Source organism: uncultured Treponema sp. (genome assembly GCF_946187725.1).
In the GTDB taxonomy this organism is placed as follows: domain Bacteria; phylum Spirochaetota; class Spirochaetia; order Treponematales; family Treponemataceae; genus Treponema_D.
The window spans coordinates 57,672-115,342 of sequence record NZ_CAMHSK010000007.1; the positions used below are offsets into that span (position 1 = coordinate 57,672).

Genomic DNA, 57,671 nt, shown 5'->3' on the forward strand with positions numbered 1-57,671 from the left:
CCGGTTCGACATAGAGGGCTGTGTCGATTCGGTAACCGTCGATTCCACATTTATCAATCCAATATCGGAAATAACCACGCAGCAAATTTCTTACGACTTCATTCTCCGTTACCATGTCGTCCAGATTCGAAGAAGAATGTGTGTACATATTGTACTGATTTGTATAATCACTGATTTCGGTGTTGAAATGATAGAATGAGTTATTCTGCCATTCGTCAAGAGTGATATCACGCACATCATTCAAAGCCCACGGAAGCTGCTCCGGATGGCTGAACGGAATTGATTTTGGCTCAAAGTAAAATTCTGAAGAAGGAATATCCCATTTTTCTTCAGTAACATTCCATTTCTCTGCGGTGACATCTTTTTTTATCTGTTGATAATCGCCAAGATGATTAACGACAATATCCTGAATTACATAAAGGCCAAGGTCGTGAGCCTCTTTTACAAATCTTTGATACTGTGCAAGCGTTCCCATATGGCTGTCTACTTTTGTAAAATCACTTGCCCAATAACCGTGATAACCATGATAATTTGATTCCGCAATCTGACATTTTACAGGCGGCGTCATCCAGATTGCAGTGAATCCCAAATCCTTTATATAGGAAAGTTTCTGTCTGATTCCTTCGATATCTCCACCGTTGTAACCAGAAGCGGGTTGTCCTTCCAGCACATCCCGTTCGTTATATGGGTTTCCGTTCGGATCAGTAAGGCCTTCAACATGGTCATTTGTTGTATCGCCATTGAAAAAACGGTCTGTAAGAATGAAATAAATTGTCTGATCCTGCCAGTTATCACTTTCTGGATTTACAGGAGTCCATGAACCATCAAAATCGGTTGAGCGGTCAAGGTCAAAATCAAAGCTTGTCATGGCATAGCGTTTCGTTCCGTCAGGGAATTTTGCCATTGCACGAACAATACACTGTTCTCCAACTTCAAATGCGCCGTTGTATTTTGTAGATTCTTCAGTTGGCTTCGACTTTGCAACAGAATTTTTCCATGCAGTTTCGTTCCAATTTCCATTTGAATCCAACGCAGCAGTTAAAACTGTATAAAAGATTTCACTGGCACCTTCACAGGAAATAGCGACATTCTGTTTCGTCTTATAAAATCCACCGACAGGACTGAAAACCGGAACCGTAGGCTCAGCAGTTTTAGGTGGATTTGATGGCTCTGGCTCAGGTTCGGGTTTAGGTGTTTCCTGTGCATTGTCGTTTCCGCCAGAGTCACTGTCAGAACAAGAAATCAATCCCATGCCAGAAAATGACATAAGCAATGCCATGGCAGCAACAAAGGCTATCGCCTTACTTTTTGTTTTTTTCATATACTTTCTCCTTTACTATTTTTTTTACAATGTCAGAAAAACGCTAGATGCCCATATAAACAATTACACTCATTTTTGAATATAATTGTTTATGTGAACATTTACAGAAAAAGGGCTAGGCTTTCGCCCAGCCCTTTTCGTTGTTTTACAAATTAATGTAAAACTTATTCAACAAATGCAGTTGTTGCAGAATTAGCTGTGAGATCTACTGTACAAAGATAAACACCAGCTTTATCTACTGTGAAACTAATTGGGAAGTTAGCTCCGCTAACTTTAATTTCTCCGTTTGTAGAAGCAATATCTCCTGCAGCATCAGGTTCACCCCAGTATCCACAAGCTTCGTATGAAACTGTATCACCAGTGTTCATTGCCTTTGCAGTGAAGATAGTGATTTCTGCTGTACCTTTGTCAGTGATTTCAGCATGGTACAAATCTTCGTATGATTTGCTTCCACCCCATGCTGTAGTCCAACCAGATGTCCATCCATCAAAACTACCACCGAGAACAGCAATCTGTCCTTCAGCGTCAGCAATGCCCTTTACAAGAACTTTAAGGGTTACAGCAGTAACTTCTTCAACCTTGAATGAAACTTCGCCCTCTGGAGTTGTAAGAACAGAAATCTTGTATGGGAAGCCAACTTTCATTCCTGTAATTTTATTGTTAGGACCACCGTCTTTTACTGTTTTTACATAATCTGTAGTAGTTCCAACAGCAAATGTTCCTTCAACATATTTTGTAGCCCAGCCTTTAGTACCGATACCAAATTCAATTTCTGCTGCACCAGCATTAAATGAATAAGTATAAGTAAGCTCAGCAGTTCTGTTGTTTCTTGTAGGATTTACAAGAAGTGTGTCTACACTTGCAGCCCAAGTTGCATTACCACCAATGTTTTCATTTCCAAGAATGAAGTATCCGTCAAGGTAGAATGGCTCAGGTCCAGATGAACCAGCACCAGATTCAACTTCAACTTTTACAGTAAGATATGTAGCATCAGGTGTGATTGTGAGAGTAACTTTATCGCCTTCCTGAGTTCCAGAAATAAAACAACAGTCAGCAGACTGTCCCTGATAAACTTTCTGCTCCATTCCATCACTTTCACTGAATGTATTTGCAGTATCACCCAGGCTTTTTGGCTGTGCCAAGCGATATGCTGTATTCCATGAACCATCACCACATTCAATAACAGCAAAGGCATCACCTTTAACGCCACCTCTTTCTTGAGTTCCTGTTGCCGTAAAGCTTACTGTATAAGTACCGTCTCCGTTTGCAGTAAGAGGAATATCAGAAGCATCATCCCAGCCAGATTCCTTTGCTGAACCACGAATTCCGTAACCAGTAAGGTCAATCAATTCTGTATCATGCAAGTCGCCAGAACAGCCGATAAGACCGAGAGCAAGCGTACCTGCTGCAAGTAATGAAATTATTTTCTTCATTATTTAACTCCTTAAAACTCGTTTTAGAATTCCCAGCGGATTCCGCCACGAATTGCTGCATAACCATCGTAATAGTCAACAGCATCAATACCACCAAGCTGTTTGTCCCATCGGTCGCTTACATTAGCTCCGTTAAGGGCAAGCTGATCCTGTCCGTCACCAAATTTCTTATACGGATCCATGTTGTATACGAACTGTGCGTAAAGGATTGGAGACTTGATTCGTTTAATCTGTTTAGATACACCAAGTGCGAAACCAAGCATATTGTTCAAATCTTTATTGTATCCGTCTGCTGCATCAGTGCTCTTTACAGTCTTGAGACCAAACGCTGCGCTTACTTTGAAGTCCATTGGAAGTGTTGCAGAAGCAACCAAAGTATTGAACATACGAGTATCATTTGAATTGTCCAAACCATAGTAAAGGTTCAAGTTCTTGATTACATCAGAAACATCGCTGTATTCAAGTGTGATACCTGCATTTTTGAAGAGGAATGCACTGTCAGATGCAGCATACTTGTTCATTTCTCCATCATCATCGCCATCATACTTGTATGCATCGTATTTGAATCCTGCATCCAAAGTAATGCTGATATCATCAGTGAGATAGTAAGCAGCAGTTGGGTTAATCTTAAACTCTGCACCGCTCTTGATACCGAACAAAGGCATCATCTCGCTACCACATCGGCTTGCATACCAACCTTTTCCATTGTTCCAAACAGCCTCTTTAGACCAGCCTGTAACTACATCTGAATCACCTTCAAGATGTTTCAAAGGAAGAGCTGCATTTGCATCAAGTGCGAGATAAAGGGCATCTTCCATAAGGTTTGCATAAGCAGAAAGTCCGATGTTCTGGCTGTTAAGAACGCCAAGTGTCTCAGAAAGGTCGAATGTACCATCGTCATGATTTTCGCGGAGGAAGAGCATTGAAGCCTCAGCACCACGCAAACGATAATCAACAGTTACACCCCAAGCCTGTTCAGCAGCATCGTAAATCAATTTAGCTTCAGCAGCCATATTGTTGATGCTGTTATCGCCAGAGCGATAGAATACATCTGTAGAATAACCCATGTAATCAGCAATAGCATTGCCCAAGTCATCACTTGTCTTCTGGTGTGTAGCCATAAGGCCCTGAGCAGCAAATGTGATTGAACCAGCATCTGCAAGATTAAGTTTTTCTTTCAAACCGAAAACGAAATCTCGTTCAACAGAATCTTCAAACATTACATCGCCGTCGAACATACCGTTAGACTGGAAATCTACAGTAAGACCCAAGTCCTCGAATTCAGAACCGAGCCAACCGATATATCCATATTTTGTACCTTTGCGGTCTGCACTCTTGTTTGGAACAAAACCTGCATCAAGTTTGATACCTTTGTCAGCCAAAAGCTCCTGAGCTTTAATACCAGTGCTGAATGAAGCGAATCCACCAACATGCTGATAGCCAGCATCCCAGTTACCATCGATTGTTGTCCAAAGGATTTTTGCTCGTTTGTCCTGTTTTGCATAGTTGAAACCTGTGCTGTAGTTAACCCAAGGTGTCTCAAAACCGAACTTCAAGTGGCCGAGATACGGATTTGTTCCCGGTCCCTGTGCAGTTGAATTGCTATTGTCAGTAGATTTTCCGAACCATGAGAGAGGGTTTGAAAGAAGACCGCTTGCACTCTGGCGGAATGATTTTGTTACTGTGCCGTCAGCTGCTTTTTTATAGAGAGAAATTGGGCTGTCTTTGCTATCTGGATGAAGAGCATCATCAAGCTCAGTTTCTGCAACAGCAAGCTCTACATATACAGGCATTTCCGGTGTGATATTACCAGCGAATTTAGCATAGCTCTTTGCACCAACAGTAACTTCATCCAAGTCCATGCCTTTCTTAGTTGCGTCAGAAGCACCCTGTGTAAGGAACTTAGCCTGTGAACCAAGCATAGTCCATGTCAAGAATTTAATATTTGCTCTTTTAGCGTTGGAATCGTTTCCGCCGCCAACCAAAGTATCTAGCTCACCCATTGAGTTCTTTCCACCAAAACCGTCATCGACGAAATCCGGTGCTTTCAAGTCGGTTGTCCATGAACCGTCTACGATAAACTTGTATTTTACAGTTGTACCTTTTGGGAACACTTTGGTGAGTGTGAATCCTTTCTCACCCTTTTCCATTGGTATTGCTCCCTCTTGCCAGTTTGTGAAGTCACCGGCGATGACAACCTCTGTTGCACGAGGGTTACCATAGAAGAATGTTGCTTCTACTGAACCGTCGTCCAGTTTTTTGGCAGTGATGTCAGCGAACAGTGCTGAGCAGACAGCCAAGACCGAGATGAAAGACAGTAATTTTTTCATCTTTTCCTCCATTTTTTTATTCGCGCTTACCTTTAAGCCATGCCTCTTTGCTAGACAGAACCGCCATTATAGTAAGTTGAATTATCCTTAAATTTTGCTTGGAGAATGATGAAATTCTGATTTTTCTTGAGTTTTTAAAGCTTATCTCTTGACACGGAGGGCAATTTTTTTATATAATAGATTTCAACATCAGCACTGTCTGCGGGGTTAGCTCAGTTGGTTAGAGCATCACGTTGACATCGTGGGGGTCAGTAGTTCGAATCTACTATTCCGCAAAGAGTGCTGATGTTTTTTTTATTTTAAAGCGCTAGAATTTCATCGTCTGCCGTTGTTCCACCCTTCGCTCGCGCTCATAGCCTGATTCTTCGCATCAGGCTACTTCGGGGTTTCATAACGGAGCAGAATTTTCCGTTCAAATCAATTTGCGCTCTTCATTCCATTTTGCAAGTTTTTCTTCTATTATTGTGCGTTCATTTTCATATTCACTGATTTCTGCGCTTAACTTTTCTTCTTTTTCGTAATCCGTCGTCACGATTTTTTCTTTCCTTAAATCATCAAGGAGCGCGTCCAGTTCAAGGCTTCGTTTTCGTAATTCCGTGATTTCTTTGGGCGGACGGCCGCCTTTCTTGCCGTTTTCCTTGCTTGCTGCTTTTTTCGCGTTGCTCGTCGATTTTCCGTTAAAAGAATAAAGTGATGAAATCCAAAAACGGAGAGATTTTATCTGCTGCCCCATTTCAAATTCAATATTTTCCAGATGATGGCTTTCTTCAGCGGTGAATTTGTCATCTGCGGCGTTTTTTGCCCTTTCAATCTGATTTATAATCGAAATCTGGTTCTTTAAATCTTCAAGTGCCTCGATTGCCTTGTAAATCTGCTCAGTTTTCTTAGACATATTCATATTTTAACCTAAGATTTTAGGTTTTTGCAATACCGACACAAACTTTCTTTCCAGGATAAGTCCAATATTTTTTTTGCTTTTTACAGATTTGGCACTTATAATAAAAGGATAAGCAGGTTTCAAAACCGTTTGACTTTTGAAACAGCATCAAATCATTTTTCAAGGGGTACTTTATGGCTCAATTCTTCAGATGCAAAAAATGTGGAAAAATCTTGGAAATCGTAAACAAGGGCTGTCCAGTCGTTGTTTGCTGTGGCGAGGAAATGGTCGAACTAAAGGCAAACACAACTGACGCTGCGACAGAAAAACATGTTCCTGTAATCGAAGTAAACGGTGACAAAGTATGCGTCAAAGTCGGTTCTGCTGTTCATCCAATGGAAGAAGACCACTACATCCAGTGGATTTGCATTGAAACAGACAAAGGCATTCAAAGAAAATACCTGAAACCAGGCGAACCACCAGAAGCAACTTTCGTTCTATCTGGCGAAAAACTTGTTGCCGCATACGAATACTGCAACAAGCACGGCCTCTGGAAAAGTCAGGCATAATAACGAGTTTCGCTGCCCTGGCATTCGTGCCAGGGATTCAGCATGAGACCCGCAATGCAAAATCAGGACTTCGCCGTCAAGTCCACTTCTTTTGCATACCGAAGATAATAAAGCACGCATCGAATTTCACTTTCATCACAGCCGAACATCTGGCTCACGGCTCTTCTATAACACAAAAGCTGATTCCGGTAAATTTCCGGCTCGATTTTCTGGTTCGTCTTGTAATCGACAATCGTATATTTGTACGGTGAATTCGCTTCATTTTTATAAAGCAAGTCGATTTGCCCGGAAACAATAAGCTCTTCAGCATATTCAACGCCCTCTTCCTTTGGAACGAGAGAATTTTCAATCACGCTCCTGAACGAATATTCCGTTTTTTTCCAGTCAGAGGCAATCGCTTCTTTATAAAGTGATGAATTTTCAAATTTTTTCGCCATGTCAGCGCAGAGTTCTTTGATTTTGGCGATTTTCTTGTCGCGGTTAGTGTCCCTGGCATTTTCTGTCCATTTTTCCATGCCGACATTCGAAATGAAACTCTCGTTCACGCCAATCAGTTCGCGGCCATTAATTTTGGGCTCTTCCCCAAGCACTTTTGCTTCCATGCAGGCATGCGCAATCGTACCAAAATCAGCAAAACTGAAAGCCGGGGACATTTCGGGGGCAGGAGACAGAGGATTTTCACCTTCCTCACCAAAATCTTCCATCGCAGGAATCTTTTCACCTGCGCCAACCGGAATCGTACTGGCAACAATCGCGTTAATCAGCTCATATTCAGGATTTGCAGGCTGCTCATCAAAATCAAAAGGCAGCTCCCCTTCCCTAAACATTTTAGCCGGCGCGTTTTCGCTTTCAGATGTCAGTTTGCTCGGCGAAACATACAGTTTTGGAGAAAGTTTTTCGGTTACGACATCAGCATTTTCAAATTCGCAAAGATTCTTTATATAGTCCGATTTTAACGGCTGCTGCGCGTCCTCATTCAGAACGGTCTTAAACGAATCAATGTCATTCACAAAATTAAAGGCAGGATTTTTTACATCGATTCCGCCATCCTTGCCTTCGCACACATCCGCAAAAATCATCGGCAAAAGAAGCTGATAAATCGTCTTTGGATTCACGAAATCCTCGGTCTTCTCTTTTGGCTCCTTGAAAGGCTTTATCTCACCATTCTTTCTTTCACAGGTTTGCAGATAAGTGAAAGTCTTGTTATCAGCAGTATGCAGCTCAAATTTCCGGCATTTTTTTTCTGCCTCTGCCTCATCCTTAAATTCGCCGTTTTCACTTCCAACGATGTAAAGTTTTTCTTCAGCACGGGTGAACGCGACATAGGCAAGACGACGAAGTTCAGCCGCCTCCTGATTTTTGTTTTCCTGATCAACAAGCGAGAGAAAGTAAGTTCCGCCGATTCCTTTCTGAGAATTGCTCCAAGCAGGAGTTTTTAAGAGGAAACCGAATTTTTCATCATAATCAATACCGCTGCCAAATTCCTTGGGAACACCTGAAGCGGCACACACGAAAACAACTTTATACTCAAGGCCTTTGCTTTTGTGAATCGTAAGAATCTGAACCGCGTCCTCGGCATCCATTACAACATCAAGTCCGTCAAGCTTACGGTCATCTTCATAAGATTTTACCATATCGATGAACGAAGCAAGACTTTGTGTTTTTTCTTCAGCAAGCCGGGCCATCTCAAACAGAATATCATAAAACGAAGAATACATTGCGACGGCTTTATTCCAAAGAGTCTCGTAACGGTAGCCCAGCTCATACCAGATGTAAGAAATTGTTTTGGTCAATTTTTCAGTCTTCAGGCGCTCATTAATGTCATCATAAATTGCCTTCAGATTCAGGATTTTCTCACTCAAATCAGAATCTAGAGAAATGGCCGCGAGAAGCTGTTCGTCAAAGGGCTTTTTGTATGGATTTTCACAATTTACGAGAACCTTTTCAACTTCGGCAAATGTAAGCGAGCAGAACGGTGAGCGCAAAACTTTTGCCCAGGCATTTTTATCTTCAGGATAGACACAAAGCTTTAAGAGAGAAATAATGTCGTTAATCGGACCGTCAGAGAAAAATCCCTTGTAAACTTCGGTTGAATACGGGATTCCGGCTTCAAGCAGAACCCTCTCGTATGCTGCCGTGGGAGTTGATGTCCTGAAAAGAAGCGCAATGTCACTGTAGTGATATTTTTGAACAAGATTTCCGTCTTTATCCGTTGTTTTTTCCTGAAGGAGCTTGTTGATTTCGCGTGCGACAAAACTTGCCTCACAGTCGTAAGCCTTTCGCTCAAGCTCAATTCCATCAGAATTCTCAGGATTCTCAAGATTTTCAGAAGACTCGGATGATGATGTCGAAAGTGCTTCCTCAGTTTCTTTTTTCGGATATAAGGCAAGGGTGACCTTTTTTTCTGAGAAATCGCATTTTTTCAGCTTAAAAGCAGGAACTTCAACCCTGCGGTAATCAGCCTCAAAATTCGGAATCTGCTCTTCCCCGCTCGGGTTTTTCGGAAATTTTTCCTTCGTCATAAAAACCGCGTTCAGAGAATCATTTACCTTGAGGGCATCCGGATAATCATAACCGCCGAAAATCGTATTGAAAGAGCGGATAAGCTCAGGATTTGAGCGATAATTCGTCTTGAGTTCGATTGAGTTCTTGATTGAAGAAGACAAATTTCTGAAAACCGAAACATCTGCCCCACGGAAGCGGTAAATGCTCTGCTTGTCATCACCGACAAAGAAAAGCTTATGCGTGTCGAGCCGTTCAAGAAGATCAGAATCAAAAAGATTCGGAACAAGATAATTTCCGTCTGAATCGAATTTTTCGTTCTGGTCGCAGAGAATCAGAAGAACATCGCACTGAAGCTGATTGTCATCCTGAAATTCATCAATCATGATTGCATCAAATTTCTGCTGTTCAATCGAGCGGATTTCCTGATGCTCACGCAAAGTCGCCAAAGCAAGCAGGCTCACATCAGAAAAAGTCAAAAGGCCCGAAACGCGCTTAGTCCGAATCATTTCAGACTGAAAGGCCGCCAGATGAGCGAAAACTTTTTTCTGAAGAGCAAAGCCAGAAATCGAATTTGCGATGAGGTAAAGTTTTTCCAACATTGGCTGAAGATTTGCCTTCATTGCCGAGTAATTCGAATCCCGCCAGCAGGCAGAAAAATCACCGCCGCAATAATCAGAAACGGCCTTAAAATATGAAAGGAATCGCTTGTCAAGGAACGATTTTGCGCTCTCAACCGACTCAAAAACGCCCTCCAAAAGCGCTGGAGAGTCGGGGTTCCCTGTTTCATCTATGTAATCATAAAGTTTTCCAAGAGACTGGCTCGGCTTTGGATTTCTTGGAAGCACAATATAAGAAGAAATTTCATCATAAATCCGGGAAGTGATTGCTTTGTAATCTTCAATAAGGCATTTTTTCTGTTTTTCAAGCGACGAAGCAAAATCAATCGGTGTAAGAATCGTAGAAAACTTGAGCACAGCAGAAGCAAAAAGCTCCTCGGCAACATTTTGAATCTGGAAAACCTGCGCGATTTCTTTTATTTCTGAATCATTAAGGTGCTCCAGTACATATTTTGTTGCTTTCTGGCGGATTGTTGAGGAAATCTTTTCATCATCGAGCGTAAAATTCGGGTTAATTCCGTAAAAATGTGCGCCTTTCTTTGCGATTTCAGAAAAATAACTGTCCAGAGTCTGGATGTGCGCTCTGTCAAACTTTTCAATCGCATCCCTGGCGCGAGATTTTATCAAATCAATGTGCGGAAAATCAGCAGGAAGAGGCTCCGTGTCCGCTTTTCGCCGAATCGGATAACCGGCAATATGATTTTTGAGGCCATAAAAGATTCTCTCTTTCATTTCATTAGCGGCTTTTTTGGTAAAAGTGAGCGTAAGAATCTTTTCACAGGGAACATTTTTCGCTTCGACAAGATAAGCGTAACGGGAAGCAAGAACAGTCGTTTTTCCGCTGCCCGCGCCTGCACTAACCACAACATTGCGAGTTTCCTTTACCGCCAAAAGCTGCTCGTCATTCAGGCCGGCCGAAAGGAGTTTCAGAGATTCATTGTCTATTTCAAAAGAACTTGCTTTATTTTCAATCATATTAAATTTTCTCCCCGCTTACGACAAAATAGCGCCTGCAAACCGCCTGATAATCAATGCAGTTGTCGAATCCGTCTTTTTTTGTACAGACAATCCGGGACTGATTCTGCTCCTTCACGGCAAAATTTTCATCAGTCACTTCATCGTAGAATCTTTTCGCAAATGTCAGAAATTCGCTTTCGACGAGCTTTGCGTTTTCCGGCGTCGTTCTTATGCTGGGTCTTTCTGAAATCGGCGAATTTCCAAGATAAAACTTTTCCTCACAGGCTTTGATTGAATAGAACATCGCGCGGTCAATTTTAAGCCTTTCGCTTTCTTCAAGTGCATTTTCAAGAAGATAGACATAGATCGGCATCTGAAAATCAATGACCGGCTCCGGTTTGCCTTCTTTTTTCTCTTTTATGAACAGATTTGAAGGATTTGAGCTCGTTTTGAAATCAACGACCGTAAATTCCCGCTCGTTTGGTGAAGCCAGAATGCAGTCAATTTTGCCCGAAAAATAATATCCTTCCTGAACGGCACCATTTTCATCATGTGGAAGTGCCTGAACTTCCTTTTCAACCGCATAAACGGTATGACCGCGGAAAGTCTCACAGAATTTTGCGAGGCTCTTTTCGAGCATACGGAAATTCGCGTTTTCTTCAGCTTGGCTGTCCTCGCTGATTTTGTACTGAGAAGAAATCACTTTAATCGTTGTCTGGCTTGCGGTTCGACTCTCATAGGAATCAGCGAAAATCTCTTTAAAAGCGGAATTTCGGCTTTTTTCGGAAACAGCATCGTTTATCGACTTGATTAAGATTTTTTTGAAGTCCTCTCCCAGTTTTTCGGAATTTTCGCTTGCCGGACAAAGTTTCGCTTTTTTCTTCATGATTTCAGTGAAAAACAGCTCGAAAACCTTGTGATTTACGGTTCCGAGAATGAATTCATCGATAAGTTCGGCTTCGTTGTCGGGCGGATTAAGTTTGAGCACATTCTTAAAAAGCCATCTTCGCGGGCATTTGAAGTAATTTTTGAGCGTAGTCTGCGTCACCTCGATTTTTCCGAGCAGCAGAGGATTTTTCGCCCTGTGTCCTTCACGGTTTTCTTTTAAATAGCGCAGTCGTTCGCGAATCAGCTGCGTGAATTTCTCGTCTTTTTCAAACAAGCTGCAATCAGACTTTTCGCTCAGGTGAGAATTTTTCCATTTCGCAAATCCTCCGGCCTGTTTTGCGTAAATTTTTGGCAGCGATGGCGCTTTTTTTGAAGACGAATCAAAAGAATCACCAAGGCTCAGCAAAAATTTTCGTTCTTTTGAATAGACATCTTCCCGTGCGAGCGGATTTTCGGTCATTTTTCCCATTTTTCCGTAGGCAAAACCGTATTCGCCGTTGTAAGCGTGCTTTGACGCGGTAAAATAGGCCTTTTCAATGGCAGAATGCTGGTACATCTTAACAAAATCAAAACTTGGGTCAGAATCTGCAAATCCGAGAGACAAATCAATCTCACCGAGTTTCATGAAAATCCTGCGTTTATTCTCATTTACAAAATCAAGAGGCTTAAAAGAATCAGCAAGCGAAAGCGAATCCTGCGTTGAATCCAGCACGACATGAATCTTGTAAGGAGCGGCCGCCGCAGTCCGATACGGGTAAACCTGGACAGCCCGCGACTCGCCCTGTGAAAGATACTGGACGCGGGTCAAATGTGAGACAAAAAAAGCAAACGGGGAAGCAACTTTGTAGTTTGGATAATCAGCTTCCAAATCCACAAGCTCATTAAGCGAAGAAATGCATCGGCTCAAGACATTGTTGCTCAAAATCATGTTCTGGAATTCGGCCATATCAAAGAAATTCTCACGGAAATCTTCATAGGCGGCGCGGATTTCAGCAAAAGTCCTTGCATTCACCATCGGCGGAAGTAAATCAATCAAATTCCTATACAGGTTCCGAATCAGCTCATCAGCGTTCAGGCCTGTCCCGCCGTCATTTTTGGGATTCTTAAATGCTTCATCCCAAACAGTCAGAATTTTGCCTTTTTCGTACGAAACTTCCCCGGCCGTGCAAATGCAGTTGTTCATCCGTCCGAAGAGCAGAAGGTTTTCGATTGTCGCCTTGTTATTCCAGGGCAAATCCTCATTTAAAAGAAGATTTTTAAGGCTTTCATACGAAAACTGATTTTCAACGCAGTCCTGAATTTGAGAAAAAACTGCCCCTGCCCCATACGAGGAAAGCGGTCGGCTGTAGCGAATCGAATGAGGAATTTCATAAAGGGCAAGTTCACGGTCAATATAAGAGCCAAAATTGTCAAGATTCGGCACATTCACTGCCATATCGCTCCATTCAATTTTGTCCTCATCATGCATCTGTCTCAAAAACAGCGCGACATCCTTCAATTCGACAGAAGAATTATCAAAAAGATACGAATCATATTCGCCTTCATTCTCAGGAACGCTCACGAAATGAATTTTTTCGATTTCAGAAAGCTTGTGCCTGTACTGCTCCCAGTCTTCAAGAGTTTCCGGATAAATTAGAAAGTATTCCCGGCCATCACCTGAAAAATCAGGCTCAACCCAGGCCGGATCAAACAGATGATTTTCCTCAAGGAACTTGCTGTATTTTTCATAAAGGATTTCATAATCCCTGTCTTCTGCGTCAGTGAAAGCGTTTTTTCGGTAATCCTCATAGAATTTCTGGAGGGAAATGTCGCCGTCAAAGGAAAGAAAGCCTTCATTGCGGGCAGAATCAAGGCAGTCTTTCTGGCGGTCACGAAGATTTTTCCACATTTTGAGCGAGGGCAAAATCGAAGAAAGCCAGTCCGAAAACGAAGCTGCTTCTCCGGCAAATTTTTCGATAATCAGGCTCTTGAAGAACGGCTTTGCGGCATTGCTTTCAATCAGACAGCTTGCAAAAATCTTCCTCATAATAGAAGGAACTGTCTTTAAATCAGAAAGTTCAGCGCGGATGCACTCTCCCTTGAAGTTATCCCATGCGATAAAGCGTTCCATTGCGACGGCCTTTACGCCCGTGTTTTTAATTGCCCAGTCAGCCCACTTCTGGCAGGCAATATCGGTCGGAAAAACAAAAACCGCATCCTGATTTCTGATTTGCTCTTTGAGAATTTTCTGAACTGTCTCCATAAAAAATCCTGTTTAATTAAATTATTCCGTTTTCCAGATGAACTGAAGCATCGTAATGTCGTCAAACTGTTCGGCTTCACCGACAAACGCATCAATTTTTTCGCGCAGCTTTTTGAGGGTTTCAGGAGCGTCAAATTTTTCGGTTCCCTGCATTGCAGAAATCAGCCTTTCCTCACCAAAAAGCTGCTCGTTTGAATCAGTCGCCTCGTTCACGCCGTCACTGTAAACGAAGAGCCTGTCTCCCTTTTCGAGCGTCATTGAATGTTCCGTAAAATGAATGCCTTCCATTCCGCCCAGGACAAAATTCGGTTTAGTCTTAATGTATGAAAATTCACCATTGTGGAACAGAACAGGACTCGGATGACCGGCATTCACAAACCGGAGTTCGCCCGTGCTGAAAGTAAGGATTCCAAGCCAGCAGGTGACAAAAAGACCTGAATCATTGCCCTTGCAAAGCTGCTCATTCGCCACTTCAAAGATTTCAGCAGGAGAGAGTGTGTGCGATGCCTGGAAATCCAGAAGACTCTTGCACTTTCCCATAAACAGAGCCGCAGGAACGCCCTTTCCAGAAACATCACCGACCACGAGCATGAGGTGGTCTTCATCAAGAAGAATATAATCGTACAAGTCACCACCGACTTCTTTTGCAGGATCCATTGTCGCGAACAAATCAAAGTCCTTTCGCTCAGGGAAAGGCGGGTATTCTTTTGGCAGCATGTCGCTCTGAATCTTTGTGGCGACCGAAAGTTCCGTGCTGATTCGTTCTTTTTCGGCGGTCATTTTAGTAAGCTCATCAATATTGCGGCAGACATCGTATTCCATCTGATGCAGTGAATGCGCAAGGATTCCGATTTCATCCCTGTTTTTGACCGAAAGAAGCCTGTCCGAAGGCTTTCCGCCCCACGAAGCAAAATGGTCTGTCTCGCGTGTGATTAAAACTAGCGGCTTAATAAATTTGAGGTTGAAGTATGAACAGAACAAAAGCACGAAGATGAATCCGAAAACAACCTCAACAAGAATAACAAGATTGATGAACGAATATCTTGCATCAACGAATTCCTGAATGCTTTTCTGGGCACCAATTACAGCGACAATCTTTCCATCGGAATCGTAAACCGGAAGCATGGCTGTAATGTGCGAACCGTTTCGTGTTTTCATCGTGTGACGCACAATCGTCTCGCCTTTCTCAAAAACCCGTTTCGCAGTGCTGTTGTAGTTCGGCTCGATATAATCTTCTTCATGGCCAAGAGGAAATTCCTTCCATTTGCTATTATTTGCCACGACATTATAGATATAAGTGATGTGCTTGTAATCAGGTGCATCGACAAAAGACACATAAAGCAGGTTAAGCTCAAATTTATCGACAAAATCCTGAAGAATGTCATGAGTCGCATTGTACCTGTCATCAGTTTTTTTGCTTTCAAGATAGCCGGAAAAATCATCAGGATTCAGGGTAGCACGGGCTGCGGCGGCAATGGCCTTTATGCTGAAATCATACTGCCGCCTGAACTGACGCGAAAATGCAGCGTATGATGCGGAAAACAAAATCGAACAGAGCAATAATCCAGCGACAACAATCGCAACGACAATTTTTTTCGTTATAACCGGAAGTCTTCTTCTTCTCATATATTTGCCCCCTTTCTTTCGTTTTATCGATTATTTTTACGACTTGCACCAGAGGGCACAATAAGCCTGTGTCCTTGCGGCAAAGCGTGCGACTTTCAGAAGTGCCTCTATCTCTTTCTTGCTGTACCAGAACGCCTCAATTTCTTCAAATTCAGAATCGCTGGGCCGGATTTCACCAGTGGCTGTTCCTGTGACGACAATGTTCTTTTCATTAGAAAAACCGACCGCAGAATAGCTTTCAAACCAAATTTCTTCTATATGATTGAGCTGAAGCCCGGTTTCCTCACGAAGCTCACGAACAGCTGCAGAAGCCGCATCTTCACCCGCATCAATAAGCCCGGCAGGAAAATTGTAGACCCACTCCCCTGTCGCCATGCGGAATTCACGGCTCAGAAGAATCTGCTCACCGGACTCATCATGCAGAATCATGACGACGGCATCTACCCGCCCGCCTTTCAGGTCTTCGAGAGATGAAATGTTTTTATTACGGCTGATCATCTCATAAATCTTTTTATTGCCGTTTTCGGTCTCATATTCAAGATTATAACGAGTGATGAATTTTCCCTCATGAATCTTTTCGATATTCCTGAATTTCAAATTTTACACCCCCGTTATGACTTCATAGTACAGGCATGAATGGTCGCATTTTCCCTCAAACGCGCCATGACAAATCGGCATCTTGCAGAGCATCTGAGCCTCGTCATCATTGCGGCTGATTCTTTTGCGCACATATCCGATATTCTCAAAATTCGCTTCCTTGCCTTTTTCAAGCGCGGAACAGGTATTAATCCAGACAACATTGCAGTCATCGTGAGCACAAAGATCAAATGACTGCCTGAAATCATAAGAACCGGTCGAAAACGACGGAACGATAATCATCGTGAGCTTGAAGCAACGCATGAGCTGCTCCATATACTTCGTCGTGAGAAAGTCCTTGCAAATCAGGATGGCGATACGACCGATTCCCTCAAAATGAAAAATGTTCACGACAAGACTTGAAAGGATTCCTTCAAGATAGCCGGATCCGCCGTGCTCAACCCTGAAAGGATTCTGCTTGCTCTGCTTGCAAACCACATTGCCGAAGCGGTCAAGAATCGTTACGGTGTTGCGGTTTTTTTCCCAAAACGAAGGAAGTATTATAAGAGAAGGAATTGAATCAGCCTCTTCACTATTAAGCTGCTTCAGGCGAGAGGAAATGAATTCCACCATGCTGGGATTTCCAAGCATTTCCGGAAAAACAATGATGTCGCTTCCGTTCTTGCCGGACAAACGGATTTTGCTCCAAATCAGCTCATTGTCAGCCGAAAAATCCGATTCGCTGTAAGAAATTTTAAAATACTGAACTTTGTCTTCATTATATGGAAGGACATCAAATTTTCGCTCCCGGCGAAGCGGAGTTGCGGCAATCTTCAGGAATTTCTTTTCCTTAAAATGCGGGAAAAGGCTCTTTTTAAGGAAAAAATGCTTGTCAATCAGCTCACCAAGAATGGAATTTTCCATAAGGAGAAGATTGAAAAGAAAATTGTCCATGCGGTTATAGCAGTGTGAAAGGCGGCGCTTTCTCTCCCAGATACAGGAGCAGCGGGGAAGCAGACCGATTCCTGTAGTCTCGCGGTTGGTGTTCAGCACGACAGAAAAATCATCCTGCTGAAATTCCTCAACCTGCTTTCTGAGTATGGTTTCCAGGCTCTCATCAAGAATCTGGACAAGGCCTACAATCGAAAAATAATCCTGCTCTTCTTTGAGCCGCGCAATCAGGGAATCGAGCGATGCCATAAAAGCATCATCAAAGGTTTCAGGAGAGACCTGAGAAACAGCATAACCATCCGGAACCATAGGAATGTTCTCAAAAAGCGGACCAAGCTCTGTACGAACGATTTCATTAATCCGTTTTTTTTCTTCTACTGAAATACAGCTGTACCTGACAAAAAACTCTTCAGGACAGGAATTTATGATTAGAGAACAAAGCTCCGCGATAACATTATAGATTTTCATGCTCACTACATTATAGCAAAGAGTCACAAATTTTCAACGAAGAAGATTAAGACAGACATGAAAGACGATTTGAACAAGGGATTCCGCAGAAAAGCGTCTATAAATTCATACAGTTTAGTAACAAATAATCAACGAAATGGAAGAAAAATGAAGTTTTTGAAGTCACAAATTCTCAACGGTAAACAGAATACGGAACGATACCGAGTGTTAGTAACAAATTCTCAACGATTTGACTTATTTTAGTAACAAAGTTTCAACGCCAATCTGAAAAATCTGCACATAAAAGAAAAATAAAGAAAACCTTGCGCTGAGAAAACACTTTTTTCACCCATGTTTACACGAAGAATAAACAGTTTTTCTTATGCTTTAAAGTCACTTTTTTTCAACAGTTAACCACAATTTTTTGTGCAAAACCGAAATAAAAGTAACATTCTTTCAACGAGCGGAAAAAACAGCCTATTTCCTTATTACAAAACGAGTTAGGGGAAGGCATAAAAAATCATCGGTCACAGAAGCTCAACGGTATCGTAACAAATTCACAACTTCTTCTATATAAACAAATAGAATTCAAATAGTATTATAAATTTATTACAAATAGTAACACATGTTAAATTCTTAAAAACCGTTGCTTCTTTGTTACCTTTGGTTTTTGCCTGACCTATTTACAGATTGGCCGTCACAAGAACATAATGCTTGTCATTCGGTAAGATTACAGGCTTACTTTTTGCAAGCGTTATCCCGGAATTGTCCTGCGCGATCGTTACATTCAGGTCAGGATAATACTTTTTCTTAATCAGCGTTATCTGCTCCTTCAATGTATTCCAGTTAACCCGCTCTTCTGATTCATAGCTTTTTTCCTTGACGGGAAGAAACTGATTAATCAGCGACTCACGGGAAATGAAAATCGGCTCATCTATGCTGTTGTTCCTGTAGACGAACCATGCGTACAAATCTTTTCCGACAACGCTGGAGATTTCCTTGTAAACGCCGTAATCGATAGGAACCGAATGTTCTTTTGAAAGCCGGGTGAATTTTTCGGAGAGGACAATCGTAAGCCCGATGCTCTTTTTTTCCTTGCCGTTCTCGTCGATGTCCACATAGCTCAGGGATTCAAAGAAAGGAACCACGCCGGAAGTATGCCATGTCGCATTGATTTCACCGGAAAGTTTCTCTTCTTCCTTAAAGAATTCCTTGAAAAGATATTTCTGAACTTTCTGGGTCTTTTTTTCGCGGAAAACGAAAGATGCGCCTGAAAAACATTCAAGCTGTTCCTTGATTTCCTTGCCGCGCTGCTTTGGAAGCTGAAGCTCGTCCAGAAGCTGCTGGAGCGAAGTGTACTGAATCACGACCGGGCTGTCGGGATTGGCGTCCTTGTCCAGAACCGCATGAGTCGTCATGATTGTGAGCAGAAGCCTTCCGTTTTTGCCGTATGGAACCTTGATGTCGCTCGTGAGCTTAAAGTTGATGTTGTTGTATTTTCGCTCAAAAACATTTTTTTTGACATCCTTGAGAGGCAATGCGGCCGCGATGAAAGGGCTTGCGATGTAACTGCGGTACTTTTTGATGATTTCGGTTTTTGTTGCCTCAATCGGGAAAAGTTCCTGCAAATATTTGTTTTCGTCGTCGGTCATTTATGATTCCTTCCGTTTGTATGAATGAGAGCTGAGGGAAACTTTTCCGTTTTCAAGGTCTTCCTTGAAGTAGTCCATGGCACACATGACAAAGTGATTCATCGAAACATTCTGCATCGCGCAGAAAGCCTTGAAAATACTCCTCTCACCTTTTGACATCGAGACGAGGAATTTTTCCTTTACTTCCCTTCGTGCGGGAGTTTTGGTTTCTGCAGCAGGAGCGTTGAAAATTTGTGACTGTGCGTTGCCTGTAATGGAAGAATTCTGGGCTGGTTGTGAAATATTACTGTTATATGCCGGTTCGCCCGCCAAAACTGATTCTCGTGCGTCTGGAAGGGGGTTTTGTGCCGTCTTTACAGAGGAATTCTGTGAAAAATTGCTGTCTATCGCTTCTTTGAGAGGATCCGGCTTTTTTGTTGCTCCGGCACTGAAATTTTCGTTGACTTTCATTATTTTGTCATCTCCTTGATGATTTCATTGATTGAATCGCAGGTTTCTTTTCTGGCGGTAATGGATTTATCCTGGATTGAATTTTTTAGAATCTGGGCTTTGACGAAAGATGTGTCAGTCGGAACCGTGAAGAACTGCGTGTCGTCGAAATTCTTCATGAAATTTTCTGCGAACAGCGACTGGAACTTCATTCGTTTGTCCTGCTGGTTGAGGATTACGAAAGAGATTTTTTCGAGCAGATCCTTGCAGCGGATTTCCTTGGTCGTTGTGATGAGGTTTTCGATGAGAGTCTGGAATCCGTCGGCTGAGAACTGATCGAGTTTGAGGACCGGAACGATTACATCGGCACAGTTTGCGATTCCTTTTTCGAAATCTCCGAAAGCCGGAGAGGTGTCGAAAATGAGGTAGTCAAAATTTTTGAGACTCGGAAAAACGGAATCCTCAAAAGCGTAGTAATTTCGTGTGCTTGAGGCAAAGCTCTGTAGCCCGCCGTTGATTGCGAAGGTGGGCAGCAAAAACAGATTTTCAAAATGTGTCTGGACAAGGCAGTTTTCTACGGTGGTCTTGCCGGTCAGCACATCAGAAAGCTCGTAACGGAAATCTTTTGCGAGCCATGACGAAGAGTTGCCCTGAGGGTCACAGTCAACAAGAACGGTCTTAAAACCCTGCCGTGCCAGCCCGATTGCACAAGTGACCGAAATGCTGGTTTTGCCGGTGCCGCCCTTGCGATTTAAAAAAACGAATGATTTCATGAATATCCTCCCGCTCCATGAAAAGGCCATCCCTTGCGGAATATGATTTTTTGTGATTTGTATATAAATATATTTATATAGTATTTTATATATTAAATCAACTATGAAAATATTAAAATAAATAGTTATATAACAAAATATATATATATATAAATATATCACAAAAATTGATTCTGGCGGGCCTTTTTTTGTGAGTTCGAGATGTTTTTCGATTGTGCTTCAGAACGCTGAATTCTTGAGTTTTTGCATGAATGCGGGCGCGGGTATGGAGCGGTGGCGAAGCCAGCCACTGGACTGAGCGAAGCGAGGGAAGAGGCCGAGCGTATAGCGAGCCGCGGAACACCCGGAGACGGAAAATTCGCCCCATTAATAATTTTAAGAAATCTTCCGATAATGAATTACTATGGAAAATAAAACTGAAAGAACATTTTATAAAATCCGCTATGTAGGCGAGGCCTGTGATTATTTTGAGAAGGACAAGATTTACCTTTGTGTCGGCGAGATTACTGACGGTCCTCAGAAGGGCTCGCTTTTTGTCATAAATGATTACGGCGTTGATTATGTTTACGCCGCAGAAAGATTTGAGCGCGTTTAGGAATTCCAGATTCTGCTGATTTTCTAATTTTAAATTTTTCCTTTATAAAATTCCATTTTGGATTTATAATATCCTTATGGATTTTTTTTCTAACCTGATTCTTTCTCATCTTCCCTGGTTTTGGCTTGTGGTAATGGTGATTTCGATTGTTGTTGAGGCCGTTACTTTTTCGCTGACCACAATCTGGGCTGCCGTAAGCGCGCTTTTCATGGTCTTTTTTTGCAAGGCGGGATTGCCTTTGCGCTGGCAGCTGCTTATTTTCTTCCTTATTACGATTCTTCTCATGATTTTTACGCGGCCTTTTGCCGTCAAAAAACTCAAGCTTGGCAAAGTCACTACGAATGTAAACACGCTTGACGGGCAGGAGGTTCTTGTCGTCAAAAAAATCGCCCGGTTTGAAAAAGGCGAGGTCAAGGCATCGAACGGCGTCGTATGGACTGCAATGACCGACGGCGAAAATGAAATCGCGAAAGGCACGGTTTGCGTAGTCGTAAAAGTTGAGGGAAACACGCTTATCGTCAGGGAAAAGTAGGACTGTCTCAGAAATTCGAATTCTGGATGGTTATAATAAAAAGGAGAGGTAAAAATATGATGATTCCTGTTGTTGTTGTAATTTTGTTCGTGGTGTTTGTAATCATTGTTGCGAATGTGCGAATCGTACCGCAGTCAAGGGCACTGGTTATTGAGAGGCTTGGCGCCTATTGCTCCACCTGGCAGGTAGGCTTTCATGTAAAGCTTCCTTTTATCGACAGGATTGCGAATTCAATGTCGCTCAAAGAGAAGGTCATGGATTTTCCGCCGCAGCCTGTAATCACAAAAGATAATGTCACGATGCAGATAGACACGGTTGTTTACTGTCAGGTCACTGACCCCAAGCTGTACACTTACGGAGTTGAGAACCCGAATTTCGCTCTGGAAAACCTTACTTCAACTACTTTGCGAAACATCATCGGTGAACTTGAGCTTGACGAGACCTTAACGAGCCGCGATGTAATCAATACGAAGATGAGGAGCATCCTTGATGAAGCGACTGACCCGTGGGGAATCAAAGTTACGCGCGTCGAGGTAAAGAACATTGATCCGCCGAAGGCAATTCAGGAAGCGATGGAAAAACAGATGCGCGCAGAGCGTGAAAGGCGTGAGCAGATTCTGATTGCAGAAGGCCACAAGCAGAGCGCGATTCTTGAGGCTGAAGGTAAGAAGCAGGCAATGATTCTTGAGGCAGAGGCTCAGAAAGAAGCTGCCGTTCAGAAGGCAAAAGGTGAGGCAGAGGCTATTCTTGAAGTTCAGCAGGCAACGGCACGGGGAATCCAGATGATTCGTGAGGCTGGTGCTGATGATGCGGTAATCAAGTTGAAGAGCCTTGAAACTTTTGAAGCCGTAAGCAAGGGCGAATCAACAAAAATCATTATTCCGTCAGACATCCAGAACATGGCGGGATTTTTGACAAGTGCAAAGGAATTGTTGAAATAAGTCAGCACTGATAAAAAAAGTGCAGGTCTGTGTTTGAGGATTTTAATATGAAAAAACTGTTGGCAAGCGTTGAAATTTTGTTACTATCGTTTTCTCTTTTTGCCGTTGAGGTAAATAAGGGGGAGCTTGAGGGAAGCCAGAGCGATTCTGTTCAGTTTGAAAATTATGGCGGCCCGCATGCGGTGATTGAAACTGCGTCGGCAATTGTTGGAATCGGAACGGCTCTCGGAAAGGAAGTTGCCAAAGATGTCGAGAATCCGATGTTCGTTCAGCCTGAAGCAAAATATTCCGTTAATCATGTGGTTGGCTCGGAAGGGCAGGGGCTTGATGCGGACATTTTTATCTTGAATTCAAATGCCGGGGTTGATCACATCAATAACCTTCGAAGGATTATCACCGGCTATCTTATGGCGGCTTATGATTACAGTGCGGAAGATGCGAATACTCTCGCTGTTTTCATCACGGTTTATAATGCTGTTTATAGAGGAAATCTTTCAAATTTCAGTGGAAAGTATAAGGAGCCGGTTGTTTCCGCTCTTAGTGCGGATTCTGTTGGCTTGAGCCGTAATTGGGAAGAATGGGCTGCTAAAACGCAGATTGTGATTCCGCTCGGCGAGCTTGCTGAGGGAACTGCTTCTGTTGAGACATCTGTAATAAGTGATGAGAAGGTAATAGAAGCGCTTCGCTCTGATGGTGACAAGGGCGTTGAGGTTCGTGAAAATCTTGCAGAAATGAAGGAAAAGGAAGCTGTCACTGCAAGCGAAAAGGCTAAATCAGCTCAAAAAGAAGCGGCTCAGGCAAAGAAAGACGGTGACAAAGTTGCTGCAAAAGAAAATGCCAAGACTGCTACCGAACAGCAGAAACTTGCTGATAAGAAGAGCGATGAGGCAAAAACAGAGCGTGAACAGATTGCAAAAGACAGGGAGGAAGTCAAAAAGACTGAGGCAGAAAAGGCCGCTTCCGCCGAAAATCAGAAATATCTTACAAGTTTGTTCGTAGTTGATGAGAAAAATCACCTGTATTCGCTTATGACGGTGAATCCTCAGAGCGGAAAGATTGTCAAAAAATCTCCGTTAAAGCAGATTCGTGAAAAAACGATATATCCGGTTTCAAATGTCAGTTTCAGAAAGGAAGATGGAACGAATGCTGTATTCTCGGAGCTTTTCCTTGCAGTGTGCGGAGTGAACGACAGCCGTTCTGCTGTAAAGCTCTGCCTCGTTGATTCAGAGAATCTTGAAATCCAGAAGCAGAGCGAAGAAACTCTCTCAGAAAATTCTCCTCTTCTGCAGAGCGGTGACATGTTCCTTGTTATTTTGAATGAGGGCGGCAAATATTATCTTGCGGCATTTGATAAGAGCCTTGGTCTCAAAAAGAAGAGCAATGTTTCAATTAACGGTTCAAGCCCGCTGAACATCTACAGCGAAGGAATTCTTGTGACGGACGAGCATGGTAATCCTGTGCTTTTGAGGCAGTCGGACTTTTCTTCGGTCTGGCAGGCCGCATCTTCAAGTAACTTTGACGCAAAATAAAAGAAAATGCCGTGAGTCCTGTAAGTGGCTTCACGGCATTTTTTATGCTTGCTTACATTGAAAGGATTTTATCCCTCTGTTCCTTGATTTCTGCACAGAGAGGGGAATAATCCGTGTCTGTGCGGGAGCGGAGCAGTTCCGTCATTTTTTCGATAGGCGCATACAGCGGTGTGAGTGCCAGATTCCCGATTACGCCTTTGAGGGCATGAACCGCTTCGAATGCGGCATCGTAGTCTTTTGAGGCAAGAATTCCTGAGAGTTTTTCAAATCTTTCGTCTGCAAGCCCCATATTTACCATTTTGAGATAAAAATCTTCTTTGTTGAGGCAGCGTGCAAGTCCTTCTTCGACATTCGCGCCGTAATTTTTTAACGAATCAATTGTAATCATATTTTCTCCCTGTTCTTCAATTATAAATCCTAAATCCAAAAAACGCACGAAATATTTGAGAAAATTAAAAAGCTGTGTTAAAATTTACAGAGCTTTGAAAAATCTGCTTTCATTTCCGAACATTTTCCAGAATTGGTGGTTTGCATGAAAAAAATAATGATTGTTGACGATGAGAAAATTTCTTTGATGATGACTAATCATATTCTTTCTTCTGCTTATGATACGGTCTGCGCGTCTTCGGGTGAAGAGGCCATTGAGCTTTTTAAAAAAGAAATGCCCGACATGGTTTTGTCAGATTTGCGTATGCCAGGAATCTCTGGTTATGAGCTGCAGCAGTCGCTTCAAAAAGAATACAATGAGCAGATTCCGTTCATGTTCATGACCGCCGACACGGATGAAGAAACCGAAAGCAAGGGCTTTGAGAATGGAGCGATGGATTTTATTCATAAGCCGTTCCGTGCTGACATCCTGCTGAAGAGGGTAGGGAACATCCTTCAAACCGTCGAAAAAATTCAGGGATTAAAAAAAGCGGCCGTCATGGATCCGATGACAGGCCTTTTAAATAAAGCTTCTGTTGAGAGCGAGATTGCCGACATGTGCAGGAACACTCAGGGCGTCCTCATGATGATTGATTTGGACAGCTTCAAGCTCGTGAATGACATTTACGGCCATGGCATGGGCGATAAAATCCTGATTCGGTTTGCCGAAATATTAAAGGCTGTCGTCCGTCCGATTGATGTTGTGGGGCGGCTTGGCGGTGATGAATTCATTGCGTTCTGTCAGAATATTCATGATGATGTCGTAATCGAAAAAAAATCCCGCTTTATCAATAAGTATATTCTTGATGCCGCCAAAGAATTCATGGGCGAGGATATGAGCATTCCGCTTGGGGCTTCGATTGGCTGCGTTTATGTTCCGGATGAAGGCACTGATTTTTCAGTTCTGCACGAAAAGGCGGACAAGGCGCTTTATACGGTAAAACAGAACGGCAAGCATGGATTTGTTTTTTACACAGATTTGTCAGAGGATAATTCAAAGGAGGAGACCCAGAACACAAATCTTGCGAACGCGGTAAAAATCCTGAACGAAAGGAACCGTCCAAAAGGTGCGTTCGTGCTTCCGTTTGAGCAGTTCCGTATTGCCTATCAGATGCTCGTACGGCTCAACAGCAATTATCAGAAAGAGATTTGTCTGCTGCTTTTTTCAATCAAAGAAAAGGAACATGCGGCAATTCCTATAGAAGATGCGGTTGATGAATTCCTTGGGGTTTTGGGCTCTTCTTTGAGGCAGAGCGATATCGTCACGAAAAATGCCAAAAATCAATGCATGGTCATTCTTCCTGAAACAGGAGTTTCAAATCTTAGCCTAATTATAGAAAGAATTATGCAGAACTGGGGCGAAACGGATTCATCGGCCATGTTCAAGGTCACTTTTGAGAGCGGAAAACTGGAATAATCTTACCTTTTGAGGCCGTTTCTTCTTAATTCGCTGATTTCCTCCGGCGGGAGTGCCTTTGAGAAATAAAATCCCTGCACGATGTCACAGCCCGCTTTTTTTAATAGCTCCAGCTGTTCTTTTGTCTCAACTCCTTCTGCCACGCACGGAATCTTGAACTGTTTTGCCACGGTCAGAACGACCTGCACGAGATAAAGTGCTTTTCTGTCGCGGGCGATATTATGGATAAAACCGATGTCGAGTTTGAGTGCGTCAATCGGGAGTGAGGCGAGCAGATTGAGGCTTGAATACCCTGAGCCAAAGTCATCCATCTCGATTTTGAATCCTGCCTTGCGGAGCTTATCTACGCTTTCTGAGATGATGCAGTTTTCTTCGATGTAAGCGCTTTCGGTTATTTCGAGAAGGAAATGCTCTGGCGGAATTCCGTTTTCTTTTGTGATTAGTAACAAATAATCAACGATTTTCGGGTCATGAAGGTCAACACGGCTCATATTGACGGAAACTGGTACCGTGGAGCCGGATTCTTCCTGCCATTTGCGCATCTGTTCTGCGGCTTCACGCCATACATATTTGTCAAGCTTTTGAATGAGACCGTTTTTCTCGAATTGCGGGATGAAACTGTCCGGCTTCATCATGCCGAATTCGGGGTGATTCCAGCTGACCAGGGCTTCGAGGCTCGAAAGGACGGGAAATTTGCCCTGAATGTTGTATTTTGGCTGATAAAGAACCTTGAACTGCTTTTTTTCGACCGCTTCTGCAAAATCGCCAAGAATTCGGGCTTTTCTAAGTTCCTGCTTGTGCATTTTGTCATCGTATATTGCAAAGGCGGAACCGAAAGTTTCTCTTAGAGAGTTACAGGCGTAAAGGGCGCGGTCAAAGCTTTCTTCTATTGAAGAAGAGCGGTATGTTCCCTGGCAAACGCCCATTCGTACATGAATTTCCGTGGATTTTAGAAGCTCGGAAAGATGATACTTGATGCGTTCCAGTGGCTTGTCGTAGTTCCAGTGGTTCGCCATGTAGAGATAAAATCCGTCGGCATTGTAGCGGCACCCGATTCCGTGGCCTTCTCTTGCAAGCTGAGAGATGTCGCTAGAAATTGTCTGCAGAATGGTGTTCCCGAAGGAGCGGCCGTAAAGTTCATTTATAAGATGAAAACTCGAAAGATTGATGACGATTGAATCCATCACGGTGTCGGGATTTCGCTGTGTGAGCTGCCTTGCGTATTCGAAGAAAAATTCTTTTGTGTAAAGGCCGGTAAGAACATCCCTTTCGGTCAGCTGAATGATTTTGGAATCTTCGGCAAGTTCAATCGAGCGCTGGACCCGTGCAAGAATCACTTCTGGAAGGTCATATGGCTTCGTGAGGAAATCTGCCGCGCCCATCTGAAGGCTTTTGACTTCAGCGGATTCTTCGGAAGTGAGTACGATAATCGGGATTTTTGAAAGCTCGGAATCTTTGCGGACGGTTTCGAGCACGGTGTATCCGTCAACTTCAGGCATGAGAAGGTCCAGCAAAATGAGCGAAATGCGTTCCCTTAAAGAGTTGATTTTTGCAAGTGCCTCTTTGCCGCCTTCGGCGAAAACAATATTGTAGTGCTGGGAGAGAATTTCCCCAAGCATTTCACGGTTTACGGCTTCATCATCAACGACAAGAATTGTCCTGCGAAATTTCTTTGAAGTTTCCATTGAATCATAATTCTATCACTAAAAAACGGAATAAGTCAAAAAGATTTGAGAAGTGCAATTTTCCGATAAAAAATCGGCATTTAGTATAAAAAACTGATATTTTTCAGCATATAGTTGATAAATAATTGAGACATCTTAAAAAGGAAAAGAAAGGAGGACATAAAGAATTGAAAACTAAGTTCAAATTTACTTTATGTGTTTTCTTTGTTCTTCTTGCCGCGATTTTTCAGGTTTCGGGTCTCACGATGTCCGCTCGTGCGATTCTGACGGGAAATCTCGTGAAAGAGAGTCAGGGCAAAGATGAAGATGCAAAGTATGAATTCTTTAAGCTTGATCCGAAAAATCAGAAGGATGATGATGGACTTGTCATTGAATTCAGCGAAGGTTCTTTTGGTGGCAGACTTGGGCTCTGGTATCAGGTGAACAATAAAATTCAGGCTGATGGCGCAACGGTTTCTTTCCGCCGCTCAAATGTCTGGTTTAAGCCGTTTGAGACACTGAAACTTACACTTGGTTATGTTGGAAATGACCAGCTTTATAAAGAGCGAATTGATGACTGGAAGGTCGGAAACCCGTTCAGCCTTAATGAGCGCGAATGGGGCGCACATCCTGGCTATGTAAACAACTCTGATGTTGATGATATGGGCATCGGATTTGAAAGCCGTGCAATTGAAGGCCTTATTCTTACAGGCGGAATTGCCCGAAGATGGGGTGGTTCTTATGGTCCTGGCGAATTCGGAAAAGCTTTCTGGTCAAAAGATGAAGACGGCGACCCTGTTTATGGTGCATGGGGATTGACTGCCCGCTATTATCCGGGGAATGACATCTGTTTCCAGGCCGCATACCGCGACAACGGAACAAGAGACTGGAAGGTTGCCCGCTGTGCAGTTGGTTATGAAGCAAACGGAATTTATGCTTTCGTTCAGCCATGTTTCGGAATCGACTGGAACGGCGACGAAAATAAGTACGAGCTTTCTGGAATCTGTTTTGACCTTTACGGCGAGTACAAATTTGACGCATGGACGATTCTTGCTCATGTTCCTGTGACAGTCCGACTCACTGATAAAGACGATGATCCGAGCTATCTTGAAGCTTCGTGCCAGGTAAAGTACAACCTCGGAAAAATCGGAAATATGGATGATTTTTCACCGAACATCAGGTTTGGTTCCCAGGTTCATGACGGAGACAATTTGTATCCTTATATCCAGCTGAGTGATGATTTTTCAGATTCACTGAACTTCGATATTACTCCGGGATTGGAATTCAAAGTCGGTTCATGCGAAGTCAGTTTTGGATTTGAGATGATGTTCCATTCAAAACTTTATACAGACGCAAAATTGACAAATGATTTTGAATGGAAAGTTCCGTTTACCACAGAAATCAAGCTTTAATCAGGAGGAAGGCAATGAAAAGAAATAAAATAATTTCAGCACTGGTTGTTTCGGTTCTGGCTCTTGCAAATTCAGCCGCTTATGAGGCAAAGGCAAAAGTTACAATGGAAGGAAGCATTGTAAGAGAAACACAGGAAAAAGAAAAAGACGCAAAATATGAAGTTTTCGCACTTGATGCAATCGAAGACCGCAGCAAGAACAAAGTCGAGATTGATGTCGATTCAGGAATCGCAGGTGCACACTTCGAGCTTTATTATGAGCTTAAAGGTACTACAAAGGCAGAAGACGGCTGGGCTGTCAACGCACGAAACACACACATCTGGTTCAAACCTGTTGATCAGGCAAAAATCCGAGTCGGATATGTCGGCCAGGATGATTTCTTCGTAGAGCGAATTGATGAAGAAAAAGTCGGAAACCCGTTCTCTCAGCTTTTTAGGGAAAAAAATAGAGTTCCTTACTATATTACAAACGCAGATGTTGATGAAATGGGATTCAGCCTTGCTGTTGACCCAATCGAGAATCTTACTGTTTCAGCTGCAATCGCACCAGGAATTGATAACGCTGGAATCACAAAAGACGGAAGCGAAGATATGGTTTATACATCATGGGGCACTACAGCACGCTACACAATGGATGCATTCAAATTTGAAGCTTCGTTCCGTGACAATGGAAAAGATAGCTGGAAAGTGTTCCGTGCAGGAGCAGGATATGAAACTGATTCAATCTATGCTTTCGTTCAGCCGATTGTTGGATTCGAGTACAACAAGAGCAAGGATCAGTATGAATCTAACGGTGTAGCCATCGATCCTTATGTTGAATATAAGATTGATGCTCTCAAACTCACTGCTCATCTTCCTGTTACATTCCGCTTGACTGGCCGAAACGAAGATCCGAATTATCTTGAGTTCCTTGCAAAAGCAGAATACAACACAGGCTCAAAAGGTCTTTTGGATGATGTTACACCATATTTCCTTATCAAGAGTATGGACGAAACAGTTGTGACACTCAATGATGAGGCTGGTGATAATTTTGCACTCACAACAGAGGTTGGAACAGCTTTCAAAGTTGGTGATGCGAAACTTGATTTGGGTGTTGAACTTGATATTCATAGCAAGAATGGTTATTCCGAGCGAGTGACTTGGGCAATCCCTTTCAGCGCAAAGATTGAGTTCTAAAATCCAAAAAAATAGTGTGGTGGTTGAGCTTGCGGAACTGAATGTCTCAATAACCACATGCAATGAGCTTATTAGGTAATAACATCTCTAAAGATGCAAAAATATTAAAGGAGATAAATATGAAAAAGGTTTTGAAGAAAATTATGATGCTCGCTGTGAGCGCACTCTTGATTGGTTCTTTCGCTGCTTGTTCTGGCGATGGAGATGATGATGATTATTTGTCAAACGGTTCACAGCCAGAAAATGGTGGTAGCGGAGCATTTTCATGGGAAACTGCAGAACTTATTCCAAGCCTTGCAGGAAAAGAGTACAAATGGGCTGGTGCGAAAGTTAAGACAGATATTGCTTCTAGACTTCAAGTTGGTTCTAAAGTTGTTTTTGAACTTGAAGAATTGGATGGTCTTTGCAAATTCCGTATTACAAAGGATTGGGATAAAGTTTGTGAGGGTGGTATAAGCAAGTATTATAGTGCTGATGGAAAAGAAGTTAAAGTAAAATTGGCTGACCATGCAGATACTTATGAAAATGATGAGAGCAAGGCCGGAACATATTACTTTGTTGTTGAAACTGGTACTCTTGAAGCTTTGAAAAAAGGATTTGATATCGTTGGTTGCTTTAAGTTGGTAAAGATTGGTGTTACTAACCTTGTAGCTGCTTCTGAACCAGAACCTGAGGCAGATATTAATGAGACAGTTTTGCTTGATACAGAGTACAACACAATGGGTTGGGGAGCAGCGACAAATATTGCTGCGGACAAATTTGCGGGTGCAAAAGCCGGAGATAAAATCGTAGTCACCTATAAGATGAATGATGACGGACAGGCAGGCTATCACATGTTCCAGTTGTGGAATACTCTTGTTGATGGAGATCATACTTGCTTTGATGAGATAAAAGATTTGTCAGCAGATGACTCATATACACATACCCTCACAGCTGATGAAGTTGCTCTTGTCAAAGTGAACGGACTGTCAATTCAGGGAAATAGCGTAACTGTAACAAAAGTGGCATTGAAATCTGTGGGTGCAGCAGTGGCTAATGAGACAGTTTTGCTTGATACAGAGTACAACACAATGGGTTGGGGAACAGCGGCAAATATTGCTGCGGATAAATTTGCAAATGCGAAAGCTGGAGACAAAATCGTAGTCACCTATAAGATGAACGATGACGGACAGGCTGGCTATCACATGTTCCAGTTGTGGAATACTCCTGTTGATGGAGAGCATACCTTCTTTGATGAAATAAAAGATTTGTCGGCAGATGACTCATATACACATACCCTTACAGCTGATGAAGTTGCTCTTGTTAAAGTGAACGGACTGTCAATTCAGGGAAACAGCGTAACTGTAACAAAAGTTGTGTTGAAATAAACTGATTAGTGTTTAATTGAAATTAAGCCTCCTATATCGCCGGTAGATTGACTCTTTCTGCCGGCGGTTTTTTTATGCAAAAATCTCGAATATAACAAAAAGTTATCCCCGCAGATTGCCTAAATGTAACTTTTTTTTTCAAATAAATAGATGTGAGAAATGAGACCGCACTCCCGCGACCAGAGTTCTATGTCTTCTACAATGGTGATGAAAACTGCCCTAAAGAATCTGAGATGAATCTTTCCGATGCGTTCAAAACATTCGAAAACGGAGAAAAAGCGGTCAATCTTGAGCAAAAAGAGACGCAACAGCTTCACTGAGCTGCATCCATTTTCTTCTATATTACCACGGTAATCCGCAAAAAAACACAGCATTAAAATTATCCGACTGTAAAAAAATACGCCATGTGTGAATGACTTTTATTCTCGCTGAAATCTCTTTTATTGCAATAAATTCCGAATTTACAGACACTAAATTTAAAATTTATAGGCACTAAATTCTGAATTTATAAGTACTAAATTCTGGTTTTGATATACATTAAATTCGAAATTTAATATTACTAAATTCTAAATTTGCAGTCATAAAATTCTCTATTGTCTGATATGCACTTACGGAGCAGTTTTTTTCAAGTGTATAAATTTTTGGACTAACTAAACTACTAGATTTTAAAGCCTTCTTTTATGTTATTTTGATTATGTCAACAGGATTTGTAGACAAACTTCTACATCCGGCAGGAGTTTTTCATGCTAAATTCACTGACACAGGGGCGTTGACCCGCTGAAAGGATATCCGGAAAGCTGCAGATTTTCGTGATGCCTAAAACACAAATTCATCAAGCCTGTGCGTCAGGCAAAATGGAGGAGCCTATGGCTGCTATCGAAAATATCTCAACGCTTGAAAACAGTTCTTCTGTATTGAGCATCAGTCTGCATGAAAACAGATTCACAAAGGACGGAACCTATTACGCCACCGTCAGCCGTAACAAAGCCTCATTCAAGAACATTCTTTCTGAAATCGCCGAGGACAACAAGGGCATGGATCCGTTCATGCTTCAGTTTGCGGCAATTCTGATTCAAAAGAAAATACTGAAAATGCTTGAGCAGGGAAAAGCCGTGAACCTTCTTGACATCGGAACGCTTTACATCGCCATGAAGTGCAATGTCAAGGGAAAGAGCGATGTGTCGGAGAGCGGAAATTTCTACATCAAGTTCACCCCAACAAGCCTTGTGAATGAAGCCATCTCAAAACTGAGCGTGGACAAAATAGTCTATGCTGGTTCTTCTCCCGAAATTCTTCAAATTTCAGATTTGAAGGGCAGTGCACAGGACGGAACACTTATTAAGGGAAATCCCGCAAAAATCAAGGGAAGCCAGCTTAAACTCGGTGGCGGAAACAGCGGTCTGTATTTTGCCCCTGTTGATTCTGACGAAAAAGTGGTTTCAAATGAAAGTTTGTGGATAAGAGTGGACGACAAATCTGTATTCCGAAACATGCCTTCTGAACTAAACTTTTTCGTACCGGCAGAGCTTGAAAACGGCAGATACCGAATCGTCCTTCGAAGCTCATACCTTTCGAAAAATGTCAATCGTAAGAACACTGTCGAAGCAGTGAGTAACCTGATAAGCATAACTGAGCAATAATATACCTGTTCGGAAACCGCTGTTTGCGAAGCAACCACAGTTTCCGAACACCTTTATTAAACTCGACATTCGACCTAATATATAAGAAAAATTGAACGGAAACAAATCTTCTAAGGATTATCCCCCTGTGCTATTCTTCGACCGACTGCAAAAGACAAAACTTGTGTCGGAATTGTACTAAAGTGCTAAAGTTTTTAAAAATTATGACAAAAGGAACTTTCTTCCTAAAAAAAATAAAAAAAAATTTGATATTGTGGTATTTATTATATACTTATAAAAGCAAACCAAAAGTCTAATGGTCTTGCTGTCAGAACATGATTTTTATGGCAGGTTGGCAACAACTTACTATAATGGCGGTTCTGTCTAGCAAAGAGGCATGGCTTAATGGTAAGCGCGAATAAAAAAATGGAGGAAAAGATGAAAAAATTACTTACTTTCATCTCAGTCTTGGCTGTCTGCTCAGCACTGTTCGCTGACATCACTGCCAAAAAACTGGACGACGGTTCAGTAGAAGCAACATTTTTCTACGGCAACCCTCGTGCAACAGAAGTTCTGCTTGCTGGTGATTTCACGAACTGGCAGGATGGAGCTTTGACAATGGAAAAGGGTGAGAAAGGGTTCACACTCACCAAAAAGTTCTCAGCAGGTACAACTGTTAGGTATAAGTTTATCGTAGACGGTTCATGGACAACCGACTTGAAAGCACCGGATTTCATCGATGACGGTTTTGGTGGAAAGAACTCATTGGGAGATTTGGATGCAGTTGCAGGTGGTAATGCGAGCGCCGCTGCAGGTCCAAAAGTAAAATTCCAGACATGGACCATGATTGGTGGCCAGGTTAAGGGTAATCTTAATGACGACAATAAAGACATTGAGTCTTCTGGTCTCGGTGCTTACTCATATCTCAAATTCTCTGGCGATGTGCTTCCACATGTGCCTGTTTATTTCGAAATCGCGGCTGTTGAGGCAAAAGATGGAAACAACAGCGGATTCGAGAACTTCTATAAAAAAGATAAGCTTAAGCTCAAGGACGGTTTGAAGAATTTCGGAACTGACCTCGTATTCGATCCGATTTACTGGCTCTCTGGTCAGCACAATGATGAAAAGGCTGTCGCTGCAAGCAACCATGCTTATCTTGGTCATTTCAAAGTAGGTCTTTCATTCGACTACTTGAATTGGACTTATGGTGCAAAATATGCAAAACTCCCTCCGCACAACATCAACGAATGGACAACTGTAGACAAAGAGTGGGAAGCTGGTTATGCCGGTTCAGGCGGATATTCAGCATTCGAGCTTGGACAGGCTTTACAGGAACTCCCGTTCGGAACTCTTACAGCAAGCATCATCCCGAACCGTTCTGCTGACCGTGCTGGTAATCGCTACGGTATGATTGCTTGGGCAAACTTGAACTTGGGTGCTCCGGCTAGCATTGACTTCCAGTACAACGGTGCTTATGGCACAGATTATGACACAGTTTTTGATAACATCATGGAAGCTGACTACATCGCTGGTTACAAAGGTATGTTCAGTGATTTCACTTTCAAGGTCAATTATCTCATCAACTTCTATGGTTCAATCGACAATGGCAAGGGTGCTAAAAAGCGCTATCGACCGGCAGCATCAGATGTCGGCGTTGTTGACGAAGATCCGGATAAGAAAATTGACCAGATGGCAGCAAATGGAAGCATTCTTTATTCAAATGAGGACCTTGGACTTGATGTTTTGCTCGGCGGAAGATTCCGTGGTGCTCAGGCAAGCATGATGTATGTTGAGGAAGGAAGCGACAATCACTGGAACATCAGTGACCAGCTTGGTGATCTCAACAGAATGCGTGTTTACGGCGATGTAAGCTACTATATCAATGATGCAATTAATGTTGGTGTTGCACCTTATTTAGAGAAAACTTTGAACACAGATTCAAAACTTTCTTTCAAAAACAAAGACACCATGAAGATTTATGCTAAACCATATTTCAGCTTGGATTTTGATGAGCTTCTTTTCGTTCCTGCAACTCTCGAAGGTTATGTTGAAGGCTATCATGTAACTGAAGAAGACGATGCTCGCGATTCTGCAATGGGTGAGAAGAAACAGACAGTTATCCAGTCTGCTGGTCTTAAATATACACACAAACTTGATACAAACATTGCGAAGGGATTTGATGCAACATTCGTATTCGACAACACAAATGATAGTTATCTCTTCAACTACTTGTATGGAACTGTTAATTTCGTAAATGATTACAACTTCCAGTTTGGTTGTGGTATCCGCTCTGCTAACAATGACAACAAAGATCCGACAAATCCGTTCGGTTTCTTCGTTGGTATGAACAAGAAACTCTCTGTATTGCAGAAACCTGTATTCTACTGCCAGTTCATGTATGCAATGGACATCTATAATGAGTTCAACGATGGACCGACTGCTTACCGTCTTGATGACTACAAAATCAAGGGAACGGACAACGAGGACAATGCTGTTGAGAGATATTGGGAAAACTATGCAGTTCGCATGGGCTTCCAGTGGGATCTCTAAGGTTTAGAGGAGAAAACAGATTATGAAAAAATTAAACAAAATAACCGCTGCTTTTGCCTCTTTGGCACTTGCCGCTACGGCTTTGATTGGTTGTGTTGATACTCACGATGACTTAGAGTATCTCAACAGTGCCGAAAAAGTTTGGATTATCGGAAGCATAGACGAGTTCGGAGCATGGACTCTTAACAAGGCTATGGCTCTTAAGGAAGGTGAGGATTCTGTTTTCACAGGAACTTTCACGGCAAAAAATGCGGGTGCAGAATTCAAGGTTATTATTGATGATAATTCTAACTGGGATTCTGCTTTCTGGTCAGGTGATACAACTCCTTTCTATGCAGATACAGAAGTTAAATGTGCTACAGTTGGTGGCGTGTCTAACTGTACTGTTTCCCTTGATATTGGTGTTGAGTATCAGATTACAGTCAATGCTCTTGATGGTTCGGCTCCAACCGTAAAATTCACTGCAATCGGTGGTAAGGCTGCGACAAAACTTACTATCAATGCTAACGGTATGGCTACAACAATGACTAACGCAGACGGTGTTTATAGTTCTACAGTAGTTGCAAAGTCTGACAGCTTGTTGTTCTCAATCTCTGATGGTACAAAAGTTTATGGTTTGAAAGAAGCTGATGCAAAAGCATTCAAATCTGGAACAACTTACACACTCGTAGAAGCTACAGAAGCAACTGAGATTGCGGTTACAAAAAATGTCGGCTATGATTTTATTTCAAAAATTGGTGCAGATGGTGTTATCACTTTAACAGTGAAAGATTTGAAACCAATTGAAATTAAATCAGTTCCGGGTGGATTCAACGATTGGTCTATTGGTACGGCAGCTCCAACTCTTGTGAAAGAGGGTACAGCAGAGTCTGTTTATGTTTATGAATGGACACAGGCAGCTGACGGTGATGTTGAATTCAAACTTGTAAATGGAACTACATGGGATGACACTGCTTATGCTGGTGGTACAGAAATTTCTTTGGGTGAAGATGTAGTGCTTGCTTCTGGTGGTGATAATGCAAAATTGCAGGATTTGGAAGCAGATACAAAATATGCTTTGTTCATCACGACAACTGCTGCACAGGTATCTGTAAAACTTCTCAGCTATACAGATATGGTAATCACTTTGCCGGCTTCATGGTCATCAGAGACAACAGTTCCTTCTATTGAAGGTGTTATTCAGTGGGGTGGAATTTCAGCATATTGGAAAGAAACTGGCAAAACTTGGACAACTGATAAACTTGAAAATGTTCCTGTAACAAATGGAAAAATCAAGGTTTCTGTCACAAGTTTGTCTAAACCTGCTGACTGGTACAATGAGCAGAAAGGTGCAAATAACTTCAAACTGGGATTGGTAAAAGCTGACGGTGATTCTTTGAATTACTATTCATGGTTTACTATCGCTGATGAAGTTACTTTACCTGATACTGGTATCTAATAACTGTTAAGTGGTAGTGAAACGGGCAAAACATAATTTGTTTTGCCCGTTTTTTATGTTTTTCATACGAGGAGGAAATATGAAAAAGAAACTGAGATTCTTGTTCTCTGTTGTTTCAATTGTTTCAATGCTGTTCGTATCTTGTGGCAGCGGTTCTGATGACAGCAATTCGGATTCTGGCGGTGATTTAGGAATAGACAAACAGCTTACAGTAGTTTTGGCAGGTGCCGATGTCACAGCCTCATGGAACATCTGGGCATGGCAGGCTGACACTAATAAGAATTATACTACTGGCAGTTGGCCAGGAGATGTTACATTCCCGGCTGCTGATGAAAAAGGCTATTTTAGAAAGTCTATAGGCATAAATTCATCGGAGAAATTAGGTATTATTTTTGTGAAATCTGATGGTACTGGACAGACGAGTGATTTAATTGTTCCAGTAGAAGCTTTGAAAGCTAATGACACGCTTTATTTTATTTATGGTGAAGGAAATTATTATACATCGCTTGCTGATTTGCAGGGATTGAGTAGTGCTTCAATCACAAAAAAGAATGGAAGAACTGTTGTTGCAAAATATCTTGGTGATGAACTTGGAAAGGGGGATGTCACGGTTACTGGAAAAGATGGAACTGTATATACCGTTTCTAATGTCAGCACAACGGGTTCAAGCGTAAAGATAAGTTTGGATAGTGGCGTTGATGTTGCGAACAGGCCGTTCACAGTCACAATCGGCGGAAAATCTGTTTTGGCGACTATTTCATCGGATATTATAGATGATGTTGCTGTTGTTACTGACTACAATTTTGGATGTACGCTTTCTGGTTCAAGTGCGTCGTTCAGGACATTTGCGCCAACTGCAATCAGCGTAAAACTTTTGCTCTTCAAGACTTCTTCTTCTCTTAAAAATCCTGATGCTGATTTTGAAATGACGGCTTCAGATGATGGCAGCTGGTCTTTGGAAAATGTTAATGTCGCTGAATATAAATATTATAAGTACAGAATAGAGACTACAACAGGAACGAATGATGTTTGCGATATTTGGGCAAAAGCAGCAAGCGCTGACAGCGTGGCAAGCCAAATCACGGACATTAATTCTGACTCATCTGCTCTTCCTTCTGGATTGACTCTTGATACTGCATGGGGAACTAAAGAGGCTTATTATAATCCGTTCGGTAATAATGGTGCAGAGTCAAAAAAATATACGGATGCTTCTATATATGAAATGCACATCCGAGACTGGAGCCGAGTTGAAGTAACTGACAGCACAGGAAAATTCCTTGACATAGCGAATGGTGACAAGGTTATCGCCCATCTTAAAGATTTGGGAATTACTCATGTTCAGATTTTGCCGATGTTCGATTATGCCCAGACAAATGCCGACAACAATTATAACTGGGGTTACAATCCGTATCATTACAATGTTCCTGAAGGCCGATATGTTACTGCTGGCTACGAGGACGGCACTCAGGCTGTCAAAGAGTTGAGAACTTTGATTGGAAAACTTCATGAGGCTGGAATCGCTGTGAATATGGATGTCGTTTATAATCATACAAGCGGCACTGGTTCTGCATCATTGTATGATCTCACTGTTCCTGAATATTTCTATCGCCTTGATTCAAGCGGAAATTACTATAATGGTTCAGGCTGTGGAAACGAAGTCGCAACAAATCATGCTATTGTCAAAAAGTATGTGATTGAAAGTCTTAAACATTGGATGCTTGACTATCATATCAATGGATTCCGCTTTGACTTAATGGGACTTCATGAGGCATCAACAATGAGCGCAATCTATACAGAACTGGCGAAGATTGACCCGAATGTCATGGTTTATGGTGAGCCATGGACAGGCGGAGATTCGGGCGTGAAAAATGGTTGTATAAAAGAAAAACTGAGTAAATTTGATTCATGTAGCCCATCAAATGATGTGAATGGAGTTGGTTACTTCAATGACACGATTCGTGATGCAATAAAAGGCTCTGTTTTTGACCAGGGTGGAAAAGGTCAAGTGCAAGGCGTTTTTGCTGATGATACGATTTGTGAGGGACTTCTTGGTTCGGTCAAATTTGCAACCGTACTTGGACGAAGCCTGAATTATGTGGAATGTCATGATAATCAGACTTTGTTTGATCGTCTTGCATACTCAAACTACAAAAAAGTCAGTGGTTTGAGCGACAGCCAGATGAATAAAATAAAAGCTGAAGAAAAACTTACCGCTGCATATATCTTCCTTGCTCAGGGCACTCCGTTCATCAACGGTGGTCAGGAATTCATGCGAACGAAAAACAATGACCATAACTCATACATTTCTTCGGACAGCGTAAATCAGATTTCGCTTTCATTTAAAGAAACCTACGCCGATGTCTACAACACATACAAAGGCTTGATTGCTTTGCGTAAGGCAAATAGTGATGCATTCGGAGCAAACACAAGTGCTGCTGCTGAAACATACAACAGCACAAAAGGCGTAACAAAATACACCGCAGGCGACTTCCTTGTATATTTCAACGCTACTGACGATGAGGTTTCAATCGAGACAAGCGGCTACACCAAATTTGTTGATGTTGCAAACGGAACACCGACCGAAAGCACAACGCTTCCAGGCAAAGTTGCGGCCAAATCATTTGTAATTTTGAAAAAATAAAACTTCTTGTCGGAGAGAGTTTTTCCGCAGTGCGGGTCGGCAGTTTGCTGGCTGGCACTGCGGTTTTTTTGTCCTGCGTTCAGTTCGTCCAGTGCTCATTTTATGTGCTGAGCGATTTTATCATTTTGATTCTCCCTCTTTCCCCAGATCCTTGATTACTTCTGCGGCGATGATTAGGCCTGCTACGGAGGGCACGAATGCGCAGCTTCCGGGGGCGAGGCCGTTTCCTTTTTGTTCGGCGGTGGTCTTTTCTTCGGGCGAGAGTTGGGGGGAGACGGGTTTTTCTTTTGAGTAGACGACTTTTACATTTTCGAGGCCGCGCTTTTTGCATTCCTGGCGCATCACGCGGGCAAGGGGGCATACGCTTGTCTCGGCGATGTCCGCGACTTCAAAGCGGGTCGGATCGAGTTTGTTTCCGGCTCCCATTGAGCTGATGACTGGTACTCCGGCTTCTTTTGCCTGTGTTATAAGCTGAATCTTTGCTTTTACGGTGTCCACTGCATCGATTACATAGTCATATTTTCTAAAATCAAACAGGTCCTTGTTTTCGGGAAGATAAAAGCACTGGAACACATTCACCTGACAGTCCGGATTTATGTCCAGGATTCTTTCTTTCATCACATCTGTTTTTGCCCGGCCGATTGTGCTGTGAAGGGCGATAATCTGTCTGTTCAGGTTAGTGAGCGAAACCGTGTCATTGTCTATCAGGTCGATTTTGCCGATTCCGCTCCGTGCGAGGGCTTCTGCTGTAAAACCGCCGACACCTCCGATTCCGAAGATTGCGACATGGGAATTTTTGAGGCGGTTTACGGTTTTTTCGCCCAGAAGAAGTTGTGTTCGTGAAAATTGATTCAGCATGCCTTCATTTTAGCCAATCTTGCATGGCTTCTTCAAGCAAATTTCTGAATCAAATTCATCGGTTCATTAAAAATCTGATTTGTGTTATTCTTTAATCTGCTTATGTTTACCGGAATTATAGAAGAAATCGGAATTATCAAAAGAGTCTCCATTGCGGGCAAGTCAGGAAGTCTTGAAATCACTGCCACAAAGGTGCTTCATGGCTCTAAAATCGGGGATTCAATTGCTGTTAACGGTGTGTGCCTTACCGTGACTCAGATGAGCGAAAATTCATTTTCTGCGGATGTGATGGCCGAAACGCTCAGACGGACTTCACTTGCGTCTCTTTCGGCGGGAAGTCCTGTGAATCTTGAGCGGGCTATAAGTGCAGACGGAAGATTTGGCGGGCATATCGTCAGCGGGCACATTGACGGAACCGGCAGAATCATAAAACTTCAAAAAGAAGAAAATGCTGTCTGGGTTCATGTGAGTGCTGGCAGGGAGATTCTGGCTCTAATCGTTGAGAAAGGCTCAATCGCGATTGACGGAATAAGCCTTACGGTCGCATCGGTGAATGAAACTGAATTCTGCGTGAGCATAATCCCTCATACGGCAAAAGAAACTACGCTCCTTTCAAAAAAAGTCGGTGATACGGTGAATCTTGAGAATGACATCATCGGAAAATATGTGCAAAAACTGCTTGGTGCAAGGGGAAGTGCTGATTCAGAAAGTCATAATCAAAAGCTCCTTGACTGGCTTTCTGAAAAATAGCAGGCACTAGCAGGCTCGTTTCGTAAAATGTCGTTTCAGGCTGGCGGGTGATTTTTCTTGAGCATGAAGTAAAGCTTTGTGAGTTCAGAGCGCAGTTCCCGGATTGTGTTCATTGCCTCGGCGTGAGACTCGTAACTTTGTGCTTCATGAAGGATTTCGTTTCGTGCGCCTTCAATCGTGAATTTCCGTTCATAAATCAGGTATTTGAGCCGGAGCACTATTTCAAAATCACGCTCTGTGTACACGCGGCGACCGCCCAAATCTTTGCGCGGGGCAAAACCTGGGATGACGGTCTCCCAGTAACGGAGAACATTTTGCTTGATGCCAGAGAGTTCTTCAACCTCGCCAATAGAATAGGTCATTCTTTTTCGTCAAACCTGTTTTCCCAGCGTTTTCGGCTTGCCTTCATGTTCAGTTCTACTGGAATCTGATCGAAGCCAAGGTCTTTCCTGATGGAATTCTTGAGATAAGTGACATAGCTTTCAGGAACATTGTCCGGGCTCGTGCAGAAAATACGGAATGAGACAGGATTTGAGCTGGTCTGGGTCATGTAGCGGATTTTGAAGTGAATCGCTTTGCTTGCTGGCGGTGGATAATGGAAAAGCCAGTCCTGCAATGCCTTGTTGAGCGCGCTTGTTTCGACTTTGCGGGTAAGCTGCTCGTAAAGCTCGATTGTCTTGTTCAGAAGATCCTTGACTCCTTCGCCGTGAAGTGCCGAAAGAGGAAGAATCGGTGCCCAGTTCATGTGACCGAACATCGTCTTGATATAATCGGTTGTGTCACGGAGAGTTTTTCGGCTCTGATCCTGCGTATCCCACTTGTTGAGTACAAAAATGATTCCACGCCCGCGTTCGTATGCGAGCGAGCAGATTTTTTTGTCCTGGTCGGCAAGTCCTTCCTGTGAATCAATCATGAGGAATACGACATCGCATTTGTCGAGTGTTTTGATTGCACGGTTTACAGAGTAATATTCGACATTCTCATGGACTTTCTTTTTGCGCCTGATTCCGGCAGTGTCCATGATTTCAAAACTTCTGCCCGCGTATGTGAATTTGCCCTCGACGACATCACGCGTGGTTCCCGCATAATCTGAGACAATTGATTTTTCTGAGTGCGTAAGGCGGTTTGAGAGGGTGGATTTTCCTGTGTTCGGCTTTCCCAGAATGGCGATTCTGATTGGTGTCTGAGGCCGTTCGCCTTCTTCGACCTTTGAGAAATCAAGCCCCTCGTTGATTTTGCTTGCAAGCTCTGTGATGTGGTCGCCGTGGTCAGCGGAAATGAAAAGGAGCTCCTTGAATCCGTACTGAAGGTAATTCCATGCGACTGCTTCACCGCGGCCGCCTTCGCATTTGTTTACTGCGACGATGACTTTGTTCCAGTATGGGCGCAAAAGATGAATGAATTCTTCGTCTTCACCGGTGATTGTGCCGGCTTCGAGCAGAAGCAAAATCTTGTCGGCCTTTTTGATTGTTTCGAGTGTTTTTTGAACGACAAGTTCATCCATTTCTGATTCGCGGCTTTTTAAGTCACGGTCAAGTTTGTATCCGCCAGTGTCCACGAGATTGACAGGTTTTCCTAAAATGAATGCCGTTGCTTCAACAGGGTCGCGTGTGACGCCTGGAGTCGGATCAACGATTGCAAGACGGCGATGCATGAACCGGTTGAAAAGGGTTGATTTTCCGACATTCGGGCGGCCTGCAATCACTACGAGAGGAAGATTCACATAGTATTTCGATGTGTCAAATCCTTCTTTTTGAGCGGCAAGAATGTAATCGTTATAGTCAGGGGCAAGCTCAGAAGAGCTACCATCGTCTGAAGCGGAGTCGCTTGTGTCATCAATATTCCAGTCTTCTGAATCGCTGTCATCTGAGTTATCGACAGCTTCGATGCCTTCATTTTGAAGTTCTGCCTGTTCGGCTTTCTTTGGCTTTGGTTTTGAGAAATCTGGTTTGTGTTTTCGTTTTGCCATAGATGTTTCCTTAAAGTGCGTTGAGTTTTTTTGAGGAAATAGCTTTTAGCTCTGCAATACTGATTCTTGAGAGAAGCTCCTTTACTGTCGTGATGAGTTTTGGACTCATACTCAGCGTGCGCACGCCCATTCCCGCAAGGACAAGGACGCTTTCGGTGCGGCTGGCCATTTCACCACAGACTGAAACTGGAATGCCGGCATTTGCTGCTTCTTCGATGGTTTTGTGGAGCAGTCGGAGAACAGCAAGATGGAATTCATCGTAAAGTTGTGCGACGAGCGAATTTTCACGGTCAACGCCGATTGTATATTGGGTTAAGTCATTGCTTCCGATTGAGAAGAAATCGCTGACTTTTGCAAGACAGTCTGAAATCACGGCGGCTGCTGCGGTTTCGACCATGATTCCGATTGGAACTGAAGGGTTAAACGGAATGTTTTCGGATTTGAGTTCTTCACGGACTTTTGCGGCGATTGCGAGCGCTTCTTCGACTTGATCAACGCTCGTGATGAGAGGAAGCATGATTTTAAGGTTGCCGTAAATGCTTGCCCGGTATAAGGCGCGGAACTGAGTCCGGAGAATCTGCGGATTTGCAAGTGCGAGACGGATTGCGCGAAGCCCCATCAGAGGATTTTTTTCTTCGCTTGCCGAATGAGAGACATCGAGTGAAGTGATGATTTTATCGCCGCCTGCATCAAGAGTGCGGATTGTGACCGGCTTGCCCTTCATTGTTTCAAGGACATTTTTGTAGGCGTTGAACTGGCTTTCTTCACTGAAAGCGGCGGCCTTTGCATGAGCCGCACCCATGTTTTTGTTCGCCTCGCTCATGAAAAGGAATTCCGTTCGGAAAAGGCCGATTCCGTCAGCGCCTTCCTTCATGGCAAGACGGGCTTCATCAACCGTACCGATATTTGCCATGAGCTGGAACCGCTCGCCGTCAGAGGTCTGTGCGGGCAGGTCACGGTATTTCTTGAGCTTTTCTGCGTGTTCCTCTGCAATCTGGATTTTTTTCTGATAATCCGCAAGTGTCGCTTCATCCGGGGATTCGATTACTTCACCGACATCGCCGTCAACAACGACAATCGAATCAGGATTTATTTCGTCGAGAATGTTTTCAATGTCAAAAACGGCAGGAATTCCGTAGTTTCGTGCGAGAATGCCTACATGCGAAGAAACACCGCCATCTGTGAGCGCGATTCCGGCAATCTTTCGTTTTGAGAGAATTACCGTGTCGCTTGGGCTCATTGCTTTGGCAACGATTACGGCACCATCAGGCACATTTTCTATGTTAAAAGGATGAAAGTCGAGAAGGTCGTTAAGAACGCGACCGAAAATGTCACAAATGTCTTCAGAACGCTCCGCAAGGTAGGCATTACCGCTTGAACGGAGCCTGTCGGCATAGAGTTCGGTTTTTTGGTTCAATACATATTCAATGGAATAATTTGATTCATCGAATGTTCTTCGTACATCACCCAAAAATTCGGGGTCCTGAAGCATGAGGAAGTAAGTTTCAAAAATCTCTGACTGAACTTTGTCGCCTTTTACTTCATCGAGCTGGGCTGCAATCTGACCTGTGACTTTAGCAAGAGAGCGGTCAAATCGTTCCAGTTGTTTGGGTTTTTCTTCCGGCCGGATTTTTCGTGAGGAAATAACGCGTTTTTCTGATTCAGGAATTACAAAAGCCCTGCCGATACCGATTCCGCTAGAAGCAGAGAGACCCAAAAGAACATTCATATTATAATTCTATTATTATAGAAGAAAAAAGTCAAACAAAGGATTTTGCATGGTCTGAAGGTGTTCGAAAGGGATAAGAACGGTAAGATAGTTTCAAAACGAAATTAGATATTTATTTCCCTTTATGGTAATGGGTTTTGCATTGAACTATGTGCAAAATTCCTTCATCGTCAATACGATACACAAGCCTGTCTTTTCCTGTGATTTCCCTGCTCCAGTAACCGCTCATTTCATGTCTTAGCGGTTCAGGTTTTCCAATTCCTTTATCAACACCGTTGCGCTGAATGTCTTTTATAAGTTTGAAGATTTGCTTTAAACTCTTGGCTTCGTGATTTTCAACATAACTTGTAAAATCTTCCCATGCAAGCGGAGTCCAAATTATATCTGTCATTCCATAATCTCCTCTAGCGAATGTTTTACCGTATTTCCTGCTCTATCCTGTGCGATTGACTCTGACAGAACTTTCATGTTTTCGGCAGAATAAAATGCAGGCTCTTTTGCCTTTAATGCAAAAGGAATACCATTCTCACGGATTGTCGCCTTTACGAACGCAGTAACTGCACTCGTGATGTTGAGACCAATTTCTTTGCAGATGTTTTCAAAATCAAGTTTGTCTGTGTCGTCAATTTTAATAGATAATGTCGTCATTGGTGTCTCCTGTGTAATACTCAGTAAGTAAATAGTAATACATATTGAGAAAATCTGTCAAGGTAGTCTGTTGCCGCTACCTAGACAGATTTATTGCATTATGTTAACATAATGCAACTTTACTCTATGTCATTTCACTACAACACAATTGAAGAAGCGCTTGCAGATTTGCGGGCTGGAAAAATCATTTTAGTTTCGGACGATGAAGACCGCGAGAATGAGGGCGACATGATTTGTGCGGCGGAATTTGCCACGCAGAAGAATGTCAATATCATGGCGAGTCATGCCAAAGGCTTAATCTGTATGCCTATGAGTCAGAGCCTTGCCTTGAAGCTTGGGCTTTACCCGATGGTAGCTGAGAACACCGACAATCACGAAACGGCTTTTACGGTCTCAATCGACCACATTTCCACCACAACAGGAATTTCGGCCAAAGAACGCTCGGTTACGGCAATGAAGTGTATCGATGATTCTTCTGTCGCCACTGATTTCCGCCGTCCTGGTCACATGTTTCCGCTCGTTGCGCGAAAGGGCGGCGTTCTTGTTCGGAACGGTCACACGGAGGCAACGGTTGATTTATGCCGTCTTGCAGGCTTAAAAGAGTGCGGTCTTTGCTGCGAAATCATGGATGATGACGGAACCATGATGCGCACTCCGAAGCTTCAGGAAATGGCCCAGAAATTCGGATTCAAGTTCATCACTATCAAGGCTTTGCAGGACTATTGCCGCGTAAATGAAAAGCATGTCGTGCGTGAGGCAAAGGCAAAGCTCCCTACGGAATATGGTGATTTTGACATTTACGGCTATGTGAACGACATCACGGGCGAGCATCATGTTGCGCTTGTAAAAGGTGAGATTGGTTCGGGCGAAAATGTTCTTTGCCGCGTTCATTCTGAGTGCCTGACTGGTGATGTTTTTGGTTCCAGAAGATGTGACTGCGGCCCTCAGCTTCAGGCTGCGATGAAGCGCGTGAATGAAGAGGGCAGGGGTGTCATTCTTTACATGCGTCAGGAAGGTCGTGGAATCGGTTTAATCAACAAGCTCAAGGCATACAAGTTGCAGGAAGACGGCCTGGATACGGTTGAGGCAAATGTCAAGCTGGGATTCAAGCCGGATTTGCGTGAATATTGGATTGGTGCCCAGATTTTGCGTGATTTGGGGTGCCAGTCGCTCAGGCTTTTGACAAACAATCCAGAAAAAATCTACGGGCTCGACGGATTCGGCCTCAAAGTGAGCGAGCGCGTTCCAATCGAAATTCCGCCTCAGGTTTACGATGCCTTTTATTTGAGAACAAAGCGTGATAGAATGGGGCATATTTTTAATGAGGAATTAGAAATTAGGAGTTAACAATATGAATGAAATCAACTTAATCGAAGGAAAACTGGTTGCTCCAGAAGGAATGAAGGTTGCCATTGTCGCAAGCCGATTTAATGAAATCATCGTGAACAAATTGCTTGGCGGTGCGGTTGACGGTCTTGTTCGCCACGGTGTCGAAGAAAAAAACATCACTGCTGTCTGGGTTCCGGGTGCGTTTGAAATCCCTGTCATCTGTGACAAACTTGCGGCAAGCAAAAAATATGATGCGGTAATCGCTGTTGGTGCCGTAATCCGTGGCTCAACGACACATTATGACTATGTTTGCGCAGAAGTCTCAAAGGGCGTCGCGCAGGCAAGCTTCAAAAATGGCGTTCCTGTTCTTTTCGGCGTGATTACAACCGAGAATATTGAGCAGGCCATCGAGCGCGCAGGAAGCAAGGCCGGCAATAAGGGCTATGATTGTGCATTGGGTGCAATCGAAATGGCTAATCTCATGAAGCAACTGTAAAAATCTTCTGGAATTTCATTTTTCATAGTAGCTGGAATAAGTTTTTTCTTTGTTTCTATTGACCGAAACATAAAATATTCTTACAATTCTAGTTACTATGAATAGCAACGGCGCAATTGAGAAAATTTATCAATCTTTTGAGAGGTACTACACTGTATCCACACAGAATGTAGAAGCCCCGTTCGTTGCAGAAGCTGTATTCAAATCCCACAATGAGCAGTATTTTTTAATCAAGGCCGCCAAAGTTGCGGACATCGACTCCAACGATTTCGTATTCTTTTATTCTGATGAAGACTCGTCGGGAAGTTTGGAGAATGGTTCTCTTTCTATAGAAAAAATCACGGAACTTGCACAAATCGCCTGGAAGCGCGGGCTTTCTCGGATTTCTCCATATTATGGGCACCGCAACACGGATGTTACTCTGGTGATTCTTTCCGAAAAAATCGATGAAAAATCCATCAGGCAAATCAAAAAAATCAATTATTACAAATCATATAAATTCGGTTTTTATGGCTGGAGTTCGTTCAGGCTTCTGGTTTATGAAACTTCAACAGGCCGAACCGTTACAAATCGCCGCGGTTCTGACTTGAAGAAAATCGTAACTCAGAGTTTGGCCAAAGCCAGCTAAATTTAAAAAGTTTTCCAAAGGGGGATTCGTTGCGTCCATGCAACGCCGTTTTCGCGGAGGAAAAAGGAGTAAATGAATGACAGCATTATTAATCATTATTGCTGCAATCGCCTTGCTTTTCTGTGGCTATGTTTTCTATGGCTCATGGTTGGCAAAGCAGTGGGGAATTGACCCTGCAAAAAAGACACCTGCTCAGGAAAAAGCTGACGGTGTTGATTATGTCTCTGCAAAACCAGCCGTTTTGATGGGACATCACTTTTCTTCAATCGCAGGTGCAGGTCCGATTAACGGTCCGATTCAGGCTGCGGTTTTCGGCTGGGTTCCTGTTTTCTTGTGGTGCGTGATTGGTGGTATTTTCTTTGGCGGTTTACAGGATTTCGGCTCATTGTTCGCTTCTGCCCGAAATGACGGAAAATCAGTTGGCGAAATCATTAAAGCTTCAATGGGCAAAGGCTCAAAGAGACTGTTCATCATCTTCGCTTTGCTTGTTTTGATTCTTGTTATCGCTTCGTTTGTCAATGTCGTTGCCGGAACTTTCGCGACTGTTGCCGCTGCAGATGGATCAGCTAGCTTTGGAATCGTCTCAAATCCAACTGGTCCGCAGACAACTGCAATGATTTCTTTGCTCTTCATCGTTCTTGCAATCATCTACGGAGTTTTGACCAATCGCTGCGGTCTCAAGACACTTCCTGCTACAATCATCGGTCTTGTTGGAATCGTTGTTGCTGTCGTAATCGGCTTGAATTTCGGTTTCGCAATGACACGTACTTCATGGATTGTTTTCATCGGTGCTTACATTACGGTTGCTTCTCTCGTTCCGGTCTGGATTTTGCTTCAGCCACGAGATTATCTTTCATCATTCCTTCTCTATGCAATGATGGCTCTCGCTTTGATTGGTATCATCATGTCAGCAATCACCGGAAACGCAACTTTTGAGCTTCCTGCTTTCACTGGCTGGACTACAAAAATCGGTAATATGTTCCCGGCATTGTTCATCACTGTTGCATGCGGTGCATGTTCTGGATTCCACTCATTGATTTCAACAGGAACTACTTCAAAACAGCTCGACAACGAAAAGAACGCAAAGGCTATCGGTTACGGCTCAATGCTCATCGAATCGGCACTTGGTATCATCTCGCTCATCGCTGTTGGTATGGTTTCAAAGAATTTCATCGTTGACGGTGCATTCAAAGGTGCTCCACCGGTAGCATTCGCTTCTGGTATCGCAAAAATGTTCGGTTTCGTTGACCAGAACAACGCGATCTACGCTCTTTTGACACTTGCTGTTTCTGTATTCGCTCTTACTTCTCTTGATACAGGTACACGATTGAGCCGCTTCATGTTCAGTGAGTTGTTCTTGAAAGAGGGTGAAGTTACATATAAGGATGCCAAAAACCCGATCCGCAAAGTGCTCGCATTCCCGCTTTTCGGCACAGTTTTGATGGTCGTAATCGGCTGTGTTTTGGGCGGTCTTTCGCTCTCACAGATTTGGGGCTTGTTTGGTGCTGCAAACCAGTTGCTCGCCGGAATTGCTTTGATGGCTGTAGCTGCATGGCTTGGTGAAGTCGGAAAGAACAACAAGATGTTCTTTATTCCGATGGTATTCATGCTTGCCGCAACTTTGACTCAGCTCATTCTTACAGTTATCGCGAAAATCAAGATTTTTGCAGGAGTCACACAGGCTGCCGGCCCGATGTGGGGACACTGGTTCCAGTTCTTCTTTGCTACCAGCATGGCTGTTCTTGCAGTAATTCTTGTTGTTGATGGTGTAAAAACTTTCAGCAAACAGTGCAATAAATAAAGCCATTTTGGTCAAAAAAAAACGGGTTTTTGAACATTCAAAAACCCGCCGTTTAACTTTATGCCGCATTGATGAAGTGCGGCATTTTTTTTTTGTCTTCTAGAGATTCGGGAAGTGGTAAGTTACGCCGATTCCGAAGTTTGTGACATCCTTGCTGAGGGTTGTTTTGTAGCCCTGAAGGTAGAGGTCTGTGTCGTAGTAGTTTGCGTAAAGGCATGAAGCTGTGACAGTCAAATCTTCTGTCGGATAGATTTCAAATCCGCCGCCTACAACCCAGTTGTCGAGGACCGGGTTGAATGTGCTGTTTGAAGTGTCTGTGGTTCCCTGATTTCCGTAAGAAGCTCCCGCTGAAACTCCCGCGTATTTACAGAATCTAAAATCGACTCCCAATGCGATTTCCCATGAATTGTTGTAATCGGTTTCCGAAAGCACTGAATTCTGCTGTGCAAAATCGTTGAAATAGTAGTTGAAGCTTGTGCTTACATAAAGGTTATCGAGAATTGAATAGCCGAGACCGAGATTGAGGACAGCCGGTAAATCAGTACGGAATTTTTTGTCGTTTGTAATGTCATAGTATTTTGCGACATCACCCTTAACATTATCAACATCATAATCGATTCGGCTCAAAGTCTGATACTGAATGGCAAGGTCGAGCTTATCAACAGGCTTTGCGTGGATTCCAAAAACACAGCTCTGGCCAAAGCCTTTTGCATCGTAGCTGATTTTGTTTCCGCCGTTTACAGCGACAAAAGTCGGATCAGAACATTTGAGAGTCATTTCCTGAGTTCCGATTGTGTAGCGGTATGCTGCTGCAAGAGAAACATAGTCAAAAAGCTGATAAGAAGCACCAAGCTGAAGACCATAAGTGATTGAAGTGACATCGAGTGAGTGAGATTTTGCCATGCCGAGGGAAGCGGCTGCGGCTTTTTCATAAGTATCTTTTTTTGAAGCGTAGTCGCTGAGGTTTGAGCCATATTTCTGGACAACACCATAAGCCTGAGCCAAGTCAGATGTTGGATTTGCTTTGATATATGCAAGTGCTGTTGCTTCGCTTCCGCCGAAATTGTTTTTTACAGCATCTTCCCATGAAGTTTTTGCCTTTGAAATCATGTTTGCGGCCAAACCGTATTTTACAGCTTCTGTGCCCTGATTCTGTGCTCCGCCCGCAAACAAGAGGCTTGTCGCGCTTGTGCCTTCGCTGTACTCAAGTGCGCCGCCGCCTGCATATACGCCGAAATTTCCGAAAATTGACCATTTTCCTTTCTTGTAGACTGCGTTCAAATCAGGGTAGAGCCAGACTGTGGTTTCATCGTTGGAATAATATCCGTTTACTCCGGCAGCTTTTAATGTCGCATTGTCTGCCAGCTCATTTCCATACTCTTTGAAGACGAACTGATTTCCGCCGCCAATCCAAAGACCTTCTTTGAGGAAAGCAGTTCCCGCGATGTTGTAAAATGCCGCTTCCGGGCGTGAATTTTCTGTGTTACGGCTTGGATTTCGCAAATATCCTGTGCTCAAATTTGTTTTGTTCTCAACGCCGCTTGCAAAAACTGCGGCTGCTGTCATCAGTGTAAAAAATGATGTGACAACGCTTCTTTTCATCTTCATAACTCCTTAATTTTATAATGACAAAAATAGTAAAAATGTCATAATGACATTATAGAGAATTTTGTCATTCATGTCTAGTGGAGTTTTCTGAAAAATCTTACGATAAAAGGCAATGAACAGAGAGCGGTAAGCGTATCGCAGACAGCCTGAGTGAGCTGGACGCCGCGAATTGATTCGAAGCCGAGGAAATTCATCAAAACGGGGAGAAGGAAGATGGCCGGCACAAAGAAAAGCCCCTGCCTCAGTGAAGAAAGGAAGGACGCGCTCTTTTTTTCGCCCGCAACCTGAAGGAGCATGTTCGTACCGAAAATCAGCGAATGTAACGGAAGGACTGCCGCCTGGGCACGAAGAGCCAGTGCACCTGCCGCGACGACTGCCTCATCATTCCTGAAAAAACGCACAATCTCCGGGGCAAAAATGAATACTACGAGGGCACAGACCGACATGATGATTGCGCTCAGCTTGACGAGGAAAGAATACGCCTGCTTTACCCGTTCAGTTTTGCCCGCCCCATAGTTGATGCCGCAGACCGGCTGGAAGCCCTGACCGAGACCGATTGCAATCGCGAGCAGGAGTTTGTCTACGCGGTTGGTGATTGCCATGCCCGCCACGGCCGCATCTGCCGCCAGAACAGAACTTGCCGCGAGGGATGCGGTGATTGCTCCATAGAAAGCCGCCTGTTTGTTCAGCAAAATGCCTGAGATTGCCGCCATGCCCTGCCTGAAAAGAGAAGGCAAGCCTGTGGTGATGATGTCAGCATAGGTTTTAAAAGAGCGTGAAATGTGCCTGGCCGAAAGCTCCGCCAGTGATTTTTTCCTGATGAACATTGAAAGAAGGATGAAGAAACTCACAATCTGGCTGATTAATGTTGCGAGTGCGGCACCGGAAATGCCAAGTCCGAAAACGAAGATGAAAAGCGGATCAAGCAGCATGTTCAGAATTCCGCCCGAAATCATTCCAATCATCGAAAAAGCCGCCCGCCCCTGAAATCGAAGAAGATTGTTCATCGCAAAGGAAGTGATGATGAAAGGCGCTCCGAAAAGAATGTAGCGCGCGTAATCAAGAGCGTAGGGTAGGATAGTGGGCGTGGAACCAAGATGACGCACAAGCTCTTCCCTGAAAAGATTTCCGAAAATCGCAAAGAGAACGCCGATAAAAAATGCCGTGAAAATAGCCGAAGTGCAGACCGTATTTGCTTTCTGAAAATCCGAAGCACCCAAAGCCCGGCTGGTGATGCTTCCGCTTCCCATGCCAATCGTGAAAGCGCAGGCCTGCATCAAAACCATGAGCGAAAAAATTACCCCGACCGCACCGCTTGCCGAAGTTCCGAGCCTGGAGACAAAGAAAGTGTCAGCGGTGTTGTAAATCGCCGTAATCATCATCGTGATGATTGTGGGAACTGCGTTTTTTAGAATGAGCGGCCCAACCGGTTCGGTGAGCATTTTGCTGAGGGAAGACTGATTGTTCATGCGCAAAGAACATAGCACAATTTCGGTTAAATTTCTATAATCGGGCGAGTTGCATGGCGAGACGGCGGTATATTGTGGTAAAAGACTGGCGATTATCTGTACAATCTGCTTTTTGGCTATGATATCAATCAACGGTATGTCGAAAAAATTTCCGCGCAGTTTAACCTGGATTTTTCAAAGTCTTACCGCGTCGGAATCATTGTTGTTGACAGAACATACGGCTTGAATCTTGAGACGGATGAGCACAATTATGAGTATTATGCGAACTGCCTGAATCGTGATGTGGAGAATATGGAATGTCATCCGCTTTTCATGAAATTCCTGAATAAATTCGTCCTTCTCTTTGAGGAAAAAAATGATAAGACTGCCGAAAAAGAAATCGAATCCGTGCTCCGAAAACTCGATGAGCTGCCCCGCTTCAAAGGCCTGATACGGAGCACCTGTATTCTGGGGCCTGTCTGCTCAAATCCAGCTGATTTATCCAACAAAAGCAAAGGCGCTTTGGGAAATCCCGAAGCGCTTTTTTTTTAATAACAAAATAATTTTAGCGAGGTGCGAAAATGAAAAAAGTAAGAATTGCAAGAATTGCAGAAAGAATGGTTGTGGCATTGACCCTGGTAGCAGCAGTACCTTTCATCGGTTGCAAAGACAAAAAAGCAGCATCTTCTAAACCGGTTCTTCGGGTCGGATAGGAGAAAAATATGAAACTTAAAGACACAGGATTAACAGCACAGGACATCAAGGACAAGGTTTCGAAATACATGATTGAAACCTACGAGCGATTTGATTTCATTGCGGAGACTGCAAAGGATCAGTATTTGTACGACGAGAAAGGCGAGCCGTACCTTGATTTTTATGCTGGAATTGCCGTAAACAGCGCGGGCAACTGTAACCAGAAAGTCGTGGATGCAGTAATCGATCAGGTTCAGGATGTCATGCACACCTTCAACTATCCTTACACGATTCCGCAGGCACTTCTCGCAGAAAAGATTTGTACGACAATCGGCATGGACAAGATTTTCTATCAGAACTCAGGAACTGAAGCGAACGAAGCGCAGAAAATGCTAAAAAAATGGGAGACTACTTCTCTTCAAAACTTGAAACGCTTCCACATGTAAAAGAAGTTCGCCATCAGGGGCTTCTGGTCGGTGTTGAATTTGATGACACAATCAGCGGGGTTGATGTTAAGCACAAGTGCCTTGAAAAGCATCTTCTCATTACTGCGATTGGCGCTCATACAATCCGAATGATTCCGCCGTTTATCATCACGGAAGAGGATTGCGACAAGGCGTTTGAAATCATCAAATCAGTTGTTGCTTAAACAGGCTGTCACAGGTGGCGTTCGGTGGTGGCTCTCCGCTTGATGTTGCAAAAGCCGTTGCTGTTTTGGCCACTTACGGCGGAAAAATCACGGAATACGAAGGGGGCGGAAAAGTTCCCGGCCCTGTCGTTCCGATGATTGCAATTCCTACTACAGCGAGCACTGGAAGCGAAGTAACTGCCTTTTCCGTCATCACAGATCACAGCCGAAATTACAAGCTGACAGTTGCCTCAAACTATCTTCTTCCATTATATGCTATTCTTGATTCTGAGCTGATTGCAACCGTGATTGCCGTTAATCCGCGAAAAACGGAAAAATCCGATGTTCTTGAAATGTACAGGAAATCTTACTGAAAAATAAAAAAATTGCCCGATAACACGAATCGCATCATCGGGCAATTTCAATTTAATCTTATCTTTTTGCGTTTACACAGCTGTTGTTGCCGGAACTGCGTTCTTTGCGTCAATCGGATCGTTATCGACGAACTGAGCACCACCGCTTGCGTACTGGATGATTGGCTCTACTTCGCCTTTTTTGGTCCAGATTTTGCCGTTTGGAAGCTCGTCCGGGTTTTTGCCGATTGGGGCATTGCTCAAAAGCAGCTTGAGTCGGTTGAGCTGGTTGACTTCAGATGCGCCTGGATCGTAGTCGATTGCGCTGATGTTTGACTCAGGGTATCGGCGGCGGAGTTCTTTTATCATGCCCTTACCAGTGATGTGGTTTGGAAGACATGCGAACGGCTGAACACACGCGATGCTCGGAGCACCAGAGTGAATCAATTCTACCATTTCGGCTGTGAGGAACCATCCTTCGCCGGAAATATTACCAGTCTGAATGAGGCCTTCGACGCTCTTCATCATGTCCCAGATTGAGTTTGGCGGATCGAAACGGCGGCTCTTTCGGAGACATTTCTTCATATATTTGCGATAAAGTTCCAGTGCCCAGACTGCGAAATTTCCGTTTCTCTCTTCGGCTTTCGGGAATGCGAGTTCTCTGTGGCGGAATACGCCGTCACTGAAGGTGTAGAAGAGGAAGTCCATCAAATCTGGCATTACGCATTCTGCGCCTTCTCGTTCGATAACATTTACCATGTCGTTGTTTGCGGTCGGGTGGAATTTTACGAGGATTTCACCGACAACACCGACTCGTGGCTTTTTGACCGGGAGAATCGGCAATCGGTCAAAGTCACGCACGATTCCGCGAATCAATCTTCGGTATTTGAAAATTGAGTTTGATTTGAGCATTTCTTCGGCTTTTGCATTCCATTTTTCGTAGAGACGGTTTGCGCTGCCCGGCTCGGCTTCGTAAGGTCGTACGCGGTAAAGAACCCGCATCAAAAGGTCGCCAAGGAAAGCGGCCATCATTGCCTTGTGAACCATGCCCGGTGTGAAAGTGAAGCCAGGGTTCTTTTCCATGCCCAAAGCATTGAGTGAAATTACAGGAACATGTGCCCATCCGGCATCATTTAATGCACGGCGGATAAATCCGATGTAGTTTGTAGCACGGCAACCGCCACCTGTCTGCGAGATGATGACTGCTGTTTTGTTGATGTCATATTTTCCTGATTCAAGCGCTTCGATGAGCTGACCAGTGACCAAAATTGAAGGATAACATGCATCGTTGTTTACGAATTTGAGACCTGCATCGACTGCTTTCGGGTCAACTGAATCAAGGACGACGAAATTGTAGCCTGAATACTGGAAGGCCTTCTGCAGCAAGCGGAAGTGAATCGGTGACATCTGCGGACAGAGAATCGTGTATTCGTGCTTCATTTCTTCGGTGAAAATCACTCGCTGATAAGCCGCGCTCTTTGTCGGGAGATGCTTTCGGTTGCGCTGGCGAGCACGGACTGCCGCAATGAGCGAGCGGATTCGGATTCGCACTGCACCGAGGTTGCTTCCTTCGTCAATCTTAATGAGCGTGTACATGCGGCTCTTTGACTTCATGATTTCGTCAACCTGATCGGCTGTTACGGCATCGAGACCACAACCAAATGATGTGAGCTGAACAAGCTCCAGATTTGGCATGCCTGAGACGAAATTTGCTGCACGATACAATCGGTTATGATAAGTCCACTGGTCAATGATTCGAAGCGGGCGTTCAATTGAGCCAAGGTGTGCGACAGAATCTTCGGTAAATACTGCAAGACCAAGACCGTGAATCATCTCCGGGATTCCGTGGTTGATTTCCGGGTCAAGGTGATATGGACGGCCAGCAAGAACGATACCGTTGCCGCCAGTGACGACAAGCTGTTCAAGTGCTTCTTCTGCGGCGCGCTGAGTGTCAATCTTGAACTGCTCCTGTTCCTTCCAGCCTTCATCAACTGCCTTGTAAACCTGTTCCTGAGTGAGAGTAGGGAAGTGCTTGTGAAGTTCTTCGTAAAGTCGTTCGCGAAGTCGTGGCAAATCATAAATCGGAAGGAAAGGATTCATGAAAAGCATGTCTTTTGCTTCGTTGATTGAGTCGAGATTGTGCTTTAAGACTTCTGGATATGAAGTGACGACCGGGCAGTTGTAATGGTTTCCGGCACCTTTATCTTCGACTTTTTCATAAGGAATACACGGATAGAAAATGAATTTGCAGCCCATTTTGATAAGCGATTCCATGTGTCCGTGAGAAATTTTTGCAGGGTAACAGACTGATTCAGAAGGAATTGAGTCGATACCGCGCTCGTAAATCATTCGGCTTGAACGAGGCGAAGTTTTGACCTGGAAGCCGAGTTTTGTGAAAATCGTGAACCAGAGCGGATAGTTTTCGTACATGTTGAGGACGCGTGGAATTCCAACGCTGCCCATTGGTGCATCTTCTGGTTTGAGCGGAATATAATGGTTGAAAAGGCGTTTGTACTTCCAGTCGAAGAGGTTCGGGAGTTCGTAGCCAGTGGACTCGACGCCGGTGTTTTCTTTGTTTGAGCCGTCAACGGTTTTTGCGTTTTCGTCTTTGAGCTGATGGCGTTCAAGACCCTTTTCACAGCGGTTTCCGGTGATGAACTGGCGTTTTGCTCCGTTTGTTGTGAATGTGTTGATTGTAAGAAGACAGTTGTTCTGACAGCCGCCGCATCGTGTAAGCTCAAGGTCAACTTTGAATGACTCAAGCTGCTCAAGAGTTGCGATATTTGAAATAATCTTCGGCGGAATCCAGCCCTTTTCCTGACCCGGTTTTGGAGCCGTGAGGTCGCACCACTGGTCGTAAGCGATGAGGGCACTTCCGTAAGCACCCATGAGACCTGCGACATCCGGACGGAATACATTTACGCCCGCAATTTTTTCGAATGCACGGAGAACCGCATCGTTATAGAAAGTTCCGCCCTGAACAACGACCTTTGTACCGATTTCAGATGCACGGCGGAGTTTGATTACCTTGAAAAGTGCGTTTTTGATTACTGAATAAGAAAGACCTGCTGAAATGTCATCGATTGTGGCACCTTCTTTCTGAGCCTGTTTTACGCGGCTGTTCATGAAGACCGTACAGCGTGAACCCAAATCGACAGGTTTTTTGGCAAGAAGGGCGCGCTTTGAGAATTCACGGATATCGAGGTTCATAGAATTTGCGAAATTTGCAAGGAA

Annotated in this window: 47 protein-coding genes and 1 tRNA gene (2 of these 48 cut by a window edge); 25 read left to right on the forward strand and 23 right to left on the reverse strand. The window is 43.5% G+C overall.

The features are described from left to right. From Q0Q74_RS04610 to Q0Q74_RS04620, 3 genes are all read right to left on the reverse strand, one after another. Positions 1 to 1,321, reverse strand: the 5' end (the start) of a protein-coding gene (locus Q0Q74_RS04610) for an alpha-amylase family glycosyl hydrolase (protein WP_294428987.1). The gene continues 2,027 nt to the left of window position 1, outside the view; only the first 1,321 of its 3,348 coding nucleotides appear in the window; its start codon is at positions 1,319 to 1,321; its stop codon lies beyond the left edge, outside the window. 164 nt (positions 1,322 to 1,485) lie between these two features. After that, entirely contained in the window at positions 1,486 to 2,754 is a 1,269-nt protein-coding gene (locus Q0Q74_RS04615) for a hypothetical protein (protein WP_294428988.1), read from the reverse strand. Between the two features lie 23 nt (positions 2,755 to 2,777). Beyond that, positions 2,778 to 5,084 carry a glycogen-binding domain-containing protein gene (locus Q0Q74_RS04620; RefSeq protein WP_294428990.1) on the reverse strand — a complete coding sequence of 769 codons (2,307 nt, stop codon included), beginning with the start codon at positions 5,082 to 5,084 and terminating at the stop codon, positions 2,778 to 2,780. A 201-nt stretch (positions 5,085 to 5,285) separates the two neighbouring features. Here Q0Q74_RS04620 and Q0Q74_RS04625 point away from each other — a divergent pair. Then, a tRNA-Val gene (locus Q0Q74_RS04625) sits at positions 5,286 to 5,359 on the forward strand. Positions 5,360 to 5,496: 137 nt separating this feature from the next. On the opposite strand, the gene Q0Q74_RS04630 is transcribed toward Q0Q74_RS04625, so the two are convergent. After that, a complete protein-coding gene (locus tag Q0Q74_RS04630) occupies positions 5,497 to 5,976 on the reverse strand; it encodes a hypothetical protein (RefSeq protein ID WP_294428992.1) in 480 nt (159 codons plus the stop codon). A 179-nt stretch (positions 5,977 to 6,155) separates the two neighbouring features. Here Q0Q74_RS04630 and Q0Q74_RS04635 point away from each other — a divergent pair, with 179 nt between their 5' ends. Then, complete coding sequence (locus Q0Q74_RS04635) at positions 6,156 to 6,530, forward strand: desulfoferrodoxin (RefSeq protein ID WP_294428994.1); 375 nt, start codon at positions 6,156 to 6,158, stop codon at positions 6,528 to 6,530. 62 nt (positions 6,531 to 6,592) lie between these two features. Here Q0Q74_RS04635 and Q0Q74_RS04640 read toward each other — a convergent pair whose 3' ends face one another. The 8 genes from Q0Q74_RS04640 to Q0Q74_RS04675 form a co-directional block, all read right to left on the reverse strand. Then, a complete protein-coding gene (locus Q0Q74_RS04640; protein WP_294428996.1) occupies positions 6,593 to 10,627 on the reverse strand; it encodes an exodeoxyribonuclease V subunit beta in 4,035 nt (1,344 codons plus the stop codon). 1 nt (position 10,628) lies between these two features. Then, a complete protein-coding gene (locus Q0Q74_RS04645; protein ID WP_294428998.1) occupies positions 10,629 to 13,739 on the reverse strand; it encodes a PD-(D/E)XK nuclease family protein in 3,111 nt (1,036 codons plus the stop codon). 21 nt (positions 13,740 to 13,760) lie between these two features. Continuing rightward, positions 13,761 to 15,365 carry a PP2C family protein-serine/threonine phosphatase gene (locus Q0Q74_RS04650; RefSeq protein ID WP_294429000.1) on the reverse strand — a complete coding sequence of 535 codons (1,605 nt, stop codon included), beginning with the start codon at positions 15,363 to 15,365 and terminating at the stop codon, positions 13,761 to 13,763. Positions 15,366 to 15,401: 36 nt separating this feature from the next. Further along, on the reverse strand, positions 15,402 to 15,962 hold the full coding sequence (locus tag Q0Q74_RS04655; RefSeq protein ID WP_294429002.1) for an NUDIX hydrolase: 561 nt from the start codon (positions 15,960 to 15,962) through the stop codon (positions 15,402 to 15,404). A 3-nt stretch (positions 15,963 to 15,965) separates the two neighbouring features. Continuing rightward, positions 15,966 to 17,360, reverse strand: coding sequence for a hypothetical protein (locus Q0Q74_RS04660; protein ID WP_294429004.1), 1,395 nt, complete (start codon positions 17,358 to 17,360; stop codon positions 15,966 to 15,968). Positions 17,361 to 18,022: 662 nt separating this feature from the next. After that, on the reverse strand, positions 18,023 to 18,991 hold the full coding sequence (locus Q0Q74_RS04665; RefSeq protein WP_294429006.1) for a replication protein RepA: 969 nt from the start codon (positions 18,989 to 18,991) through the stop codon (positions 18,023 to 18,025). Next, positions 18,992 to 19,441 carry a hypothetical protein gene (locus Q0Q74_RS04670; protein ID WP_294429008.1) on the reverse strand — a complete coding sequence of 150 codons (450 nt, stop codon included), beginning with the start codon at positions 19,439 to 19,441 and terminating at the stop codon, positions 18,992 to 18,994. Further along, positions 19,441 to 20,193 carry a ParA family protein gene (locus Q0Q74_RS04675; RefSeq protein ID WP_294429010.1) on the reverse strand — a complete coding sequence of 251 codons (753 nt, stop codon included), beginning with the start codon at positions 20,191 to 20,193 and terminating at the stop codon, positions 19,441 to 19,443. Before Q0Q74_RS04675 ends, Q0Q74_RS04670 begins: the two co-directional genes overlap by 1 nt. 403 nt (positions 20,194 to 20,596) lie before the next feature. On the opposite strand from Q0Q74_RS04675, the gene Q0Q74_RS04680 reads away from it, so the two are divergent. The 4 genes from Q0Q74_RS04680 (at position 20,597) to Q0Q74_RS04695 (ending at position 23,790) form a co-directional block, all read left to right on the forward strand. Next, entirely contained in the window at positions 20,597 to 20,788 is a 192-nt protein-coding gene (locus Q0Q74_RS04680; protein ID WP_294429011.1) for a hypothetical protein, read from the forward strand. 76 nt (positions 20,789 to 20,864) lie between these two features. Beyond that, positions 20,865 to 21,320 (forward strand): NfeD family protein, encoded by a 456-nt coding sequence (locus Q0Q74_RS04685; RefSeq protein ID WP_294429013.1) that lies wholly within the window; start codon positions 20,865 to 20,867, stop codon positions 21,318 to 21,320. A gap of 59 nt (positions 21,321 to 21,379) precedes the next feature. Further along, positions 21,380 to 22,261 carry an SPFH domain-containing protein gene (locus Q0Q74_RS04690; protein WP_294429071.1) on the forward strand — a complete coding sequence of 294 codons (882 nt, stop codon included), beginning with the start codon at positions 21,380 to 21,382 and terminating at the stop codon, positions 22,259 to 22,261. Between the two features lie 47 nt (positions 22,262 to 22,308). Then, the gene (locus tag Q0Q74_RS04695) at positions 22,309 to 23,790 is read left to right on the forward strand and encodes a P83/100 family protein (RefSeq protein ID WP_294429015.1); all 1,482 of its coding nucleotides are present in this window, start codon (positions 22,309 to 22,311) and stop codon (positions 23,788 to 23,790) included. Between the two features lie 52 nt (positions 23,791 to 23,842). Here Q0Q74_RS04695 and Q0Q74_RS04700 read toward each other — a convergent pair whose 3' ends face one another. Then, entirely contained in the window at positions 23,843 to 24,178 is a 336-nt protein-coding gene (locus Q0Q74_RS04700; RefSeq protein ID WP_294429017.1) for an Hpt domain-containing protein, read from the reverse strand. A 144-nt stretch (positions 24,179 to 24,322) separates the two neighbouring features. Here Q0Q74_RS04700 and Q0Q74_RS04705 point away from each other — a divergent pair, with 144 nt between their 5' ends. Continuing rightward, positions 24,323 to 25,633 (forward strand): diguanylate cyclase, encoded by a 1,311-nt coding sequence (locus Q0Q74_RS04705; RefSeq protein ID WP_294429018.1) that lies wholly within the window; start codon positions 24,323 to 24,325, stop codon positions 25,631 to 25,633. 2 nt (positions 25,634 to 25,635) lie between these two features. Here Q0Q74_RS04705 and Q0Q74_RS04710 read toward each other — a convergent pair whose 3' ends face one another. Beyond that, positions 25,636 to 27,318, reverse strand: a complete 1,683-nt coding sequence (locus Q0Q74_RS04710) for a bifunctional diguanylate cyclase/phosphodiesterase (RefSeq protein WP_294429019.1) — start codon at positions 27,316 to 27,318, stop codon at positions 25,636 to 25,638. A 167-nt stretch (positions 27,319 to 27,485) separates the two neighbouring features. Between Q0Q74_RS04710 and Q0Q74_RS04715 the strand changes: the two genes are divergently transcribed. The 8 genes from Q0Q74_RS04715 to Q0Q74_RS04750 all read left to right on the forward strand — a co-directional run bounded on the left by Q0Q74_RS04715 (position 27,486) and on the right by Q0Q74_RS04750 (position 39,499). Next, the gene (locus Q0Q74_RS04715; protein WP_294429020.1) at positions 27,486 to 28,709 is read left to right on the forward strand and encodes a hypothetical protein; all 1,224 of its coding nucleotides are present in this window, start codon (positions 27,486 to 27,488) and stop codon (positions 28,707 to 28,709) included. A 14-nt stretch (positions 28,710 to 28,723) separates the two neighbouring features. Next, the gene (locus Q0Q74_RS04720) at positions 28,724 to 29,884 is read left to right on the forward strand and encodes a hypothetical protein (RefSeq protein WP_294429022.1); all 1,161 of its coding nucleotides are present in this window, start codon (positions 28,724 to 28,726) and stop codon (positions 29,882 to 29,884) included. 119 nt (positions 29,885 to 30,003) lie between these two features. Continuing rightward, positions 30,004 to 31,251 carry a hypothetical protein gene (locus tag Q0Q74_RS04725; RefSeq protein WP_294429024.1) on the forward strand — a complete coding sequence of 416 codons (1,248 nt, stop codon included), beginning with the start codon at positions 30,004 to 30,006 and terminating at the stop codon, positions 31,249 to 31,251. Positions 31,252 to 31,403: 152 nt separating this feature from the next. After that, positions 31,404 to 31,571 carry a hypothetical protein gene (locus Q0Q74_RS04730; protein ID WP_294429027.1) on the forward strand — a complete coding sequence of 56 codons (168 nt, stop codon included), beginning with the start codon at positions 31,404 to 31,406 and terminating at the stop codon, positions 31,569 to 31,571. A 546-nt stretch (positions 31,572 to 32,117) separates the two neighbouring features. Continuing rightward, a complete protein-coding gene (locus Q0Q74_RS04735) occupies positions 32,118 to 32,891 on the forward strand; it encodes a DUF4469 domain-containing protein (protein ID WP_294429029.1) in 774 nt (257 codons plus the stop codon). A gap of 417 nt (positions 32,892 to 33,308) precedes the next feature. Further along, positions 33,309 to 35,420, forward strand: coding sequence for a glycogen-binding domain-containing protein (locus tag Q0Q74_RS04740; protein ID WP_294429031.1), 2,112 nt, complete (start codon positions 33,309 to 33,311; stop codon positions 35,418 to 35,420). Between the two features lie 22 nt (positions 35,421 to 35,442). After that, on the forward strand, positions 35,443 to 36,858 hold the full coding sequence (locus Q0Q74_RS04745; RefSeq protein ID WP_294429033.1) for a carbohydrate-binding module family 20 domain-containing protein: 1,416 nt from the start codon (positions 35,443 to 35,445) through the stop codon (positions 36,856 to 36,858). Positions 36,859 to 36,937: 79 nt separating this feature from the next. Beyond that, positions 36,938 to 39,499, forward strand: a complete 2,562-nt coding sequence (locus tag Q0Q74_RS04750) for an alpha-amylase family glycosyl hydrolase (RefSeq protein ID WP_294429035.1) — start codon at positions 36,938 to 36,940, stop codon at positions 39,497 to 39,499. Positions 39,500 to 39,619: 120 nt separating this feature from the next. On the opposite strand, the gene Q0Q74_RS04755 is transcribed toward Q0Q74_RS04750, so the two are convergent. Further along, complete coding sequence (locus Q0Q74_RS04755) at positions 39,620 to 40,357, reverse strand: ThiF family adenylyltransferase (RefSeq protein WP_367268326.1); 738 nt, start codon at positions 40,355 to 40,357, stop codon at positions 39,620 to 39,622. Between the two features lie 102 nt (positions 40,358 to 40,459). On the opposite strand from Q0Q74_RS04755, the gene ribE (Q0Q74_RS04760) reads away from it, so the two are divergent. Next, positions 40,460 to 41,107 carry a riboflavin synthase gene (ribE, locus tag Q0Q74_RS04760; RefSeq protein WP_294429037.1) on the forward strand — a complete coding sequence of 216 codons (648 nt, stop codon included), beginning with the start codon at positions 40,460 to 40,462 and terminating at the stop codon, positions 41,105 to 41,107. 35 nt (positions 41,108 to 41,142) lie between these two features. Here ribE (Q0Q74_RS04760) and Q0Q74_RS04765 read toward each other — a convergent pair whose 3' ends face one another. The 5 genes from Q0Q74_RS04765 to Q0Q74_RS04785 all read right to left on the reverse strand — a co-directional run bounded on the left by Q0Q74_RS04765 (position 41,143) and on the right by Q0Q74_RS04785 (position 45,453). Beyond that, complete coding sequence (locus tag Q0Q74_RS04765) at positions 41,143 to 41,469, reverse strand: MerR family transcriptional regulator (RefSeq protein WP_294429038.1); 327 nt, start codon at positions 41,467 to 41,469, stop codon at positions 41,143 to 41,145. Further along, complete coding sequence (gene der, locus Q0Q74_RS04770; RefSeq protein ID WP_294429040.1) at positions 41,466 to 43,076, reverse strand: ribosome biogenesis GTPase Der; 1,611 nt, start codon at positions 43,074 to 43,076, stop codon at positions 41,466 to 41,468. Before der ends, Q0Q74_RS04765 begins: the two co-directional genes overlap by 4 nt. Positions 43,077 to 43,086: 10 nt before the next feature. Continuing rightward, positions 43,087 to 44,805, reverse strand: a complete 1,719-nt coding sequence (gene ptsP / locus Q0Q74_RS04775; RefSeq protein ID WP_294429042.1) for a phosphoenolpyruvate--protein phosphotransferase — start codon at positions 44,803 to 44,805, stop codon at positions 43,087 to 43,089. Positions 44,806 to 44,917: 112 nt separating this feature from the next. Next, on the reverse strand, positions 44,918 to 45,196 hold the full coding sequence (locus Q0Q74_RS04780; RefSeq protein WP_294429044.1) for a Txe/YoeB family addiction module toxin: 279 nt from the start codon (positions 45,194 to 45,196) through the stop codon (positions 44,918 to 44,920). Further along, positions 45,193 to 45,453 (reverse strand): type II toxin-antitoxin system RelB/DinJ family antitoxin, encoded by a 261-nt coding sequence (locus Q0Q74_RS04785; protein WP_294429045.1) that lies wholly within the window; start codon positions 45,451 to 45,453, stop codon positions 45,193 to 45,195. The genes Q0Q74_RS04780 and Q0Q74_RS04785 overlap by 4 nt, the downstream gene beginning before the upstream one ends. A gap of 111 nt (positions 45,454 to 45,564) precedes the next feature. Here Q0Q74_RS04785 and Q0Q74_RS04790 point away from each other — a divergent pair, with 111 nt between their 5' ends. The 4 genes from Q0Q74_RS04790 to Q0Q74_RS04805 all read left to right on the forward strand — a co-directional run bounded on the left by Q0Q74_RS04790 (position 45,565) and on the right by Q0Q74_RS04805 (position 49,707). Continuing rightward, entirely contained in the window at positions 45,565 to 46,800 is a 1,236-nt protein-coding gene (locus Q0Q74_RS04790; RefSeq protein WP_294429047.1) for a bifunctional 3,4-dihydroxy-2-butanone-4-phosphate synthase/GTP cyclohydrolase II, read from the forward strand. A 4-nt stretch (positions 46,801 to 46,804) separates the two neighbouring features. Then, complete coding sequence (gene ribE / locus Q0Q74_RS04795; protein WP_294429049.1) at positions 46,805 to 47,278, forward strand: 6,7-dimethyl-8-ribityllumazine synthase; 474 nt, start codon at positions 46,805 to 46,807, stop codon at positions 47,276 to 47,278. Positions 47,279 to 47,375: 97 nt separating this feature from the next. Further along, positions 47,376 to 47,906: a hypothetical protein gene (locus tag Q0Q74_RS04800; protein WP_294429051.1), complete on the forward strand. Its 531-nt coding sequence runs from the start codon at positions 47,376 to 47,378 to the stop codon at positions 47,904 to 47,906. 76 nt (positions 47,907 to 47,982) lie between these two features. After that, positions 47,983 to 49,707, forward strand: a complete 1,725-nt coding sequence (locus Q0Q74_RS04805) for a carbon starvation protein A (protein WP_294429053.1) — start codon at positions 47,983 to 47,985, stop codon at positions 49,705 to 49,707. Positions 49,708 to 49,806: 99 nt separating this feature from the next. Here Q0Q74_RS04805 and Q0Q74_RS04810 read toward each other — a convergent pair whose 3' ends face one another. Together Q0Q74_RS04810 and Q0Q74_RS04815 are read right to left on the reverse strand one after the other, a co-directional pair. After that, positions 49,807 to 51,309 carry an OmpP1/FadL family transporter gene (locus Q0Q74_RS04810; RefSeq protein WP_294429054.1) on the reverse strand — a complete coding sequence of 501 codons (1,503 nt, stop codon included), beginning with the start codon at positions 51,307 to 51,309 and terminating at the stop codon, positions 49,807 to 49,809. 80 nt (positions 51,310 to 51,389) lie between these two features. After that, positions 51,390 to 52,784 carry an MATE family efflux transporter gene (locus tag Q0Q74_RS04815; protein WP_294429056.1) on the reverse strand — a complete coding sequence of 465 codons (1,395 nt, stop codon included), beginning with the start codon at positions 52,782 to 52,784 and terminating at the stop codon, positions 51,390 to 51,392. A 222-nt stretch (positions 52,785 to 53,006) separates the two neighbouring features. On the opposite strand from Q0Q74_RS04815, the gene Q0Q74_RS04820 reads away from it, so the two are divergent. Genes Q0Q74_RS04820 through Q0Q74_RS04840 form a run of 5 tightly spaced genes read left to right on the forward strand, consistent with a single transcriptional unit; the run spans position 53,007 to position 54,458 of the window. Next, a complete protein-coding gene (locus Q0Q74_RS04820) occupies positions 53,007 to 53,315 on the forward strand; it encodes a hypothetical protein (protein WP_294429058.1) in 309 nt (102 codons plus the stop codon). A 29-nt stretch (positions 53,316 to 53,344) separates the two neighbouring features. Further along, positions 53,345 to 53,476: a hypothetical protein gene (locus Q0Q74_RS04825; RefSeq protein ID WP_294429059.1), complete on the forward strand. Its 132-nt coding sequence runs from the start codon at positions 53,345 to 53,347 to the stop codon at positions 53,474 to 53,476. A 9-nt stretch (positions 53,477 to 53,485) separates the two neighbouring features. Then, complete coding sequence (locus Q0Q74_RS04830; RefSeq protein WP_294429062.1) at positions 53,486 to 53,902, forward strand: aminotransferase class III-fold pyridoxal phosphate-dependent enzyme; 417 nt, start codon at positions 53,486 to 53,488, stop codon at positions 53,900 to 53,902. Further along, entirely contained in the window at positions 53,857 to 54,105 is a 249-nt protein-coding gene (locus tag Q0Q74_RS04835; protein WP_294429064.1) for an aminotransferase class III-fold pyridoxal phosphate-dependent enzyme, read from the forward strand. Before Q0Q74_RS04830 ends, Q0Q74_RS04835 begins: the two co-directional genes overlap by 46 nt. A 14-nt stretch (positions 54,106 to 54,119) precedes the next feature. Next, positions 54,120 to 54,458 (forward strand): iron-containing alcohol dehydrogenase, encoded by a 339-nt coding sequence (locus tag Q0Q74_RS04840; RefSeq protein ID WP_294429065.1) that lies wholly within the window; start codon positions 54,120 to 54,122, stop codon positions 54,456 to 54,458. Between the two features lie 72 nt (positions 54,459 to 54,530). Here Q0Q74_RS04840 and Q0Q74_RS04845 read toward each other — a convergent pair whose 3' ends face one another. Then, positions 54,531 to 57,671: the 3' portion of a 2-hydroxyacyl-CoA dehydratase gene (locus Q0Q74_RS04845; RefSeq protein ID WP_294429067.1), read on the reverse strand. It continues 1,434 nt past the right edge of the window; 3,141 of the gene's 4,575 nt are visible here — the last part of the coding sequence; its start codon lies beyond the right edge, outside the window; it ends in the stop codon at positions 54,531 to 54,533.

Bases quoted from the DNA above. Each gene is read 5' to 3' on its own strand.
- Q0Q74_RS04615 (WP_294428988.1), bottom strand. From the start codon at position 2,754: ATGAAGAAAATAATTTCATTACTTGCAGCAGGTACGCTTGCTCTCGGT.
- Q0Q74_RS04620 (WP_294428990.1), bottom strand. From the start codon at position 5,084: ATGAAAAAATTACTGTCTTTCATCTCGGTCTTGGCTGTCTGCTCAGCA.
- Q0Q74_RS04630 (WP_294428992.1), bottom strand. From the start codon at position 5,976: ATGTCTAAGAAAACTGAGCAGATTTACAAGGCAATCGAGGCACTTGAA.
- Q0Q74_RS04635 (WP_294428994.1), top strand. From the start codon at position 6,156: ATGGCTCAATTCTTCAGATGCAAAAAATGTGGAAAAATCTTGGAAATC.
- Q0Q74_RS04640 (WP_294428996.1), bottom strand. From the start codon at position 10,627: ATGATTGAAAATAAAGCAAGTTCTTTTGAAATAGACAATGAATCTCTG.
- Q0Q74_RS04645 (WP_294428998.1), bottom strand. From the start codon at position 13,739: ATGGAGACAGTTCAGAAAATTCTCAAAGAGCAAATCAGAAATCAGGAT.
- Q0Q74_RS04650 (WP_294429000.1), bottom strand. From the start codon at position 15,365: ATGAGAAGAAGAAGACTTCCGGTTATAACGAAAAAAATTGTCGTTGCG.
- Q0Q74_RS04660 (WP_294429004.1), bottom strand. From the start codon at position 17,360: ATGAAAATCTATAATGTTATCGCGGAGCTTTGTTCTCTAATCATAAAT.
- Q0Q74_RS04665 (WP_294429006.1), bottom strand. From the start codon at position 18,991: ATGACCGACGACGAAAACAAATATTTGCAGGAACTTTTCCCGATTGAG.
- Q0Q74_RS04670 (WP_294429008.1), bottom strand. From the start codon at position 19,441: ATGAAAGTCAACGAAAATTTCAGTGCCGGAGCAACAAAAAAGCCGGAT.
- Q0Q74_RS04675 (WP_294429010.1), bottom strand. From the start codon at position 20,193: ATGAAATCATTCGTTTTTTTAAATCGCAAGGGCGGCACCGGCAAAACC.
- Q0Q74_RS04680 (WP_294429011.1), top strand. From the start codon at position 20,597: ATGGAAAATAAAACTGAAAGAACATTTTATAAAATCCGCTATGTAGGC.
- Q0Q74_RS04685 (WP_294429013.1), top strand. From the start codon at position 20,865: ATGGATTTTTTTTCTAACCTGATTCTTTCTCATCTTCCCTGGTTTTGG.
- Q0Q74_RS04690 (WP_294429071.1), top strand. From the start codon at position 21,380: ATGATTCCTGTTGTTGTTGTAATTTTGTTCGTGGTGTTTGTAATCATT.
- Q0Q74_RS04695 (WP_294429015.1), top strand. From the start codon at position 22,309: ATGAAAAAACTGTTGGCAAGCGTTGAAATTTTGTTACTATCGTTTTCT.
- Q0Q74_RS04700 (WP_294429017.1), bottom strand. From the start codon at position 24,178: ATGATTACAATTGATTCGTTAAAAAATTACGGCGCGAATGTCGAAGAA.
- Q0Q74_RS04705 (WP_294429018.1), top strand. From the start codon at position 24,323: ATGAAAAAAATAATGATTGTTGACGATGAGAAAATTTCTTTGATGATG.
- Q0Q74_RS04710 (WP_294429019.1), bottom strand. From the start codon at position 27,318: ATGGAAACTTCAAAGAAATTTCGCAGGACAATTCTTGTCGTTGATGAT.
- Q0Q74_RS04720 (WP_294429022.1), top strand. From the start codon at position 28,724: ATGAAAAGAAATAAAATAATTTCAGCACTGGTTGTTTCGGTTCTGGCT.
- Q0Q74_RS04725 (WP_294429024.1), top strand. From the start codon at position 30,004: ATGAAAAAGGTTTTGAAGAAAATTATGATGCTCGCTGTGAGCGCACTC.
- Q0Q74_RS04735 (WP_294429029.1), top strand. From the start codon at position 32,118: ATGGCTGCTATCGAAAATATCTCAACGCTTGAAAACAGTTCTTCTGTA.
- Q0Q74_RS04740 (WP_294429031.1), top strand. From the start codon at position 33,309: ATGAAAAAATTACTTACTTTCATCTCAGTCTTGGCTGTCTGCTCAGCA.
- Q0Q74_RS04745 (WP_294429033.1), top strand. From the start codon at position 35,443: ATGAAAAAATTAAACAAAATAACCGCTGCTTTTGCCTCTTTGGCACTT.
- Q0Q74_RS04750 (WP_294429035.1), top strand. From the start codon at position 36,938: ATGAAAAAGAAACTGAGATTCTTGTTCTCTGTTGTTTCAATTGTTTCA.
- Q0Q74_RS04755 (WP_367268326.1), bottom strand. From the start codon at position 40,357: ATGCTGAATCAATTTTCACGAACACAACTTCTTCTGGGCGAAAAAACC.
- ribE (WP_294429037.1), top strand. From the start codon at position 40,460: ATGTTTACCGGAATTATAGAAGAAATCGGAATTATCAAAAGAGTCTCC.
- Q0Q74_RS04765 (WP_294429038.1), bottom strand. From the start codon at position 41,469: ATGACCTATTCTATTGGCGAGGTTGAAGAACTCTCTGGCATCAAGCAA.
- der (WP_294429040.1), bottom strand. From the start codon at position 43,076: ATGGCAAAACGAAAACACAAACCAGATTTCTCAAAACCAAAGCCAAAG.
- ptsP (WP_294429042.1), bottom strand. From the start codon at position 44,805: ATGAATGTTCTTTTGGGTCTCTCTGCTTCTAGCGGAATCGGTATCGGC.
- Q0Q74_RS04780 (WP_294429044.1), bottom strand. From the start codon at position 45,196: ATGACAGATATAATTTGGACTCCGCTTGCATGGGAAGATTTTACAAGT.
- Q0Q74_RS04785 (WP_294429045.1), bottom strand. From the start codon at position 45,453: ATGACGACATTATCTATTAAAATTGACGACACAGACAAACTTGATTTT.
- Q0Q74_RS04790 (WP_294429047.1), top strand. From the start codon at position 45,565: ATGCAACTTTACTCTATGTCATTTCACTACAACACAATTGAAGAAGCG.
- ribE (WP_294429049.1), top strand. From the start codon at position 46,805: ATGAATGAAATCAACTTAATCGAAGGAAAACTGGTTGCTCCAGAAGGA.
- Q0Q74_RS04800 (WP_294429051.1), top strand. From the start codon at position 47,376: ATGAATAGCAACGGCGCAATTGAGAAAATTTATCAATCTTTTGAGAGG.
- Q0Q74_RS04805 (WP_294429053.1), top strand. From the start codon at position 47,983: ATGACAGCATTATTAATCATTATTGCTGCAATCGCCTTGCTTTTCTGT.
- Q0Q74_RS04810 (WP_294429054.1), bottom strand. From the start codon at position 51,309: ATGAAAAGAAGCGTTGTCACATCATTTTTTACACTGATGACAGCAGCC.
- Q0Q74_RS04815 (WP_294429056.1), bottom strand. From the start codon at position 52,784: ATGAACAATCAGTCTTCCCTCAGCAAAATGCTCACCGAACCGGTTGGG.
- Q0Q74_RS04825 (WP_294429059.1), top strand. From the start codon at position 53,345: ATGAAAAAAGTAAGAATTGCAAGAATTGCAGAAAGAATGGTTGTGGCA.
- Q0Q74_RS04830 (WP_294429062.1), top strand. From the start codon at position 53,486: ATGAAACTTAAAGACACAGGATTAACAGCACAGGACATCAAGGACAAG.
- Q0Q74_RS04835 (WP_294429064.1), top strand. From the start codon at position 53,857: ATGGGAGACTACTTCTCTTCAAAACTTGAAACGCTTCCACATGTAAAA.